The 56,725-nt window shown below is 72.0% G+C and carries 51 protein-coding genes and 1 pseudogene (2 of these 52 cut by a window edge); 26 read left to right on the forward strand and 26 right to left on the reverse strand.

Features of this window, described 5'->3' with window-relative positions:
* The 7 genes from J2Z33_RS03060 to J2Z33_RS03090 all read left to right on the forward strand — a co-directional run.
* Positions 1-741, forward strand: the 3' portion of a protein-coding gene (locus J2Z33_RS03060) for an AI-2E family transporter (RefSeq protein ID WP_209837781.1). 318 nt of this gene lie to the left of the window's left edge; only the last 741 of its 1,059 coding nucleotides appear in the window; its start codon lies beyond the left edge, outside the window; it ends in the stop codon at positions 739-741.
* A 10-nt stretch (positions 742-751) separates the two neighbouring features.
* Positions 752-1,567: a P-loop NTPase family protein gene (locus J2Z33_RS03065; protein WP_209837783.1), complete on the forward strand. Its 816-nt coding sequence runs from the start codon at positions 752-754 to the stop codon at positions 1,565-1,567.
* Positions 1,568-1,590: 23 nt separating this feature from the next.
* On the forward strand, positions 1,591-3,756 hold the full coding sequence (locus J2Z33_RS03070) for an RNA degradosome polyphosphate kinase (RefSeq protein ID WP_209837786.1): 2,166 nt from the start codon (positions 1,591-1,593) through the stop codon (positions 3,754-3,756).
* A 59-nt stretch (positions 3,757-3,815) separates the two neighbouring features.
* Positions 3,816-5,375, forward strand: coding sequence for a Ppx/GppA family phosphatase (locus J2Z33_RS03075; protein ID WP_245218535.1), 1,560 nt, complete (start codon positions 3,816-3,818; stop codon positions 5,373-5,375).
* Between the two features lie 237 nt (positions 5,376-5,612).
* Complete coding sequence (locus J2Z33_RS03080) at positions 5,613-6,707, forward strand: helix-turn-helix transcriptional regulator (RefSeq protein ID WP_209837788.1); 1,095 nt, start codon at positions 5,613-5,615, stop codon at positions 6,705-6,707.
* A 229-nt stretch (positions 6,708-6,936) separates the two neighbouring features.
* A complete protein-coding gene (locus J2Z33_RS03085; RefSeq protein WP_209837790.1) occupies positions 6,937-7,176 on the forward strand; it encodes a DUF1127 domain-containing protein in 240 nt (79 codons plus the stop codon).
* 27 nt (positions 7,177-7,203) lie between these two features.
* Positions 7,204-7,581 (forward strand): hypothetical protein, encoded by a 378-nt coding sequence (locus tag J2Z33_RS03090; RefSeq protein ID WP_209837792.1) that lies wholly within the window; start codon positions 7,204-7,206, stop codon positions 7,579-7,581.
* A gap of 181 nt (positions 7,582-7,762) precedes the next feature.
* Here J2Z33_RS03090 and J2Z33_RS18920 read toward each other — a convergent pair.
* Positions 7,763-7,987 (reverse strand): annotated as a pseudogene (locus J2Z33_RS18920) (quinone oxidoreductase); the annotation flags it as partial.
* Between the two features lie 43 nt (positions 7,988-8,030).
* Positions 8,031-8,345, reverse strand: a complete 315-nt coding sequence (locus J2Z33_RS03095) for an isochorismatase family protein (protein ID WP_209837794.1) — start codon at positions 8,343-8,345, stop codon at positions 8,031-8,033.
* 3 nt (positions 8,346-8,348) lie between these two features.
* On the opposite strand from J2Z33_RS03095, the gene J2Z33_RS03100 reads away from it, so the two are divergent.
* On the forward strand, positions 8,349-9,323 hold the full coding sequence (locus J2Z33_RS03100) for a LysR family transcriptional regulator (protein ID WP_209837796.1): 975 nt from the start codon (positions 8,349-8,351) through the stop codon (positions 9,321-9,323).
* A 362-nt stretch (positions 9,324-9,685) separates the two neighbouring features.
* Here J2Z33_RS03100 and J2Z33_RS03105 read toward each other — a convergent pair whose 3' ends face one another.
* The 5 genes from J2Z33_RS03105 to scpA all read right to left on the reverse strand — a co-directional run bounded on the left by J2Z33_RS03105 (position 9,686) and on the right by scpA (position 14,659).
* Positions 9,686-10,108, reverse strand: a complete 423-nt coding sequence (locus tag J2Z33_RS03105) for a hypothetical protein (RefSeq protein ID WP_209837798.1) — start codon at positions 10,106-10,108, stop codon at positions 9,686-9,688.
* Positions 10,109-10,147: 39 nt separating this feature from the next.
* Positions 10,148-11,161, reverse strand: a complete 1,014-nt coding sequence (locus J2Z33_RS03110) for an endonuclease/exonuclease/phosphatase family protein (RefSeq protein ID WP_209837800.1) — start codon at positions 11,159-11,161, stop codon at positions 10,148-10,150.
* Between the two features lie 13 nt (positions 11,162-11,174).
* A complete protein-coding gene (locus tag J2Z33_RS03115; RefSeq protein WP_209837802.1) occupies positions 11,175-11,855 on the reverse strand; it encodes a molecular chaperone DjiA in 681 nt (226 codons plus the stop codon).
* 54 nt (positions 11,856-11,909) lie between these two features.
* On the reverse strand, positions 11,910-12,383 hold the full coding sequence (locus J2Z33_RS03120) for a GNAT family N-acetyltransferase (protein ID WP_209837804.1): 474 nt from the start codon (positions 12,381-12,383) through the stop codon (positions 11,910-11,912).
* Positions 12,384-12,529: 146 nt separating this feature from the next.
* Positions 12,530-14,659: a methylmalonyl-CoA mutase gene (gene scpA / locus J2Z33_RS03125; RefSeq protein ID WP_209837806.1), complete on the reverse strand. Its 2,130-nt coding sequence runs from the start codon at positions 14,657-14,659 to the stop codon at positions 12,530-12,532.
* A 170-nt stretch (positions 14,660-14,829) separates the two neighbouring features.
* Between scpA and J2Z33_RS03130 the strand changes: the two genes are divergently transcribed.
* Positions 14,830-15,363, forward strand: coding sequence for a DUF4174 domain-containing protein (locus J2Z33_RS03130; RefSeq protein ID WP_209837808.1), 534 nt, complete (start codon positions 14,830-14,832; stop codon positions 15,361-15,363).
* Positions 15,364-15,365: 2 nt separating this feature from the next.
* On the opposite strand, the gene J2Z33_RS03135 is transcribed toward J2Z33_RS03130, so the two are convergent.
* The 6 genes from J2Z33_RS03135 to J2Z33_RS03160 all read right to left on the reverse strand — a co-directional run bounded on the left by J2Z33_RS03135 (position 15,366) and on the right by J2Z33_RS03160 (position 21,157).
* Positions 15,366-16,229, reverse strand: coding sequence for a retropepsin-like aspartic protease family protein (locus J2Z33_RS03135; protein ID WP_209837810.1), 864 nt, complete (start codon positions 16,227-16,229; stop codon positions 15,366-15,368).
* A gap of 25 nt (positions 16,230-16,254) precedes the next feature.
* Positions 16,255-18,255, reverse strand: a complete 2,001-nt coding sequence (locus J2Z33_RS03140; protein ID WP_209837812.1) for an acetyl-CoA carboxylase biotin carboxylase subunit — start codon at positions 18,253-18,255, stop codon at positions 16,255-16,257.
* Between the two features lie 93 nt (positions 18,256-18,348).
* Positions 18,349-18,564 carry a hypothetical protein gene (locus J2Z33_RS03145; protein WP_209837814.1) on the reverse strand — a complete coding sequence of 72 codons (216 nt, stop codon included), beginning with the start codon at positions 18,562-18,564 and terminating at the stop codon, positions 18,349-18,351.
* Between the two features lie 136 nt (positions 18,565-18,700).
* A complete protein-coding gene (locus J2Z33_RS03150; RefSeq protein ID WP_209837817.1) occupies positions 18,701-19,105 on the reverse strand; it encodes a hypothetical protein in 405 nt (134 codons plus the stop codon).
* Positions 19,105-19,644 (reverse strand): DUF6497 family protein, encoded by a 540-nt coding sequence (locus J2Z33_RS03155; protein WP_209837818.1) that lies wholly within the window; start codon positions 19,642-19,644, stop codon positions 19,105-19,107. The genes J2Z33_RS03150 and J2Z33_RS03155 overlap by 1 nt, the downstream gene beginning before the upstream one ends.
* Entirely contained in the window at positions 19,625-21,157 is a 1,533-nt protein-coding gene (locus J2Z33_RS03160) for an acyl-CoA carboxylase subunit beta (protein ID WP_209837820.1), read from the reverse strand. The genes J2Z33_RS03155 and J2Z33_RS03160 overlap by 20 nt, the downstream gene beginning before the upstream one ends.
* A gap of 149 nt (positions 21,158-21,306) precedes the next feature.
* On the opposite strand from J2Z33_RS03160, the gene J2Z33_RS03165 reads away from it, so the two are divergent.
* Entirely contained in the window at positions 21,307-21,660 is a 354-nt protein-coding gene (locus tag J2Z33_RS03165; protein WP_209837822.1) for a DMT family protein, read from the forward strand.
* Positions 21,661-21,669: 9 nt separating this feature from the next.
* Here J2Z33_RS03165 and J2Z33_RS03170 read toward each other — a convergent pair whose 3' ends face one another.
* The 6 genes from J2Z33_RS03170 to glf form a co-directional block, all read right to left on the reverse strand.
* Positions 21,670-22,362, reverse strand: a complete 693-nt coding sequence (locus tag J2Z33_RS03170) for a thermonuclease family protein (protein ID WP_209837824.1) — start codon at positions 22,360-22,362, stop codon at positions 21,670-21,672.
* Between the two features lie 107 nt (positions 22,363-22,469).
* Positions 22,470-23,264, reverse strand: a complete 795-nt coding sequence (locus tag J2Z33_RS03175) for an SDR family NAD(P)-dependent oxidoreductase (RefSeq protein WP_209837826.1) — start codon at positions 23,262-23,264, stop codon at positions 22,470-22,472.
* The gene (locus tag J2Z33_RS03180) at positions 23,257-24,543 is read right to left on the reverse strand and encodes a zinc-dependent alcohol dehydrogenase (protein WP_209837828.1); all 1,287 of its coding nucleotides are present in this window, start codon (positions 24,541-24,543) and stop codon (positions 23,257-23,259) included. Before J2Z33_RS03180 ends, J2Z33_RS03175 begins: the two co-directional genes overlap by 8 nt.
* 12 nt (positions 24,544-24,555) lie before the next feature.
* Positions 24,556-25,392, reverse strand: a complete 837-nt coding sequence (locus J2Z33_RS03185) for an SRPBCC family protein (protein ID WP_209837830.1) — start codon at positions 25,390-25,392, stop codon at positions 24,556-24,558.
* 129 nt (positions 25,393-25,521) lie between these two features.
* Positions 25,522-27,039 (reverse strand): hypothetical protein, encoded by a 1,518-nt coding sequence (locus J2Z33_RS03190; protein WP_209837832.1) that lies wholly within the window; start codon positions 27,037-27,039, stop codon positions 25,522-25,524.
* A 214-nt stretch (positions 27,040-27,253) separates the two neighbouring features.
* Positions 27,254-29,593 (reverse strand): UDP-galactopyranose mutase, encoded by a 2,340-nt coding sequence (gene glf / locus J2Z33_RS03195; protein ID WP_209837834.1) that lies wholly within the window; start codon positions 29,591-29,593, stop codon positions 27,254-27,256.
* Between the two features lie 274 nt (positions 29,594-29,867).
* Here glf and J2Z33_RS18640 point away from each other — a divergent pair, with 274 nt between their 5' ends.
* The 5 genes from J2Z33_RS18640 to thpR all read left to right on the forward strand — a co-directional run bounded on the left by J2Z33_RS18640 (position 29,868) and on the right by thpR (position 36,533).
* On the forward strand, positions 29,868-33,074 hold the full coding sequence (locus J2Z33_RS18640; protein ID WP_209837836.1) for a DEAD/DEAH box helicase: 3,207 nt from the start codon (positions 29,868-29,870) through the stop codon (positions 33,072-33,074).
* 159 nt (positions 33,075-33,233) lie between these two features.
* The gene (locus tag J2Z33_RS03205) at positions 33,234-34,010 is read left to right on the forward strand and encodes an SDR family oxidoreductase (protein WP_209837838.1); all 777 of its coding nucleotides are present in this window, start codon (positions 33,234-33,236) and stop codon (positions 34,008-34,010) included.
* A 5-nt stretch (positions 34,011-34,015) separates the two neighbouring features.
* On the forward strand, positions 34,016-34,675 hold the full coding sequence (locus J2Z33_RS18180) for a protein-L-isoaspartate(D-aspartate) O-methyltransferase (protein ID WP_245218540.1): 660 nt from the start codon (positions 34,016-34,018) through the stop codon (positions 34,673-34,675).
* Complete coding sequence (locus J2Z33_RS03210) at positions 34,672-35,976, forward strand: erythromycin esterase family protein (RefSeq protein ID WP_342454115.1); 1,305 nt, start codon at positions 34,672-34,674, stop codon at positions 35,974-35,976. The genes J2Z33_RS18180 and J2Z33_RS03210 overlap by 4 nt, the downstream gene beginning before the upstream one ends.
* Positions 35,977-35,993: 17 nt before the next feature.
* Positions 35,994-36,533 carry an RNA 2',3'-cyclic phosphodiesterase gene (gene thpR / locus J2Z33_RS03215; RefSeq protein WP_209837840.1) on the forward strand — a complete coding sequence of 180 codons (540 nt, stop codon included), beginning with the start codon at positions 35,994-35,996 and terminating at the stop codon, positions 36,531-36,533.
* A 73-nt stretch (positions 36,534-36,606) separates the two neighbouring features.
* On the opposite strand, the gene J2Z33_RS03220 is transcribed toward thpR, so the two are convergent.
* Positions 36,607-37,608 carry a UDP-glucuronic acid decarboxylase family protein gene (locus J2Z33_RS03220; RefSeq protein ID WP_209837842.1) on the reverse strand — a complete coding sequence of 334 codons (1,002 nt, stop codon included), beginning with the start codon at positions 37,606-37,608 and terminating at the stop codon, positions 36,607-36,609.
* Positions 37,609-37,914: 306 nt separating this feature from the next.
* Positions 37,915-38,886: an MDR/zinc-dependent alcohol dehydrogenase-like family protein gene (locus J2Z33_RS03225; protein ID WP_245218511.1), complete on the reverse strand. Its 972-nt coding sequence runs from the start codon at positions 38,884-38,886 to the stop codon at positions 37,915-37,917.
* A 411-nt stretch (positions 38,887-39,297) separates the two neighbouring features.
* Here J2Z33_RS03225 and J2Z33_RS03230 point away from each other — a divergent pair, with 411 nt between their 5' ends.
* From J2Z33_RS03230 to J2Z33_RS03260, 7 genes are read left to right on the forward strand one after another with little or no spacing between them, the layout of a single operon-like run.
* Positions 39,298-40,404 carry an NAD-dependent epimerase/dehydratase family protein gene (locus J2Z33_RS03230; protein ID WP_209837844.1) on the forward strand — a complete coding sequence of 369 codons (1,107 nt, stop codon included), beginning with the start codon at positions 39,298-39,300 and terminating at the stop codon, positions 40,402-40,404.
* Positions 40,401-41,477, forward strand: a complete 1,077-nt coding sequence (locus J2Z33_RS03235; protein WP_342454116.1) for an SDR family NAD(P)-dependent oxidoreductase — start codon at positions 40,401-40,403, stop codon at positions 41,475-41,477. Before J2Z33_RS03230 ends, J2Z33_RS03235 begins: the two co-directional genes overlap by 4 nt.
* Complete coding sequence (locus J2Z33_RS03240) at positions 41,474-42,562, forward strand: glycosyltransferase family 4 protein (protein WP_209837846.1); 1,089 nt, start codon at positions 41,474-41,476, stop codon at positions 42,560-42,562. The genes J2Z33_RS03235 and J2Z33_RS03240 overlap by 4 nt, the downstream gene beginning before the upstream one ends.
* Position 42,563: 1 nt before the next feature.
* The gene (locus J2Z33_RS03245) at positions 42,564-43,664 is read left to right on the forward strand and encodes a CgeB family protein (protein WP_209837848.1); all 1,101 of its coding nucleotides are present in this window, start codon (positions 42,564-42,566) and stop codon (positions 43,662-43,664) included.
* Positions 43,661-44,755, forward strand: coding sequence for a CgeB family protein (locus tag J2Z33_RS03250; protein ID WP_209837850.1), 1,095 nt, complete (start codon positions 43,661-43,663; stop codon positions 44,753-44,755). The genes J2Z33_RS03245 and J2Z33_RS03250 overlap by 4 nt, the downstream gene beginning before the upstream one ends.
* The gene (locus J2Z33_RS03255; RefSeq protein WP_209837852.1) at positions 44,752-45,846 is read left to right on the forward strand and encodes a CgeB family protein; all 1,095 of its coding nucleotides are present in this window, start codon (positions 44,752-44,754) and stop codon (positions 45,844-45,846) included. Before J2Z33_RS03250 ends, J2Z33_RS03255 begins: the two co-directional genes overlap by 4 nt.
* A gap of 32 nt (positions 45,847-45,878) precedes the next feature.
* Positions 45,879-46,637 (forward strand): potassium channel family protein, encoded by a 759-nt coding sequence (locus tag J2Z33_RS03260; RefSeq protein ID WP_209837854.1) that lies wholly within the window; start codon positions 45,879-45,881, stop codon positions 46,635-46,637.
* On the opposite strand, the gene J2Z33_RS03265 is transcribed toward J2Z33_RS03260, so the two are convergent.
* Positions 46,634-47,398, reverse strand: a complete 765-nt coding sequence (locus tag J2Z33_RS03265) for a ZIP family metal transporter (protein WP_209837856.1) — start codon at positions 47,396-47,398, stop codon at positions 46,634-46,636. The genes J2Z33_RS03260 and J2Z33_RS03265 overlap by 4 nt on opposite strands.
* A 126-nt stretch (positions 47,399-47,524) precedes the next feature.
* Between J2Z33_RS03265 and J2Z33_RS03270 the strand changes: the two genes are divergently transcribed.
* A complete protein-coding gene (locus J2Z33_RS03270; RefSeq protein ID WP_209837858.1) occupies positions 47,525-48,106 on the forward strand; it encodes a DUF1003 domain-containing protein in 582 nt (193 codons plus the stop codon).
* A gap of 434 nt (positions 48,107-48,540) precedes the next feature.
* Positions 48,541-50,421: a glycoside hydrolase family 2 protein gene (locus tag J2Z33_RS03275; RefSeq protein WP_209837860.1), complete on the forward strand. Its 1,881-nt coding sequence runs from the start codon at positions 48,541-48,543 to the stop codon at positions 50,419-50,421.
* Between the two features lie 148 nt (positions 50,422-50,569).
* On the opposite strand, the gene J2Z33_RS03280 is transcribed toward J2Z33_RS03275, so the two are convergent.
* The 4 genes from J2Z33_RS03280 to J2Z33_RS03295 all read right to left on the reverse strand — a co-directional run bounded on the left by J2Z33_RS03280 (position 50,570) and on the right by J2Z33_RS03295 (position 53,986).
* Entirely contained in the window at positions 50,570-50,968 is a 399-nt protein-coding gene (locus J2Z33_RS03280) for a VOC family protein (protein ID WP_209837863.1), read from the reverse strand.
* A 504-nt stretch (positions 50,969-51,472) separates the two neighbouring features.
* Entirely contained in the window at positions 51,473-51,631 is a 159-nt protein-coding gene (locus J2Z33_RS03285; RefSeq protein ID WP_209837864.1) for a hypothetical protein, read from the reverse strand.
* A 57-nt stretch (positions 51,632-51,688) separates the two neighbouring features.
* Positions 51,689-52,513: an aldo/keto reductase gene (locus J2Z33_RS03290; protein ID WP_209837866.1), complete on the reverse strand. Its 825-nt coding sequence runs from the start codon at positions 52,511-52,513 to the stop codon at positions 51,689-51,691.
* Positions 52,514-52,579: 66 nt separating this feature from the next.
* Positions 52,580-53,986, reverse strand: a complete 1,407-nt coding sequence (locus J2Z33_RS03295) for a glycoside hydrolase family 1 protein (protein WP_209837868.1) — start codon at positions 53,984-53,986, stop codon at positions 52,580-52,582.
* Positions 53,987-54,327: 341 nt separating this feature from the next.
* Here J2Z33_RS03295 and J2Z33_RS03300 point away from each other — a divergent pair, with 341 nt between their 5' ends.
* Together J2Z33_RS03300 and J2Z33_RS03305 are read left to right on the forward strand one after the other, a co-directional pair.
* The gene (locus J2Z33_RS03300; RefSeq protein ID WP_209837869.1) at positions 54,328-55,359 is read left to right on the forward strand and encodes an aldo/keto reductase; all 1,032 of its coding nucleotides are present in this window, start codon (positions 54,328-54,330) and stop codon (positions 55,357-55,359) included.
* Positions 55,360-55,433: 74 nt separating this feature from the next.
* Positions 55,434-56,725, forward strand: the 5' portion of a protein-coding gene (locus tag J2Z33_RS03305) for a family 1 glycosylhydrolase (protein ID WP_209837871.1). Its footprint extends 49 nt past the window's final position; only the first 1,292 of its 1,341 coding nucleotides appear in the window; the start codon lies at positions 55,434-55,436; the stop codon falls past the right edge of the window.

Below are 56,725 nucleotides of genomic sequence, written 5' to 3' on the forward strand. Positions count from 1 at the left end.
CTGTGGTTCCCCGAGCTCGCGGACGAGAGCAGCGTCCTGCGCCAGCAGGTCACGGAGATCGCGCAGGGGCTCCAGGCCCGGGGCGGGCAGCTCCTCAACACGCTCCTCAGCTCGGCGGTGGGGGTGCTGAACTGGCTCCTGCTGATCGTCGTCGTGCCGGTGGTGACGTTCTACCTGCTGCTCGACTGGGACGCGATGGTGCGGCGGATCGACGACCTCCTCCCCCGCGAGCACGCGCCGACGATCCGCGCGCTGATGCGGGACTGCGATGACCGGCTCGCGGCCTTCATCCGGGGTCAGGGCCTCGTCTGCCTGATCCTGGGCACCTACTACGCGGCGGCGCTGATGGCGGTGGGGCTCAACTTCGGTCTCGTGGTCGGCGCGATCGCCGGGGCGTTGACCTTCATCCCCTACATCGGCGCCCTGGTCGGGGGCATCCTCGCCATCGGCCTCGCGCTCTGGCAGTTCTGGGGCGACTGGGTCTGGATCGTGGCCGTCTGGGCGATCTTCCAGTCGGGCCAGTTCGTGGAGGGCAACTTCCTGACGCCGAAGCTGGTGGGGGAGCGGGTGGGCGTGCATCCGGTCTGGCTGCTGTTCGCGCTGTCGGCCTTCGGGGCGCTGTTCGGCTTCCTGGGCGTCGTCGTGGCGGTGCCCGTGGCGGCGGTGCTGGGGGTGCTGGTCCGCTTCGGCATCGGCAAGTACAAGGGTAGCCGCCTGTATCGCGGCACGCCGCTGCCATGAGCCGACGCGGATGAGCGGCGACCTGAACGACGGCCTGGGCGACGGCTTGGGCGACGGCTTGGGCGACGGCTTGGGCGATGGGCAGTTCAGCCTCTTCGCGGGCGAGGACTGGCCCGAGACGCCCCGCCGCGCCGCCCGCACCACCGCGCCGGCGCTGGACGCGGAGCAGCTGTCGTTCGACTGGACCCTGCCCGTCGCGCTGGGGCCCGAGGACTTCTTCGTCTCCGAGTCCAACGTGGACGCCCATGCGATGGTCGCGGGCGGGTTGCGCTGGCCCGAGGGGAAGCTGGTGCTGGTGGGGCCGGAAGGGTCGGGCAAGACCCACCTCGTCCGCATCTGGCAGGGGCTGGCCGGGGCCGAGCGGCGCGACGCGCGGGAGCTGTCGCCCGACCTGCCCGCCCCCGGCGCGGGGGTGGCGGTGGAGGACCTGGAGTCCCTGCCCCGCGAATCCGAGACGGCGCTGTTCCACCTGCACAACCACCTGCTCGCCACGGGAGGGCGGCTCCTGCTGACCTCGGACCGGCCGCCGGCGCGGTGGAGCATCCGGCTCCCCGACCTCGCCTCGCGGATGCAGGCGACCACGGTGGCGCGGCTGGAGGCGCCCGACGACGCGCTGCTGGAGGCGCTGCTGGCCAAGCAGTTCGCCGACCGGCAACTGTTCCCCGCGCCCGGCGTGCTGGCCTTCGTCGCCCGCCGCATCGAGAGGTCGCACGCCGCCGCCGCCGCCGCCGTGGCGGCTCTCGACCGCGCCAGCCTGTCCGAGGGACGGCGCGTCAGCCTCGCGCTGGCGCGACGCCTGCTCGACAGCGGCGAGCCCCCGCCGTGACGCCCGATCCCGGAGAACCGACCATGCCCGACGCGGACTTCCTCAAGGCGCCCTTCCCGACCCCCCTCGCCCCGCCGGCCGACATGATCGGCCCGGCGCGGTTCTTCAACCGCGAGCTGAGCTGGCTGGGCTTCAACTGGCGCGTGCTGGAGGAGGCGCAGAACCCGCGCGTGCCCCTGCTCGAACGGCTGAGATTCCTGTCGATCTCGGCCACCAACCTCGACGAGTTCTACACCGTCCGCGTCGCCGGCCTGCGCGAGCTGGCCAAGGCGGGCAACGTCACCCCCTCGCCCGACGGACTGACGCCGGCGCGGCAGCTCCAGCTCATCGACGCGGAGGCGCGGCGGCTCATCGCGCGGCAGCAGGCGACCTGGGAGGTGCTGAAGGCCAAGATGGCGCAGGAGGGGATCACGCTGCTGACCCGCGCCGAGGTGGCGGACGGCGACCGCGACTTCCTGGAGGAGGTGTTCCTGGGCCGGGTCTTCCCGATCCTGTCGCCGCTGGCCATCGACCCGGCGCACCCTTTCCCCTTCATCCCGAACGAGGGCTTCGCCCTCGCGCTCGCGCTGGAGCGGGTTACGGACCGGCGCGCGCTGCGGGCGCTGCTGCCGCTGCCGCCGCAGGTGGACCGCTTCATCGCGCTGCCCACCGCCGGAGGGCACCGCTTCCTGCCGCTGGAGGAGATGCTGCTCCTGCATCTCGACCGGCTGTTCCCGGGCTACCGGCTCACCGGGCACTGCGCGTTCCGGGTGCTGCGGGACAGCGACCTGGAGGTCGAGGACGAGGCCGAGGATCTCGTGCGGGAGTTCGAGACGGCGCTGAAGCGGCGGCGGCGGGGCGAGGTCGTGCGGCTCAAGATCACCGCCGAGGCGCCGCCCTCGCTCAAGGCTCTGGTGATGGACAACCTCCATGTCGAGCCCCAGGAGGTCGTGGAGGTCGAGCGGATGCTGGGCATCGGCAGCCTGTCCGAGCTGGTGCTCGACTCGCGGCCCGACCTCCTTTGGCCGCCCTTCGCGCCCCGGGTGCCCGAGCGGGTGACGGACCACGGCGGCGACCTCTTCGCCGCCATCCGGCAGAAGGACATGCTGCTCCACCACCCCTACGAGACCTTCGACATGGTGGTGCGCTTCCTCCAGCAGGCGGCGCGCGACCCGGACGTGGTGGCGATCAAGCAGACGCTGTATCGCACCTCGCGCAACTCCCCGATCGTGGACGCGCTCTGCGAGGCGGCCGAGGATGGGAAGTCGGTGACGGCGCTGGTGGAGCTGAAGGCGCGCTTCGACGAGGCCGCCAACATCCGGCAGTCGCGGCGGCTCGAACGGGCGGGGGCGCACGTCGTCTACGGCTTCACCACGCTCAAGACCCACGCCAAGATCAGCGTCGTGGTGCGGCGCGAGGGGGAGCGGCTGGTCACCTACACGCATTTCGGGACCGGCAACTACCACCCGATCACCGCGCGCATCTACACGGACCTGTCGCTGTTCAGCACGGACCCCCGGCTGGGGCGCGACGCGACCAAGGTGTTCAACTACGTCGGCGGCTACGCCACGCCCGAGGGGCTGGAGAACCTCGCCATCTCGCCGCTCACGCTCAAGCCGCGGCTGCTGGAGCTGATCGCGGCCGAGGCCGAGCACGCACGCGCGGGCAAGCCCGCCGCGATCTGGCTCAAGGTCAATTCGCTGACCGACGAGGACCTGATCGACGCGCTTTATGCCGCGTCCCAGGCGGGGGTGAAGGTCAGCATCGTCGCGCGCGGCATCTGCGGGTTGCGGCCCGGCATCGCCGGGCTGAGCGAGAACATCCGGGTCAAGTCGATCATCGGGCGCTTCCTCGAACACAGCCGGATCGTCTGCTTCGGCAACGGCCATGGCCTGCCCGCGCGGCGGGCGCGGGTGTTCATGTCCTCGGCGGACTGGATGGGGCGCAACATGGACCGGCGCGTCGAGACGCTGGTCGAGGCGATGAACCCCACCGTCAAGGCGCAGATCGTCGATCAGGTCATGGCGGCGAACCTGGCCGACACGGCGCAGAGCTGGGTCATGGCCCCGGACGGCAGCTTCGCCCGCGCCAAGGCGCCCGAGGACGGCGGCTTCTCGTGCCACAAGTTCTTCATGGAGAACCCGTCCCTCTCGGGGCGGGGCTCCAAGGGCGCGGCGGACGTGCGCCCGCTCACTCTCGGGGAGGCGTGAGGGGGATTGACCCCCGCCGCCCCGGCTCCACCTTCGCGCAGACCAGCACAGGCATGACCATGGCCCCCGACGCCGACCTCCTCATGGGCGCTCCGACGAACCCGGTCTGGGGGGACGCCCGGCCCCTCTTCGACGGCGCGGCGGGCGAGACGCTCCATGTCGGCGTGATCGACGTGGGCAGCAACTCCGTCCGCTTCGTGGTCTTCGACGGCGCGGCGCGGAGCCCGGCCTACTTCTACAACGAGAAGATCATGTGCGCGCTGGGCGCCGGGCTGTCGGAGACCGGGCGGCTCAACCCCAAGGGGCGAGTGCGTGCGATGGACGCGCTCTGCCGCTTTGCCGCGCTGGCGCGGGGCATGGGGCTGGAGACGATGATGGCGGTCGCCACGGCGGCCGTGCGCGAAGCCGAGGACGGCCCCGCCTTCGTCGAGGAGGTCGAGCGCAAGACCGGCCTGCGGCTGCAGGTCATCCCCGGCGACGAGGAGGCGCGGCTGTCGGCGCAGGGGGTGCTCCTGGGCTGGCCGGGCTCCTACGGGCTCGTCTGCGACATCGGCGGCGCGTCGATGGAGCTGGCCGACCTCGCCAATGGCAGGGTCGGACGGCGCGTGACCTCGCCTTTGGGCGGGCTCAAGCTCCAGGAGGTCAAGGGCGGCCCGAAGGCGCTGACCAAGCACATCACGGACGCGGTGGCCCGCCTGCACGAGCAGATGGACCGCGAGACGGGGATGCGGCTCTTCCTCGTGGGCGGATCGTGGCGCGCGATCGCGCGGGTGGACATGGACCGCCGGCAGTGGCCGCTGACGGTGCTGCACGAATACCGCATGACCCCGGCCGCCGTGGCGGCGACGCGGGCGCATATCGAGGGCGCGGACCTGAACGCCGACCGCAAGCGGCTCGGCATCTCCGAGGACCGGATGGCCCTGGTCCCCGTTGCGGTGCAGGTGCTGGACGAGCTCTGCCGCGTGTTCCGGCCCAAGGACATCGCGATCAGCTCCTACGGCATCCGCGAGGGGATGCTGTACGAACGGATGCCCAGCACCCTGCGCGAGCGCGACCCCCTGCTCGAAGCCTGCCGGTTCCAGGAGAGCCGCGATGCCCGCCTGCCGGGCTTCGGCCGCGTGCTGTTCAACTTCGTCCTGCCCTTGTTCCCCGGCGCGGACTGGCAGCGCCGGCGCATCATCGAGGCGGCCTGCCTGCTCCATGACGTGAACTGGCGCGCGCACCCGGACTACCGGGCCGAGACCTGCGTGGACGCGGCGACGCGCGCCAACCTCGGCGGCATTAAGCACGAGGAGCGGGTCTACCTGGGTCTGGCGCTGCTCTACCGCTACTCCTCGCGCCGCGAGGGGACGCGGTTCGACCGGCTGTTCCGGCTGCTGTCGGACGCCGACGCCCGCGAGGCCGAGGTGCTGGGGCGCGCGATGCGGCTGGGGGCGATGCTCTGGCTCGGGGCGCACGACGCACCCGGGGCGTTCCGCTGGCGGCCGGAGAAGGGGACGCTGACGCTGACCGTCGAGGCCCGCGCGCGGCCGCTGTTCGGCGAGGTGGCCAAGGCGCGGCTCGACGCCTTGGCGCAGGCCATGGGCGCGGTGGCGAAGGTCGCCTTCACCGACGACTGAGGGGGAGGCAGCCGAGATCCGATCCGGGCGGACGGGCTGCGGTCGCTGGCATCGAGGCTGTCGGGCGATCAATGGCACCCGCCGGCGTTGCACCCCAGGCCTTTCCCCCAAACGGGGGAGACGCGCGATGCTCGACTGAGCTATAGGTTTAGCAGCCGGGCCGTGCCGTGGCAGCTATCCTTCCGTTCATCCGTCGGCCGGCCTCGGTGGTGTGGGGCAACGAGAGGAGCGGTTGTCATGCGGGTGGATCCGACGTTCTCCGATCTGGTCGGGCGCATCTACGACTGCTCGCTGGACAAGGACCTGTGGCCCGCCGTCCTGGGAGAGATCTGCGGCGTCCTGAACGGCAAGCTGGCGGACATCTCGGTGTCCGACCCGCTGGGCCGCTCCTTTTCGGTCCAAGCGAGTCATGGCTGGGAGCCCGAGCTGCTGGCGCGCGTTATCCGCCACGCCCCGATCAACCCCGCGTTGCCCCACGGCCTTGTGCACCCGGTGGGCGAGCCCTGGTGCGGCTCGCGCGAGATGGGCGTGGACCGGTTCCGCCGCAGCCTCTACTGGCGCACCTGCATGGAAGGACAAGGGACCCTCGACCTCGTGGCGGTCATGATCACCCGCAAGGCAAGCGAGATCGGCTTCTGGGAGGTGACGGGCGGCGAGGAGCGGGGCGTGTTCTCGGACGAGGATCTCGACTTCGCCCGCGCCATCACGCCCCACATCCGCCGCGCCGTCGAGATCTCGGGCCTGATCCGCAACCAGGCCGGCACCGAGCGGTCGCTGCACGGGATGCTGGAGAGGCTGTCGGCGGCCGCCCTGATCGTCGCGCCCGACGGCACGATCCGGTTCCGCAACGCGGCGGCCGAGGCCGAGCTGCGCGACGGCTCCTTCGTGCGGGAGGCCGCGGGGCGGCTCGTCGGGGCGCGGGCGGAGGTGGCGCGACTGCTGGCCCATCTCGGCGACCATCCCATGCGGCAGGACGGCTGCGATCTCGTGGTCGCCAACGCGGCGGGCCGGCGGCTGCACGTCACCTGGGCCTGCCTCGACCGGGTGGCCGAGGCGGCGGACGCGCCCTTCCTGGTCCTGCTCCGCTCGCCCGAGCCAGACCTCCGCACGCCCCTGGGGCTGGCCTCGGAGCTTTACGGGCTGACCCGCGCCGAGACCGAGACGCTGGCGCAGATGCTGGAGGGGCGGAGCCTCGACGAGGCCGGGGCGGTCCTGGGCGTCGCCCGCTCCACGGTGAAGACGCACCTCGACGGCCTCTTCGCCAAGACGGGCACCCGCCGGCAGGCCGAGCTCGTGGCCCGCGTCATGGGGCTGGTCACGGCGCTGCGGTGATCCTCGCCCGCCGGTGAACGCGAGGCGTCTCCCCCGAATGGCGGACGCGCGACCGTTCGGGTTCAGGCAGGCTCAGGGGGCCGGCTCTCACGCCGGCCCGTGCCGAGTCGGGAATGGCCCCCTGTCCCTAGAGAGGGCCGATCCTTCCGTTCCGAGGGGGGCCGCGACGCCTCCAGCCGATGGCCCCCCTCGCGTTCCCATCGCCGAACCCGCGCCATGGAGTCCCGCCATGTCCGACCTCCGCCTGGCCCACGTCGTCCCGCTCCACCCTTGGAGGCTCCGGGACCGGCTGATCGAGCTGCTTTCCAGCCACGCCGAAGCCGAGGCGATCCGCCGATCAAGCGAGAGGCTGGCCGAGTACGACGACCGCCTTCTCGACGACATCGGCCTGACGCGCGAGCAGGCGACGGGGTGCGCGCCCCGGCCCGGCTGGGCCGCGCCGGACTGGTGGAAGACACGCCCCCTCTGACCCGTCCTTGTCCCTCGGGAGGCCGCGATGCGCTTCGTCCCTCTCCTGGCCCTCTGGCCCGCCCTGGCCGAGGCTCAGGACGTCACCCGCTTCGCCTGGGGCGCTCCCGTGAATGGCTCCGCGCCCTCGGGGCTGTCCCTGGAGCCCTGCCACCTGCCCTGCGTCGCCGTCGTGCGGTTCGACAACACGCTCGTCACCACCGGCGCCAGCCTTGACGTCCCCGTGCGCGCGACCCTGGCGATCTCCGGCCTGAGGATGCTCGTCACGGTGGAGAACGGGATGGGCCTGACGCCCGATCTCCTCCGGGTCCGGCCGCCGCCGGGCACCGCGGCCGAGCCGCACGAGGTGCTGGTGGACGACAACGCCACCGGCCGCGTGCGTGTCGTGCTGGCGCCGACGAGCTAGGTTGCCGCAGCATCATCGCCGCACGATCGGCATGGCGGGCGGTCGCGCGCGGGACCAGGGGGCATCCGTTGCGCGCGGAGGTCGAGATTGCCACGCCGGTCGGAGCGCTGCAACGCCGCGCCGGACGGGGTTGCCAGCCGCTCGCCCCCGACCGGGGCGAGGTTCGGCCCCCGACCTCCGCCCCCACAGCCGTCACGATGCCCGGGCAGTCCCAGCCCAGCGTCACGGGCAAGGGGCGCCCGGCCGCCGTCGCCGTCGCGCCCGAGCGGGTCCTCCACTCGATGGGGTTGGCCACGCCTGCGACGACGCGGGCCAGCACCTCGTCCGTGGCCGGCGCGGGCACCTCGACCTCGTCGATCCGCAGGAGCGACGGGCCGCCCTGGGCGTGGATGCGATCGGCCCTCATGGGCGAGCCTCCGGAGGTGGATCTTCGGGCCGGAGCAACCCCTTCAGGCGGCGGTCAGGAGCGGGAAGGCCACGGCGCCGGCCGGGCTGGCCCAGTTGCCCACCAGCTCGGCCACGACGGCGTTGGTGGTGGTGAGCCGCACGCCCGCGCGCTCCATGCGCCGCCACGCCATCTCCTCGGCGATCTGGTTCGACGATCCGCAGGCGTCGCAGGCCACCTGCACGTCGTGGCCCTCCTCCATCGCGCTGATGGCGGGGGCCACCATGCACACGTCGGTGGTCACGCCCGCCATCAGGAGGTTGCGCCGTCCGGGCGCCCGGCAGGCCGCCGCGAAGTCCGGGTCGTCCCAGGCGTTCACGACGTGGTCTTCGACGCGGTGGCCGCGAGCGGCTCCGTCACGGCCGCAGCGCAGCGGCTCGCTCTCAGCCAGCCCGCCGTGAGCCATGCGCTCAACCGCCTGCGCGATCCGCTCTTCGTGCGCAGCGGGAACCGGCTGGTGGCCACGCCCCGCGCGGAGGGGATGATCGTCCCCGTGCGCGAGGTGCTGGCCACCGCAGGGCGCCTCTTCGCGACGCAGTCCTTCGACCCGGCGACGACGACGCAGACCTTCCGCATCGCCGCCACCGACTATTCCATGATGACGGTCGTCCCCGACCTCGTGCGGCTCCTCCGGCAGCAGGCTCCGGGTGGCACGCTCGACATCCGGCCCTTCGATGCGCGGGCGCTGGGCCAGCTTGAGGACGGCGATCTCGATGCCTCGTTCTGGGCGGCCGAGCGTCCCGGCGCGCCGTTCGGGGCGCGGACGCTCTTCCGCGAGACCTACCTGGGACTGGTCTGCGCGTCGCACCCCCTGCTGGGCAAGGCGAACGAGGGGACGCTCACGGTCGGGGACTACCTCGCGCACCCGCACGTCATGGCGCGCTGGAGCGACCCCCGGCAAAGCCCGGTGGACGCGCGGCTCGCGGCTCTGGGGCACGCGCGGCGGGTCGCGGTCACGACGCCCAACTTCGCCGCCAACATCGCGGCCCTGCCGGGCACGGACCTCATCATGACCCTGCCCTCGCGCCTGTGCGGCACGCTGGACGGGCGCGCGGTCCTGGCGATCCCGCGCCCGGGCGTTCCGGGGGAGGCCATCCCCCCCAGCGACACCGACGCGACCGCGCCCAGGGGCCTCGGGGCCGGACGGCGAGGCGGCGGTCGTCCTCAACGGCCCGCACGGGCCGCCCTCCCCGCGCGAGGTCCACGGCTTCAGCCGCCAAGAGGTCGCGCGGATCGGGACCGAGCCTGCGGCGCAGGTGCCCGCCCGGCGCGGCCGTGCCGCCATCCCCATGGATGAACCTGTGCCGCAGCCGCGCGGGCGCGCGGGGGGCATCGCGATCTCGGCGTCGCGGAGGGCTCCCTCCCCCGCCATGATCCGGTCCTTCGTCCGCTGCACGTCGTTCCTCCTGCAAGGGGCCACGATTCGGCCCGTATGCGAGGAGGATGCCGGAACGGGGTTAACGGGGTCCGACAGCAACGAGCGGTCGGGGCCGGTTCGCGCAACACCCCCCGGAGGGGGCGTAGGATGGAGGGTTCGGGCGCGATCCGGCTGGGGCGGGCCGCCCCGCGCCTGGGCGGGCACGGCTCTTCTGGACAGGCCGCAGGGTGGAGGTTCAGCCCCACCGTCCCGACGGTCACGGCGTGGGGTGGAGCCCCACCCTACAGCTCGGTCTGCGGCTCGGCAGGGCCAGATTCGGGGCCAGACTCGGGGCCAGGCTCGGGCGGGGTCCAGTCCGGCGCGTCGGGGCTGCGGCGCAGGATGATGTCGCCATTGGGCAGGATCACCGGGGATTCGTAGTTCGAGATCGAATCGATCCGGCCGAACACCTCCACGAAGGCGGGACCCATCTCGCTCGCGAGGAGGGAGAAGGTCGGCAGATACTCGCCGGCGATGCCCCCGAGATCCGGCAAGGCGAGGTCGGGGAGCGCCAGCTCGGGCAGCGCGGGCGCCTCCTCGCCGAGGAGGCCGCGCAGGAAGCCGGTTCCCTGGTCGAGGAGGCTCTGCCCCTCTCCGGTGTCCTGGGCGTGGAGCGGGGCCGCGAGGAGCGCCGCGGCGAGCGCGAAGGGGATGAGCTGTGCCATGCCCCCCATATGGGGACGATCACGCGCCGTTGAAGGGCGTCAGAGGTCGATGTCGAGCGTGACCGGGAAATGGTCGGACGCGTGGAGGAGCGCGGTCCGCAGGCGTTCGTCCTTCCAGCAGGCGGCGTCGTCGAAGGGGTGCCAGATGCGCCAGCGGGGTCGCAGCGCCCGGAGGTCCGGCGAGACCATGACGTAGTCGAGCAGCGCCGACAGCCAGCGCCCGCCGGGGTTGGCCTCGTCGGGGTTGGCCTCGTCGGGGGGCAGCCGGAAGCGGGCGGTGGCGGGCTGGGCGGCGGTGGGACCCGCCAGCGCGCGGGCGGCGTGTGGGTCGTGGAGGCGGGTCGGCCCCTCGCCCAGCACGATCTCGACGCCCGAGCGGCCGAAGACGGCCTCGTGCTCGTCGATGCCGGGGCCGTCGTTGAAGTCGCCCAGCACCACCAGCGGGTCGCCCGCCGCGAGGTGCCGGTCCACGCGGGCGCGCAGCCAGAGGCACTGGGCGAGCTGCTTGCGGCGGTTCTCGATGGCGATGCGGCGGGCCTGGGCGGCATTGCGCGCGCCGTGCGGGGCCTTGGACTTGGCGTGGACGCCGATGAGGCGCAGCGCGCGGCCCCGAGGGGTGAGCAGCGCGGCCTCCAGCGGCGCGCGGCCCCAGGTCACGGGCTCCGGGCGGCCGTCGCCGTCGAGGTCGGCGCGGAAGGTGCCGTCGAAGCGGGGCGGGTCGCCGCCTTGCGGGTCGTGGACGGCGGCGAGGCGGTCGGGATCGTGGAGGAGCGCGATCTCCTGCCGGGTGCCGGAGGGGAAGCCGGTCAGCACGGCGCGGGCGCGCAGGCCCGCCGCCCGCGCGAAGGGGCCGAGCGTGCGGGCGGGGTCGTCGGGGGCCTCGATCACCAGCAGGGCGTCGGCGTCGAGCGCGCGCAGGACATGGGCCAGCCCCTCGGCCTGCTCGCGCCGCGTGACGCCCTCGCGCCCCGACGGGGCGTCGTCGGCCAGCAGGCGGCCCCGGTCGTCGAACAGGCGGCCGAGCCATTCGACGTTGTAGGTCGCGAGCCTCATGGTTCGGACAGCATCAGGCGGCCTTGGCCGAGATGCGCTCCCACGCCTGGTTGATGCAGATGAGGCGCTTCTCGGCCAGGCGGATCGCCTCCTCGGGGAGGCCGTGGGCGAGGAGGCGGTCGGGATGCGTCTCGCGCACCAGCGCCCGCCAGGCGGCGCGGGCCTCCTCCAGGGACGCGCCGTGGGGGACGCCCAGCACGTCGTAGGGGTCGCGCTCGGCGTCGGGGACGAACTCGGCGCGGATGCGGAGGAACTCGGGCTCGGGCAGGTGGAAGATCTCGGCCACGCGGGCGATGAACCGGTTCTCCTCGGGGTGGTAGTCGCCGTCGGCCACGGCGATGTGGAACAGCCCCTCCAGCAGGTCGCCAAGCTGCGCCGCCCCCTCGCCGAACATGGCGCGGATGCGGCGGGCGTAGTCCTCGAAGCCGGCGGTGTCCTGCCGGGCAAGGTCGTAGACGCGGGCGACGTTGCCCTCCTCGCCCTCGGGGATGATGAAGACCTCGCGGAAGGCCGCGACCTCGTTGCGGGTCACGAGGCCGTCGGCCTTGGCGATCTTGGCCCCGAGCGCCACGGTGGCGATGGCGAAGCCCACGGTCTTTTCCGGGGGCGTGCGGAGCTGCTCGAAGAGGGTGGACAGGCCGTCGCCCCGCGCGAGGCGGGCGAGCAGGTCGGTGACGCGGGTCCAGATGGACATGAGGGCGATCCTTCGGGGCAGAACGGTCACGGACGGAAACTCATGGCCGACGGCTCACAGGCGGCGGCCCATGAGCACGAGATCGAGCCAGCGGCCGAACTTGTAGCCCACCTCCGGCAGGCGTCCATGCTCCGTGAACCCGCAGGCGGCGTGGAAGGCGATGGCGGGGGCGTTCCCGGCGCTGATCGCCCCGATCATCATGTGCTTGCCCTGTCGGGCGGCGGCCTCGGCCAGCGCGTCGATGAGGTGGCGGCCGATCCCGCGCCCCTGCGCCTCGGGGGCGAGGAGGATCGTGTGCTCCACGGTGCGGGCGTAGCCGTTCCCCGGCCGGAAGGGGAAGCAGCGGGCGAGGCCGAGGACGCGATGGCCGTCGTCCCAGACGAGGAAGGGGTCGGGGGTTTCGGTGAGAGCCGCGATCTCCGCCTCGGAGCGCTCGGTGGTGTGGAAGATGTGGGTGGTTTCGCGGATCACCGGCGTCCAGATGGCGTGGAGGGCGGCGGCGTCGGCGGCCTGCGCGGGGCGGATCACGGGCGGGCCTTGCGGGGCGGGAGGAAGGTCACGAGGGGGTCCTTGCGGGGGTGGCGCGCGCGAGGGTGATACGCCCGCGCCGCGCCTGCCTCAATGCGCCTGCCCTCTCAACTTGGCCCTAAATACGCAAGCGACGCCGGCCCCCGTCACGCCGTCTCCAGGCGGGCGGCGCGGATGAGGTCCAGCACCTCCTTGGCCGCCTTGGGGATGGAGGTGCCCGGCCCGAAGATCGCGCTGACGCCCGCCGCCCTGAGCGCCGGGTAGTCCTGCGCCGGGATCACGCCGCCGCAGACCACGAGGATCTCGCCCGCGCCGGCGGCCCGCAGCGCCTCGACCAGCCGGGGCGCGAGGGTCAGGTGCCCCGCCGCTTGGCTGGAGATGCCGACCACGTGCACGTCGTTGTCGAGCGCGTCCTGCGCCGCCTCCTCGGGGGTCTGGAACAGCGGCCCCACGTCCACGTCGAAGCCGAGGTCGGCGAAGGCGGTGGCGATGACCTTGGCGCCGCGGTCGTGGCCGTCCTGGCCCATCTTGACCACCAGCATCCGGGGGCGTCGCCCCTCCTCGTCGGCGAAGCGGTCCACCTCGGCGCGGATGGCCTCGAAGCCCTCGTCGCCGTCCCAGGACTGGCCGTAGACGCCCGAGAGCGTGCGGACCGAGGCGACGTGGCGGCCGAACACGTCCTCCAGCGCGGCGCTGATCTCGCCCACCGTGGCGCGGGCGCGGGCGGCGGGGATGGCGAGTTCCAGGAGGTTGCCGTCGCCACGCGCGCCCTCGCGCAGCGCGTCCAGCGCCGCCTGCACGGCGGATTCGTCGCGGCTGGCACGCACCTCGGCCAGCCGGGCGACCTGCGCGGCGCGGACGGCGTGGTTGTCGATGGCGCGGATGTCGATGGGCTCCTCGCCCGCCGCGCGATACTTGTTGACGCCGACGATCACCTCCTCGCCCCGGTCGATGAGCGCCTGCCGCCGGGCCGCCGTCTCCTCGATGCGGAGCTTGGGCATCCCCGAGGCCACGGCCTTGGTCATGCCGCCGAGCGACTCCACCTCCTCCATCAGCGCCCAGGCGGCGTCGGCCATCTCCTTGGTCAGCGCCTCGACGTAGTAGGAGCCGCCGAGGGGATCGACGACCTTGGTGACGCCCGTCTCCTCCTGAAGGATCAGTTGCGTGTTCCGGGCGATCCGCGCGGCGAAGTCCGAGGGCAGCGCCATGGCCTCGTCGAACGAGTTGGTGTGGAGCGACTGGGTGCCGCCGAGGACCGCCGCCAGCGCCTCGTAGGCGGTGCGGACCACGTTGTTCATCGGGTCCTGTTCCTGCAAGCTGACGCCCGAGGTCTGGCAATGGGTCCGCAGCATGAGGGATTCGGCCTTCTGCGCCCCGAAGCCCGACATGATCCGGTGCCACAGGAGCCGCGCGGCGCGGAGCTTGCTGGCCTCCATGAACAGGTTCATGCCGATGGCGAAGAAGAACGACAGGCGCGGCGCGAAGCTGTCCACATCAAGGCCCCGCGCGATGGCGGCGCGGACGTATTCCCGCCCGTCGGCCAGCGTGAAGGCCAGCTCCTGCACGAGGTTCGCCCCCGCCTCCTGCATATGGTAGCCGGAGATCGAAATGCTGTTGAACTTGGGCATCCGGGACGCCGTGTGGGCGATGATGTCCGACACGATCCGCATCGAGGGCTCGGGCGGATACACGTAGGTGTTCCGCACCATGAACTCCTTGAGGATGTCGTTCTGGATCGTGCCCGAAAGCCGGTCCTGCCCGACGCCCTGCTCCTCGCCCGCGACGATGAAATTGGCGAGGATCGGGATGACCGCGCCGTTCATGGTCATGGAGACCGACACCTTGTCGAGCGGGATGCCGTCGAAGAGGATCCTCATGTCCTCGACCGAGTCGATGGCGACGCCGGCCTTGCCGACGTCCCCCTCCACGCGCGGGTGGTCGCTGTCGTAGCCGCGATGGGTGGCGAGGTCGAAGGCCACCGACACGCCCTGCTGCCCCGAGTCCAAAGCTTTGCGGTAGAAGGCGTTCGACTCCTCGGCGGTGGAGAAGCCGGCGTATTGCCGGATCGTCCAGGGGCGGCCCGCGTACATCGTGGCGCGCACGCCGCGCAGGAAGGGCGCCTCGCCGGGGAGGCCGGGGTCGAGGCCGTCCGTGTCGGCGGCGGTGTAGAGTGGCTTGATCGGCAGCCCCTCCAGCGTGCGCCAGGTCAGCGTCACGGGGTCGCGGCCCTTCAGCTCGGCCCGCGCCCGCTCCTCCCATGACGAGATGTCGGTCATTCCCATCCCTCCGCCCTCTCGGTTTCACTCGGTTGTGGCACGCCGGGCCGGAGCGCGCGAGTCCCCCGCGCCGCCGTTAGCGCCCGAACCGGCGCGGAAAATACGCGGTCCTGGGGTTCTTCGGAGGCCCTGCCCTACGAACGGGGGGACGGGCCGCCTATATCGGGGGCATGACCCATGCCCTCGCCCTCGCTGCCCTGCTCCTCGCGACCCCGGCCTGGGCGCAGGAGGCGGCCCCGGCCGCCCCCCCGATCGCCTCGGCCTCCGAGGCGGCGCCCGTCGATGTTCCCGCCGATGACCCCGCCGACCCGGTGGCCGCCTGGGAGGCGGACCGGACGGCGGTGCTGGACGCCGGGGCCGTGGACCTTTCGGCCTTCGAGTATGTCGCGCGGCCCCTGGTCATCTTCGCCGACAGCCCGCGCCAGCCGCAGGTGGAGGAGCAGCTCCGCCTGCTGGCGGCCGACCCCGAGGCGCTGGCGCGGCGCGACGTGGTGGTGATCCTCGACACCGACCCCGAGGCGCGGAGCCCGGCGCGGCAGTCGCTGCGGCCCCGTGGCTTCGGGCTGGTGCTGGTGGACAAGGACGGCCGGGTGACGCTGCGCCGCCCCGCGCCGCTGTCGGTGCGCGAGATCGGCCGCGCCATCGACCGGACGCCGCTGCGGCAGGAGGAGGTCAGGAACGGACGAGGGTCGGACCTTGAATAAAACTATGGCCTGATGAGTAGGTCTGAACCTTGAATTGAGACTTGTCCGAATTCACGCAGGACGCTCATGCCGAGGAGCGAACTTCCCGTGCTGTAATCCGGGGGTGCAATCAGCACCGATTGGTTCTGCAAATGCAAGCCAAAAAGCGTCAGGTTCCTGACCGTTCCACGAGCAAACAAGGCCTCCCCAGCCGCTGTCATAACTGGAACATCGAACGCGAGATTGGTTAGATCAAACCCAATCGCCGAAGCGTCACTAGAAGTTAGAAGAACAAAGCTTGCCCCAGTGTCAACGAGCATTTTAATCGTGATACCGTCCAATTGCGGTTCAACACGAAAATGCCCATCGGAATCAGCCTGAACAATCACCTCTTCAGATTCGCCATCTTTATCAACAGGCGCAACCGGCTGGATCATCATTTCGGGCCAATACTTCCAACCGAGTTCATTCGACCTTGCGCTAAGCCGGTCAGCTTCAGAATTTCCGAAGTTCCCCACAAGTGCATCGCGTAGTTGGGAGGTGCTCTGACTATATGAGCTCAGCCACTGACCCCACTCATATGCACACTTTGTCTCGCGAGCGATTCCTTCTTGCCGGAAGCCCTCGCACACAGCCATCAATGAGAAAGGAGCAATTCTGGCCTGAGCTGAAATAGAATCGTAAGCACGAATGATTTGCTCCCACCGCAGATCACGTAGTTCAGCCGCCAGCTGCGCCTCCAAGGGAGCACAGACGAAAGAGTTATGCTCACATCGACCGCTGACAGCTCGATCAAGTTCAGCTATTCTATCATCTATTTGATCGGCGACGAGAGGGTTTGCAGAACAAAGGACTAGGAACCCCGCAATCCGATGAACATTAAACATCAAGCGTTTCCTTCGAAGCCGAGGATCACGCGAACTCCAGGATCACCTGATCGACCGCCAGCGTCTCGCCCTCCCGCGCCTTCAGCGCGCGGACGCGGCCCGGACGCTCGGCCTTGAGGGTGTTCTCCATCTTCATCGCCTCGACGGTGGCGAGGGCCTGGCCCTCTTCCACCTCCTCGCCCTCGGCGACCAGCACCCGCGTCAGCAGCCCCGGCATCGGGCACAGGAGCGCCTTGGACGTGTCGGGCGGAGCCTTGACGGGCATCAGGGCGGCCAGTTCCGCCTCGCGCGGGGTGCGGACATGGACGCGCAGGTCGGCGCCGCGCGTCCGCAGCCGGAAGCCGCCCGTCGCCTTCTGCACCTTGAGAACCAGCGGCCGCCCGTCCACCGTCAGCGCGGCCAGCGGCTGGCCGGGCGTCCACGGCCCCTCGACGCGGAGCAGCGTGCCGTCCTCGAAGGTCACGTCCGCGCCGCCGGGCTCGGCCAGGATGCTGACGCGGTGGGGGTCGTCGCCCACCTGCACCACCCAGTCCGAGCCGACCTTGCGCTCGTGGTTGTCGAGCCGGCCGCCGATGCGCGCCCGCCGGATCTCGGCCACGCGGTGCATCGCCACGGCGGCGGCGGCGACGCGGCGGACCTCGGTCGCCGGAAGCTGGACGCCCTTGAACCCTTCGGGCCATTCCTCGGCGATGAAGGCGGTGGTGATCGCCCCCTCGCGGAAGCGCGGATGCTCCATGACCGCCGACAGGAAGGGCAGGTTGTGGCCGATCCCCTCCACCTCGAAGGAGTCGAGCGCCTGCGACATGGCGTCGATGGCCTGCCCGCGCGTGGGGGCCCAGGCGCAGAGCTTGGCGATCATCGGGTCGTAGAAGCGGCTGATCTCCCCGCCCTCGGTGACGCCGGTGTCGTTGCGGATCACCGCGTCGCCTTGGGGCCCCTCGGCCGGGGGCCGGTAGCGGGTGAGGCGGCCGGTGGAGGGCAGGAACTTGCGGTAGGGGTCCTCGGCGTAGAGGCGGCTCTCGACGGCCCAGCCGTTCAGCGGGATCTCGCCTTGCGTGAACGGCAAGGGCTCCCCGGCGGCGACGCGGATCATCTGCTCCACGAGGTCGATGCCGGTGATGAGCTCCGTCACCGGATGCTCCACCTGAAGCCGGGTGTTCATCTCCAGGAAGTAGAAGTTGCGGGCGCCGTCCACGATGAACTCGACGGTCCCGGCGCTCTCGTAGCCCACGGCGCGGGCGAGGGCGCAGGCCTGCTCGCCCATGGCGCGGCGGGTGTCGGGATCGAGGAAGGGGCTGGGCGCCTCCTCCACGACCTTCTGGTTGCGGCGCTGGATCGAGCATTCGCGTTCATGGAGATACACGGTGTTGCCGTGCCTGTCGGCGAGGACTTGGATCTCGATGTGGCGGGGCTGGTCCACGAACTTCTCGATGAAGATGCGGTCGTCGCCGAAGCTGGCCTGCGCCTCGTTCTTCGAGGCCTGGAAGCCCTCGCGCGCCTCGGCGTCGCTCCAGGCGATCCGCATCCCCTTGCCGCCGCCGCCCGCCGACGCCTTGATCATCACCGGATAGCCGATGCCCTGGGCGATCCGCACCGCCTCCTCGGCGTCGGCGATCAGGTCCATGTGGCCGGGGACGGTGCTGACGCCGGCCTGCGCCGCGATGCGCTTGGAGGTGATCTTGTCGCCCATCGCCTCCACGGCCGAGGCCGGGGGGCCGATGAAGGCCACGCCCTCGGCCGCCAGCGCGGCGGCGAAGCGGGGGTTCTCGCTGAGGAACCCATAGCCGGGATGCACGGCCTCGGCCCCCGACGCGCGCACGGCGGCCATCACGCGGTCGATGTCGATGTAGCTTTGCGCCGCCGGGGCGGGGCCGATCAGGTGCGCCTCGTCGGCCATGCGGACATGGAGCGCGCGGGCATCGGCCTCGGAATACACGGCGACCGTTCGGATCCCGAGCCGGCGGGCGGTCTTGATGACGCGGCAGGCGATCTCGCCCCGGTTGGCGATCAGGATCTTGCGGAACATGGGAGCCTTCGTGCGGACAGGGGGGACAAGACAAAGGCCGCCGGAGCGCGAACCCCGGCGGCCTTGCGAAGCGGGGGCGTCACGCCCCGAGGATCAGCGGCAGTTCGGGGCGCCGGGCGCGACCGAGCAGGACACGGCGCCGGCCGCGCCGCCGATGAGCGCGCCGTTGAGGGCGGATTCGCCGGTGACGGCCGCAATGCCCGCGCCGATCGTGGCGCCGGTCGCGGTGCGTTCGAGATCGGTGTCGCCGCAGGCGGACAGGGTCGCGGCGACGCCGAGGACGGCGAGCAGGCGAAGGGTGGTGGACATGTCGGTTCTCCAGATAATGTGGCCCCAGATGATCCCAGGGATGCCACTGTCAACGTAGGGGCGCAAGGCGGGGTTTCCCCGCCTCGGCGGGATGCCGTCACGACACGGGGAACCGGGCGACGACAGGCGGGCGCGCTCACTCGTCCTCCCCCTCGTCCCAGTCGTCGCCGTCGTCCGGCTCCGCCGCCGCGTCCTCGGCGAAGACCCGGGGGAAGGCCGCGCGGGCGCGGGCCACGTCGATCCGCAGGAGCGCGTCATAGCTCTTCGGGTCGAACGGCTCCTCGGCCGGGACGACCTCGCGGCCCAGAAGCCAGGACAGCCGCCCCGCGTCGAGGTTGCCGCGCACGAAGGGCTCCTCGCCGAAATGCTCCCAAAGGGCGCGCAGGAAGGCCTCGTCGGCGGCGCGGTCGATCGCCTTGCGGTCGCGGAACCTCTCGCGCGCGACCAGCGGCGTCGCGCCCTTCTTGCGGTTCTCGTGGCGGATGGTGAACTGAAGGTCCGAGCTGGGCAGGCGGCCAGGGAATCCCTTGTGCTTCTCCATCAGAAGGCCTGCGGGACGCAGGTCCCGTCCTCGATGCGGAAGCCCTCGAAGAACTGCACGGCCTCGGGATCGGCGGCTCCGAACGCCACCTCGCGATCCGAGAGCGCGACCACCACCTCGGCGGGCGCCCAGCCGTTGGCGGCCAGCGCGGGCAGCGCCATCGCCTCGCAGAGCCAGCCGAAGTCGCCCGCCACGGCGTCATAGCCGGCCCCCTCCCCGCCCAGGCCCGGCACCACCAGCCGGAACCGCGCCAGCCCGCCCGGCGCGGCATCGGACAGCCCGCCGCTGGAGAGGGCCCCGGGTTCCGCGCGGGCGGGCGCGGCGTCGAGAGGCTCGGCCTCGTCCAGCGGTCCCTCGGGGAGCCCCTCGGGGTCGGTGCCCGCGTCGGGCGCGAGAAGGACGGCCGCGGTCTCCAGCACCACGTCGTAGAGCGTGGCGGCGCGGCCCGAGGGGAGCGTCACCTCCTGCGCGGCGACGGGCCCGGCCAGGGCCAGGGCCGCCGCAGCCGCCAGGCTCCGGTCAGAGCGGAATGTTGTCATGCTTCTTCCACGGGTTCTCGAGCACCTTGTTGCGGAGCATCGCGAAGGCACGGGCGACGCGGCGGCGGGTCGATCGGGGCTGGATCACCTCGTCGATGAAGCCGCGCTCGGCGGCGACGAAGGGGTTGGCGAAGCGGTCCTCGTAGTCGCGGGTCCGCTGGGCCAGCGCCTCCGAATCGCCCCTCTCGGCGCGGTACAGGATCTCGACGGCCCCCTTGGCGCCCATCACCGCGATCTCGGCGGTGGGCCAGGCGTAGTTCACGTCGCCCCGCAGGTGCTTGGAGGCCATCACGTCATAGGCGCCGCCATAGGCCTTGCGGGTGATGAGCGTGACCTTGGGCACCGTCGCCTCGGCGTAGGCGAACAGCAGCTTGGCCCCGTGCTTGATGATGCCGCCGTATTCCTGCGCGGTCCCCGGCAGGAAGCCCGGCACGTCCACCAGCGTCAGGATCGGGATGGAGAAGGCGTCGCAGAACCGCACGAAGCGCGCGGCCTTGCGCGAGGCGTCGATGTCGAGGCAGCCCGCCAGCACGGTCGGCTGGTTCGCCACCACGCCCACGGTCGATCCTTCCAGCCGGATGAAGCCGGTCAGGATGTTCTTCGCGAACTCCCCCTGGATCTCGTAGAAATCGCCTTCGTCGGCGATCTTCGCGATCAGCTCCTTCATGTCGTAGGGGGTGTTCGCGCTCTCGGGGATCAGGGTGTCGAGGCTGGGCTCGACGCGCGCGGGGTCGTCGAAGAAGGGCCGCACCGGCACGGGCGTCCGGTTCGACAGCGGCAGGAAGTCGATGAGCCGCCGCGCCTCGATGATCGCCTCCACGTCGTTCTCGAAGGCGGCGTCCGCGACCGAGGACTTGCGGGTATGGGTCAGCGCGCCGCCCAGCTCCTCGGCGGTGACGACCTCGTTCGTGACGGTCCGCACCACCTCGGGTCCGGTCACGAACATATACGATGTGTCCTTCACCATCAGGATGAAGTCGGTCATCGCCGGGGAATAGACCGCGCCGCCCGCGCAGGGGCCCATCACGAGGCTGATCTGCGGGATCACGCCCGAGGCCAGGACGTTGCGCTGGAACACCTCGGCGTAGCCCGCGAGCGAGGCCACCCCCTCCTGGATGCGCGCGCCGCCGGAATCGTTGATGCCCACCACCGGGGCGCCGTTGCGGATCGCCATGTCCATGATCTTGCAGATCTTCTGGGCATGGGTCTCCGACAGCGACCCGCCGAACACCGTGAAGTCCTGGCTGAACACATAGACCAGCCGCCCGTTCACCGTGCCCCAGCCGGTCACCACGCCGTCGCCCGCCGGGCGGTCGCGGTCCATGCCGAAGTCGGTGGCGCGGTGCGTCACGAACATGTCGAACTCCTCGAAGGAGCCCTCGTCGAGCAGCAGCTCGATCCGTTCCCGCGCCGTCAGCTTGCCGCGCGCGTGCTGCGACCGGATGCGCGCCTCGCCGCCGCCGAGGCGGGCCGCCGCCCGCCGGGCCTCCAGCTCGTTCAGGATGTCGTTCACGGGTTCCTCCACGTTCCGCCCCGTCGATGTCCGGGCGCGGCGTGACCTGCACGAAAACCCAATCGCGCGCCATTGCCAATCCCCCCGGGACGCTGGTTGCGCTAACCCTTGGCCTGCGGCACCACGGGGCGCGTCCATCGAGGTCTCCCATGCCCGCCCTGCCCATCCCCGTCGCCGCCATCGGCCTGCTCGTGCTGTCCAACGTCTTCATGACCTTCGCCTGGTATGGGCACCTGCGGTTCAAGGGGACGGCCCTCTGGGTCGTGATCCTCGTCTCCTGGGGGATCGCCTTCTTCGAGTATTGCCTTCAGGTGCCCGCGAACCGCATCGGCCATGCCGCCTTCTCGGCGGCGCAGCTCAAGACGATCCAGGAGGTGCTGACGCTCTCGGTCTTCGCGGTGTTCTCGGTGACCTACCTCAAGGAGCCGCTGACCTGGAACCACGCCCTCGGGTTTGCCTTCATCGCGCTGGGCGCGTTCTTCATCTTCCGGCCTGGAGCCTGAACCAGCCGCCTAGCGCGGCGCGCGCCAGCCCGCCGCCTCCGCCTCGGCCACCGAGCAGAACCACCGCTCGCCCTGCGCCGCGTCGATGACGGTCGCCTCGTAGCGGGCGCTGCCGGGCACGTGGTAGATGCGCCCCGACCCCGAGACGTTGCCCTTGATCGCGCAGCCCTCCTCCGGCGCGCTCAGCACCACCACGTTCGACAGGTCGGGCGACAGGCCGGGGTCGGGCGCGCGGCGGTAGTCCTGCGGGCGCTGGAACTCGCCCTGCCAGACGCCCAGCCGGGCGCGGCGGGCCAGCTCCTCCTGGGCCACGTAGTCCGTCGAATAGTCGCGGTAGGCCAATGCGATCCCGCGCGCGACCAGCGTCCGGCCGATGTCCTCGCGCCCGACAGCGCAGCGTGACACGGCGCGGCCGTAGCGATCGGTGTCGAGCCGCTCGCAGCTCGCCTCCCGCCCGTCCCAGAGCATCCTCGCCTCGCCCACCGACCACGCGCCGCAGGCCCAGGGCTCGCCCTTGGCATCCTGGCAGACCTGCGCCTTCTCGGGCGCGTCCACGCCGTGCAGCCGGACGCGCGTCCCGCCCACGTCGAAGGTGTCGGCGTCGATCACCCGCAGCGCGCCGCGCGGGCCGTCCGAGGGCGGCTCGATGGTCAGGCCGAACAGCGCCGCGAGGCCGGCAAGGATCAGGGGACGGGACGCCATGCCCCAGATGTGATTCGGGACGGGCGCGCTGGCAAGGAAAAGTTAAGGATTGGTTAACGGCCCGGGCACCGATCCCGGGCCGTGGCGCCAGGGGCGCGCGGGCCCCGTCAGGACGACTTGGCCTTGTCCTCGTCCGTCTCGGACATCCAGCGGTTCATCCGCGCCAGCACGGTGTCGGGGATCACCCCCGCGAAGCTGGTGATGAGCTTGTTCATCAGTCCCGGCGTCATGCCCGCCTTGCCGGCCTTCATCGCCTCGAAGCCCGCCCGCGCCGTGTGCTCGGGCGTGTCCTTCAGGGAGGTCTCGCCCATGACGCTGTCGCGCATCTCGCCCCGGTCGAAGATCGGCGTGTCCACCGGGCCGGGCATCAGGCAGGTGACGGTGACGCCATGCTCCTTCATCTCGTCGTTGAGCGCGTAGGCGAGGCTGTCCAGATACGCCTTCGACGCGTTGTAGACCGCCTGGTAGCTCCCCGGCATGAACCCGGCGATGGAGCCGGTGACCAGCACCCGCCCCTCGCCCCGCGCCTGCATCCGGGGCAGGGCCCGGTGCAGCAGCAGCGTCGTCCCGAGGACGTTCAACCCGATCATCTCGCGCACGCGCGGCCAGTCCTGATCGACGAAGGCGTGGCCGAGCGTCAGCCCGGCGTTCGCCATGAGGTAATCGACCTCGCGCGCGCCGACCTGATGCCAGAGCGTCAGGACCCCTTCCTCGGTGGACAGGTCGGCCTGCACCACCTCCACCTGCCCGCCGTGCTGGCGCAGGTCGCGCGCGGCGTCCTCGATGGCGGCCTCGTTGGCGCAGATGATGAGGTCGCAGCCATCCTCGGCGGCGCAGCGGGCCAGTTCCCGCCCGATGCCGGTGGACGCGCCCGTGACGATGGCGAGCTTGCGGTCAGGCATGGAGCGCCTCCTCGGTGGACAGGGCGGCGGGACGCGGGCCGGCGGCGACGCCCGCCTCCATGTCCAGCTCGGTGCGGGCGCGGCCCTCCTCCTGCCGCCCCTTCTCCCATTTGGGCTTGAGCACGACCTTGGTCCATTCGTTCTGGTTGTTGCGGAACTGGTCGTAGCCCCTGGGGGCGTCCTCCAGCGCCATGACGTGGCTGATGAGGAAGGTGGTGTCGATCTCCCCCCGCTCGATCCGCTCCAGCAACTCGCGGTAGTAGCGCTGGACATGGGTCTGCCCGGTCCGCAGGGTCAGGCCCTTCTCCATCAGCGCCCCGGTGGGGAACTTGTCGGACATGCCCCCGTAGGCGCCGGGCACCGACACCCGCCCGCCCTTGCGGACGGCGGTGATCGCCTCGCGCAGCGCGCCGATGCGGTCGGCGCCGATGCCGACCTTCTGCTTGATCGTGTCGGGCAGGTTGAAGTTGCCGAAGCCGTGGCTCTCCATGCCCACCGCGTCGATCACCGCGTCGGGCCCCTGCCCGCCGGTCATCTCCATCAGCGCCTCAAGGACGTTGGTCTGGCTACGATCGATGACCTTGGCCCCCATCTTGCGCGCCAGCGCCAGCCGGCGGGGATAGTGGTCGATCACGATCACCTGCTCGGCCCCCATCACCTTCGCGGACTGGGCGGCAAAGAGGCCGACCGGCCCCGCGCCCCAGACGACGATGGTGTCGCCCGGCTCCACGGTCGCCTGGTCGGCGGCCATCCAGCCGGTCGGCAGGATGTCGGACAGGAACAGCGCCTGCTCGTCCGGGATGTGGTCGGGGATCACGATGGGCCCCACGTCCGAGAACGGCACCCGCACGAACTCGGCCTGCCCGCCCGGATAGCCGCCCGTCAGGTGCGAATAGCCGAACAGCCCCGCCATCGAATGGCCATAGAGCGTCTCGCTCATGTCCTGCTTCTCGACGGGGTTGGAGTTGTCGCAATGCGAGAACTCCTGGTTGCGGCAATGGAAGCAGGCCCCGCAGGAGATGGTGAAGGGCACCACGACCCGCTGCCCGACCTCCAGCGTGGACTTCGGGCCGACCTCCACCACCCGGCCCATGAACTCGTGGCCCAGGATGTCGCCCTTGAGGACGCCGGGGATCACGCCGTCGAACAGGTGCAGGTCCGATCCGCAGATGGCGGTGCTCGTGACCTCGATGATGGCGTCGCGGGGGTTGACGATCTGCGGGTCGGGGTGGCTGTCCACCTGGACCTTCATCTTGCCGTGGTAGGTAAGGGCGCGCATTCGGGGGCCTCCTCAGGCGGTCGCGGTCGGGATCGCGGTCGGGGTGGCGGACCGGGACAGGTCGGCCTGGACGGATGGGCCGCCCTGCTGGGCCTTGTTCGCCTTGTCCCGGCGGTTGACGTTGGTGGCGATCTCGCCCGCCTCCAGCAGCATCTTGAGCCGCTTGAGGTCGCGCCGCGCCTGCACCGACGGCTCGGCCGAGAAGAGCTTGGCCACCGCCTGCCCCAGCGCGCCCATCGGCGGCTTGTAGGCGATGACCGTCTCCACGATGGTCCCGCGCCCGCCCGGCGCGTCGCGGAACATCACCTTGCCCTCCGTCTCGATCTGGCTGTCGGGGGTGGACCGCCACGCGATCTGCTCGCCCGCGCGGTCGTTGACGATGCGCGAGCGGACCTTGACCGTCTGCCCCAGCGGCGCGCGGATCGTCCAGGTGGACAGGCCGGGCTCGGGCTCGCCGGCCTCGACGATGTTCTCCATGAACCGGGGCAGGTTCGCGAAGTCGCGCCAGAAGGCGTAGATCTCCTCGCGCGGGCGGTCGATCGTCACGCTGCGGCCCGTCACGGCGTAGTCGCCGAACCGCGCCTGCCGGGCGGTGCGGCCGGGGGCGTCGTCGGTCAGGCGCGGCGCGTCGGCGCGGCGCTTGGACTGGCTGGCCGAGGGGCCGAGATAGGCGTAGGCGGCCAGCCCCACCAGCGCGCCCAGCCCCAGGGTCGCGGCGGCGGCGACGACGCGGCGCTCGGTCAGCGGACCGGGGCGCGGGGCGGGGGCTCCGAAGTGATGGCCTTCAAGGGCGCCGTGCGGGGGCCAGGAAGGCCGCGGCTCGTCAAGCCAGGAATCGTCTCGGTCCATGCGAAGCTCCTCTGGGGGCGGGCCGGCCCGGCGCGGGCGGGCGGCGCGGGTCGGCCCGTGGATCGCGCCCTCAACGCGGGACGGGCCGGATCGGGTCCGAGGCAAGCGAACCGATTCGCCGCCCCTGCGTCAGCCCGCCGCGCGCCGCCGCGCGGCCCCCGGCTCCTGCGCCTCCAGCACCGCCTGCGCGAGGGACCCGTGCACCGCCCGCCCGCGCGGCCCCGGATGCGCCCCCAAAAGGCCGTTCGGGCAGTCGCGGTCGTCGTCCCAGCCGGGATGGTTGGCGATGGGATACAGGCAGATCCCCTCGACCGGCACGCCCCGCGCCCGCGCCCGCCCGACCTCCGCCGCCACATGGCGGAACCACGCCGCGCGCCGGTCCCCCTCGACCCCCGTCTCGGCGATCAGCAGCGGGCGGCCGTAGCGGGCGTGCAGCCCGAACAGCAGGTCCGACAGCGGCACGTGGGACGGATGATCCACGTCGATCTCCTCGCCGGTCCAGAGCCGCTGGTTGTTCCAGTAGTAGTTGACCCCCAGCACGTCGAGGAACCCCTCGCGCCCGCCCAGCATCGGCCACAGCCGTCCGGCGATCAGGTCGAAGGCCTGGAACTGGTAGCCCGTCTGCCGTTCGGCATCCGTCCGGCTGGCGGGGGTCGCGGGGTCGGGGTGCACCGCGATCAGCGGCTCGCAATGGACGAACCGCGCGCGCGGGTCCACGGCCCGCAGCTCGCGCATCGCCGCGATGGCGGCGGCGGCGAGCTGGCACTTCAGCTCGAACCCCCGCCCGCGCCCGAAGGGGTTGAGGTAGCCCACGTCGCCCCCCGCCCAGGCGTGGAACGACATCTCGTTGACCGGGCACCAGAACGGCGCCTCGTCCGCGACCGCCCGCCGGTGGAGCGCGGCCGCCCGCGCGAAGGCGGCGAAGCGCCCCACGAACTCCGGGCCCCAGATGTCCAGCCCCTCGGGCCAGCCGTAATGCAACAGGTCCCAGATCACCTGCGTCCCCGTCCGCCGCGCCGCCTCCAGCATCGGCGTCCAGCTTGCGAAGTCGTAGGTCTCCGGCGCGGTCTCGATCAGATGCCAGCGCAGCCCGTCCCGCTGCGTCCGCAGCCCCAGCGCCCCAAGCTGCCGATAATCCGCCTCGGCGTGGAGGTCGTGCCCCGTGGCCGCGATCACGTCGAGCCGCCGCCCGTCCCGCCGCACGTGGGTCGAGCACTCCCAGCCCCCCTGCATCACGCTCGCGAACAGCGACGGCGCGGGCGCGGGCGCGACCCCGGCCAGCGCCCGCGCGATCCGCCGCTCCCAGTCCCCCACGCCGGGAGCGCCGTCGATCACCGGCGGATGCAGCGCCATCCGCGCCAGCGCCATCGGCAGGTCCGGCGCCTCCCCCCAGGGCGCCACGGCATCCCAGCGCGGCAGCGCCCGGACCAGCAGCTCCACCGTGTCCTCCAGCGACAGGCCGAACGGCGCGTCGTCCACCTCCACGCCAAGGCCCCGCAGCCGGTCCAGCGTCGGCCCGGGGTCCCCCGCCCCCCGCGCGCAGGGGATCGCGCCCAGCCGATACCGCTCGCGCGGCAGGCTGCGGACGAACCTGAGGAGGTCGCGGTCCGCCGCCGCGTCGCCCAGACGCGCGGGGACGAGCAGCACGCGGGGCGTCGTCGCGTCGGAAGGAGGCTCGGGGACCACCGGGGCACCTGGACGGAAGGGAGAGGAATGGAGGCAGCAGGCCGCCGGGCGGGCCGGGACGCAAGCGGAGACCGGGACAGCGCGGCCCCGGTCCGCCACCTGCCCATTCCGCGGGCGGTCCCGGCACGGAACGGCCGGACCCGAAGGCCCGGCCGGGATCGTCACGGGGCGTGGATCACTCCGCCGCCGTGGAGGAGGCGGCGGTCCGCGCCGCCATCCGCTCGGCCAGCCGCCGGTAGGTCGCCAGCGCCTGCCCGACCACCTGGTCCATGTTGTAGTAGCGGTAGGTGCCCAGCCGCCCGAGGAAGATCACGTCGTCCCGCTGCAGGGCCAGCGCCTCGTAGCGCTTGAACAGCGCGGCGTTCTCGGGGCGCGGGATGGGGTAATACGGGTCGCCGACCGCCGACGGGTATTCGTAGGTGATCGAGGTCCGGTCGTGCACCTGCCCGGTCAGGTATTTATACTCCGTGACCCGCGTGAACGGCACCTCCTGCGCCGGGTAGTTGACCACCGCGACCTCCTGGAACCGCCGCTGGTCCAGCGTCTCGTGCCGGAACTGGAGGCTCCGATACGGGAGCGGCCCGAAGCGGTGCCCGAAGAAGGCGTCGATCGGCCCCGTGTAGATGGTCAGCGGCGCGAGGTCGCCGGCCTTCAGGTCGTGGAAGTCGGTCCCGAGCGCGAGGTCGATGTTCGGATGGTCGAGCATCCTCTCGAACATCCGGGTGAAGCCCTCCTTGGGCATCGCCTGGAACGTGTCGGTGAAGTAGCGGTCATCGAGCGAGGTCCGCGTCGGCACCCGGCTCGTCACCGACTTGTCCAGCTCGGACGGGTCGAGCCCCCACTGCTTGCGGGTGTAACCCTGGAAGAAGGTCTCGTAGAGGTGCCGCCCGACGGCGTTCACCACCACGTCGCGCGAGGTCCGGATGTCCTCCACCGGCTCGGCCTGCGCCGCCAGGAACGCCGCCGCGTCCTCGTCGGATTGCAGGTTCAGATTGTAGAGCCCGTTCAGCGTCGTCCGGTTGATCGGCATGGGGAGCAGCTTCTCGCCCACCTTGGCCAGCACCCGGTGCTCGTAGGGCCGCCACGCCGTGAAGCGGCTCAGGTAGTCCACCACCTGCTCGGAGTTGGTGTGGAAGATGTGCGGCCCGTACTGGTGGATCAGCACGCCCGCCTTGTCGTGGAGGTCGTAGGCGTTGCCCGCGACATGGGGCCGCTTGTCCACCACGAGGACGCGCTTGTTCGACCCCTCGGCCAGCCGCTCGGCCATGATGGAGCCCGCGAAGCCCGCCCCGGCGATCACCACGTCATAGGGCCTGGAGCCGCCGCGCCGGATGCCGGGGGCGGCGAAGCGGTCGGGCGCGCGCCGCGACCGGCGCATCTGCACGGCCTCGGCGAGGTGCCGGTCCATGCGCTTGAAGGTCGTGTCCCAGGACAGGTCCGCCAGCATCGCGTCCACGGCGGGCCGCCACGCCTCGGGCGTCCCGGCCAGCGCCAGCGCCGCCTCGCAGGCCGCGAGGAACGCCTCGGGCGTGTCGGCGATCCTCACGCCCTCCAGGTCGCCGTAATGCCGCACCACGTCGCGGATCGGCGTGGACACCACGGGCCGCCCGCCCGCCAGGTATTCCGGCGTCTTGGTGGGCGAGATGAAGCGCGTCGCCTCGTTGATGGCGAAGGGCATCAGCGCCGCGTCCCAGCCGGACAGGTAGGCGGGCAGCTCGGCGTAGGACTTGCCGCCGAGGTAGTGGATGTTCGCCCGGCGCGGCAGGTCGGCCTCGGCGATCTTCACCACCGGCCCGACCATCACCAGATGCCAATCCGGCCGCGACGCCGCCAGATGGTCGATGAGCGAAAGGTCGATCCGCTCGTCGATCACGCCGTAGAAGCCCAGGCGCGGATGCGGGATGCCGGCCAAGTCGGCGGGCTCGGCCATCCCCTGGCGGGCTTGGGCGAAGTGCCGCGCGTCCACCGAGGAGGGGAACGGGTGGATGTTGTCGTGCTGGAGCTTCTTGGCCTCCCAGATGCTCCAGCCGCCGGTGAACACCACGTCGGCGGCCCCGAGCAGCGCCGCCTCCCGCTCGCGCAGCTCCGGCGGCGCGAACTTGAAGTGCGACAGCTCGTCCATGCAGTCATAGACCACCGCGTCGGCCTCGACGTGCCGGGCGACCGGCCACATCATCGGCGTGTAGAACCAGAGCACCGGCTTGCCGCCGCCCTGGAGCGCCAGGAGGTCGTCGAGCATCGCGGCCAGCGCCTTCTCGGTTTCCTGCGCGGACCAGCCGCGCGGCACGCGCGGACGGATGGCCCGCACGTTGTCGTCCTCGAAGACGTGGATCTCGTAATAGGGCTTGTCGTGGTCGGTGGGGATGACCTCCTCCCAGTAGATCACCCGGCGGCCCTTGGCGAAGCGGCCCATCAGGTGCTGCGGCCGTTGCAGCACGAAGTCCCAGCGCAGATGAGAGAAGCAGATCAGGGGGCCGGATACGTCGTTCAGGGGGAAGGGGGTGGCGTCCGGCATCGTTTCTCCTGATCGTGTTGTTGTTGCCCCAGTCGCCGCGCCTCGGGGCCGGGATGGTCCTGCTCGCGAGGGCGGCTGAAGCGCGCCCAGGTCTGGCGCGCGGGGGTCTAACGCCATTGACCCACCTTCCGGTTCCCGCGGGACGGGAACTCTCGCCGCGGGCGCGAAGGGACTGGGCGGGTTCGCGCTGGACCGGAGGGCCGGAACCCGGCCCCGGCGGCGCGGTTGAACCCGGCCCGGACAGGGGCGCACGGCACCGGACGAAGGGGACAGCGTGGCGGACGAACTTCCTTGGGGCCTGGAGGCCGCGCGGCTGCTCGCGCTCCATGAGGAGGGCCGCCCCCTCCTTCACGTCGCCGCCACCGAATCGCGCGCCGAGGCCATCGCCCGCTTCCTCGCCGCCGCCGCGCCCGCCACCCGCGCCACGGCCTTTCCGCCCTGGGACGTGCTCCCCTACGACTGGGCCTCGCCCTCGGCCGCCGCCATGGGCCGCCGCATGGCCGTCCTGCGCCGCCTCGCGGACCCGTCCGACGCCCCCGCCATCGTCGTCGTCCCCCCTGCCGCCCTCCTCCAGCGCCTCCCGCCCCTCGGCGCGGCCCGGGGCTTCCCCCTCCGCGTGGGCCAGCCGCTCGACCCCGACGCCCTGCGCGCCTTCTGCGAATCCGCTGGCTACCGGCTCGACGACCGTGTGGACGAGCCCGGCGAGGTCGCCCTGCGCGGCGGCGTCATCGACGTGTTCCTCGCCGCCTCCGACTGGCCCTTCCGCATCGAGTTCGCCGAGGCCGTCACCGCCATCCGCCGCTACGACCCCGCCACCCAGCTTTCCGTGGAGGAGGTCGCCACCCTCGTCATCGACCCCGCCAGCGAACTCCCCGGCCCCCGCCCCGAGGACGAGGACCCCGGCGCCGAGCACCGCCTGTTCGACGCCTGGCCCGCGCTTGCCACCCTCCCCGACCACCTTCCCGGCGCACGGATCACCCTCGCCCCCGGTGCCCGCCGCGCCGCGACGCAAGGACTCGCCCAGATCGCCGAGGCCCACCGCGAACGCGCCCGCGACGACACCCCGGCCCGCCGCACCCCCCCGCCCGAACGGCTCTACCTGACCGCCGACGACTGGTCCGCCCTCCCGACCGAGGACCTCGACGCCACCGACTGGGAGCCCGTCCCCGCCTTCGCCCTCGACCGTCGCCCCCGCGCCGCCATCGCCGCCTTCCTGGCCGAACAGGCTGAACAGAACCGCCGGGTCCTCCTCACCGGCCACGCCGGCCGCGACCGCGCCCGCCTGACCCGCCGCCTGCGCGAGGCCGGCCAGCCGCCCGAGCCCGCCGCCGACTGGCCCGCCGCCCTCGCCGCGCCCGACCCCCTCCCCGCCCTCGAACCGGCGCTGGACGAGGGTTTCATCGACCGCCGCGCCAACCTCGCCGTCCTCGCCGCCCGCGACATCCTCGGCAGCCGCGCCGGCCTCCCCGCCGCCGAAGCCCTCGCCGCCCCCTGGACGCTGGAGGCCGCCGAGCTGCACGAGGGCGATCTCGTCGTCCACATGGAGCACGGCGTCGCCTGCCTCGACGGCCTGGAGACCATCGCCACCGAGGGACTGGAGGGCGAGGCCATCCGCCTCGAATACGCCGAGGGCCAGCGCCTCCTCGTCCCCGCCACCGAGGCCGGAAAGATCTGGCGCTACGGCGCCGACGAGGGCGAGGTCGCGCTCGACAAGCTGGACACCGGCAGTTGGGACAGGCGCCGCGCCAAGGTGTCCGAGGGGCTGGCCGAGACCGCCCGCGCCCTCATCGCCGCAGCCGAGGCCCGGCAGGCGACCGAAGCGCCCAGGCTCGACCCCGACCGCGCGCCCTACGAGCGCCTCGCCGACCGCTTCCCCTTCGAGGAAACGCCCGATCAGGCCCGCGCCATCGCCGCGACGCTCGCGGACATGGCCTCGGGCCGCCCCATGAACCGCCTCGTCATCGGCGACGTGGGCTTCGGCAAGACCGAGGTGGCGATCCGCGCCGCCGCCGCCTGCGCCTTCGCGGGGCGGCAGGTGGCGATCCTCGCCCCGACGACCGTGCTGGCCCGCCAGCATTTCACGAACGTCACCCGACGCTTCGAGGGCCTGGGCGTGGAGGTCGCCCAGCTCTCCCGCCTCGTCACCCCCGCCGAGGCCCGGCGCGTCAAGGCGGGCCTCGCGGACGGCTCCATCCGCGTCGTCGTCGGCACGCAGGCCCTCCTCGCCAAGGGCGTCGCCTTCGCCGACCTCGGCCTCGTCGTCATCGACGAGGAGCAGCGGCTCGGACAGGCCGACAAGCAGAAGGCCCGCGCGCTGGTCGGCAGCGCCCACCTCCTCACCATGACCGCCACCCCGATCCCCCGCACCCTGCAATCCGCGCTCGTCGGCCTCCAGGACCTGTCGGTGATCGCCACGCCCCCCGCCCGCCGCCGCCCGATCCGCACCCTGCTCGGGGAGCGCACGGACGACACCCTCCGCCACGCCCTCACCCGCGAACGCCGTCGCGGCGGCCAGAGCTTCGTCGTCGTCCCCCGCGTGGAGGACATCGACGCCGTGGCCGCCACGATCGCCCGCCTCCTCCCCCGCCTGCGCCTGCGCGTGGCCCACGGGCAGCTTCCCGCGCGCGAGATCGACGAGGTGATGGTCGGCTTCGCGGAGGGCGACGGCGACGTTCTGCTGGCGACCAGCATCATCGAATCCGGCCTCGACGTGCCGCGCGCCAACACCATGGTCGTCTTGCGCCCCGACCTGTTCGGCTTGGCCCAGCTCCACCAGCTCCGGGGCCGCGTCGGGCGCGGCGGCGCGCAGGCCTTCTGCCACCTCCTGACCGAGCCCGGCGAGGACCTCCCCCCCGCCACCCTGAAACGCCTCGGCACGTTGCAGGCCCTCGACCGCCTCGGCGCGGGCATGGCGATCAGCGCCCAGGACCTCGACCTGCGCGGCGGGGGCGAGCTGTTCGGGGACCGCCAGACCGGCCATGTCCGCCTGATCGGCCTCGGCCTGTATCAGGAGCTTCTGGCCGACGCGATCCGCGCCGCGCGCGGCGAATCCCCCCGCCACCGCGAGGTGGAGTTCCAGGCCGGCGCCACCGGCACCCTCCCCCCCGACACCATCCCCGAGCCCGAGGTGCGCCTCAACCTCTACCACCGCCTCGCCCGCACCCAGGACGCGCAGGACGTGGAGCGCCTCGCCGACGAGATCGCCGACCGCTTCGGCCCCCCGCCCCCCGAGGTCACGGACCTCCTCCGCGCCGCGCAGATCCGCGCCCTCGCCCGCACCCTCGGCGTCACCCGCATCTCCGCCGGCCCCGCCGCCGTCGCCCTCGACGTGGAGGGGTCCGAGGACCGCCTGTCCGAGGCCGTGGCGGCCTCCGGGGGCGCGCTCGAACGCATCGACGGCCGCCTCGTGCTCCGCCGGGAAAGCGAGGACGCGCGCGAGCGCATGACGCTGATCCTCGACCTGCTGGAGGAGCTGGCCTGATTCGCGGCGCCCTCCCGGACGATCCGTTAACATCCGGTTCCCCCAGCGCCCGATGCCGTCACACGGCGTGAACCCTTCCCCTGTTACACCTCTCCCCAGGCCAGCGCCGGAACCACGCCCGGTTCCTGCGGTTTGGCTGACAACTCGGGGAGGACCGCCATGCTCGACCTGACCGGAAAGGTCGCCATCGTCACCGGCTCGGATTCCGGCATCGGCCGGGCCACGGCCCTGGCCTTCGCGCAGGCCGGGGCCGACGTGGCCGTGACCTTCCACGCCGACGCGCAAGGGGGCGAGGACACCGCCGCCCGCGTCCGCGCGGAGGGCCGCCGCGCCCTGCTCAAGCAGCTCGACGTGACGGACGAGGATGCGGTCCAGACCCTCTTCGACGCCGTGGAATCCGACCTGGGCCTCCCCGACATCCTGGTGAACAACGCCGGTACCGGGGGCGACGCCGAGGTGGCGGACATGGACACCGCCACCTGGGACCGCGTGATCCGCACCGACCTTTACGGCCCCTTCTTCTGCTGCCGCGCCTTCATCCGCGCCCGCAAGCGCGCCGGGGCGCAGGGCGGCAAGATCGTCAACGTCACCTCCGTCCACGAGGCGATCCCCACCCCCGGCGGCGCGGCCTACGGCGCGGCCAAGGGCGGCCTCCTGACCTTCACCCGCTCCCTCGCGCTCGAACTCGCGCCGCTCCGGATCAACGTCAACGCCGTGGCCCCCGGCCTCATCCGCACCCCCATGACCGCCGAAAGGACCGAGGATCCCGAGGCCATGAAGGAGGAGCTGCCCCGCATCCCCTGGAACCGCCCCGGCGAGCCCGAGGAGGTCGCGCGCCTCGCGCTCTACCTCGCCGCGCCGGATTCGGACTACGTGACCGGCCAGAGCTTCACCATCGACGGTGGCCTGGAAATGAACTGGGGCCAGGGGGCGTGACCGGGATGGACTTCGCCCAGGCCCGCGACCGCATGGTGGACTCGCAGATCGCCCGGCGCGGCATCAGCGAGCCGCGCCTCCTGCGCGCCATGCGCGAGGTCCCGCGCGAGGCCTTCGTGCGCCCCGGCGACGAGGGCCGCGCCCACGCCGACGAACCTCTCCCCCTCGCCGAGGGCCAGACCATCTCGCAGCCCTACATCGTCGCCCGCATGATCGCGGCGGCGGGGGTGGAGGCCGGCGACCGCGTGCTGGAGGTCGGCGCGGGCTCCGGCTACGCCGCCGCCATCCTCGGCCGCCTCGCCGCCCATGTCACCAGCATCGAGCGCCGCCCCGCCCTCGCCCGCGCGGCGCGCGAGCGGCTGGCCCGCCTCGGCTACGCGAACGTCGCCATCCACGACGGCGACGGCACCCTCGGCTGGCCCGCCGACGCCCCCTTCGACGTCATCCTCGTCGCCGCCGGAGCCCCCTCGGTCCCCGAGGCGCTGAAGGCCCAGCTCGCCCCCGGCGGCCGTCTGGTCATCCCGGTCGAGCGCCAGGACGGTGCCCACGGCACGCAGGACCTCCGCCGCCTGACCCGCCTCGCCGACGGCTTCGAGGAAACCACGCTCGAACCCGTGCGCTTCGTGCCCCTGATCGGCGCGCAGGGCTGGAAGGAGACGCCGTGACCGACCTTTCCGCCCGCATCCGCGACGCGGCCGTGCCGCTCCCCGATCCCTCGGACCCTGCCTTCGGCGCGACCTTCGACCGCTACGCCTCGGCCCGCGTCGTCCTGCTGGGCGAGGCCAGCCACGGCACCTCCGAGTTCTACCGCGCCCGCGCCGCCATCACCCGCCGCCTGATCGAACGTCACGGCTTCGACGTGGTGGCGGTCGAGGCCGACTGGCCCGACGCCGCCGCGATCGACCGCCAGATCCGCGCCCTCCCGCCCCGCGACGGCGCCGAGCCGCCCTTCCAGCGCTTCCCCACCTGGATGTGGCGCAACGCCGACGTGGCGGCCTTCCTCCGCTGGCTGCGCGACTGGAACCGCGACCGCGCGCCCGAACGGCAGACCGGCTTCTTCGGCCTCGACATCTACAACATGAGCGGCTCCATCGGCGCCGTCCTCGCCTATCTCGACGAGGTGGACCCCGAGGCGGCGGGCGTCGCCCGCGAGCGCTACGGCTGCCTGCACCCCTGGGCCGAGGAGCCCGCCCGCTACGGCCGCGCCGTCCTCACCGAGGGCTACCGCCGCTGCGAGAAGGCCGTCGTCCAGCAATGGCGCGACCTGCTGGAAAAGCGCCTCGCCTACGGTCCCGAGGACTTCCTCGACGCCGAGCGCAACGCCAGCCTCATCGCCTCGGCCGAGCGCTACTACCGCATCATGTATCACGGCGACGAGGAGTCCTGGAACCTCCGCGACACCCATATGTTCGAGACGCTGCAAAGCATCCTCGACGCCCGCGGCCCCCGGTCCCGCGCCGTCGTCTGGGCGCACAACTCCCACATCGGCGACGCCCGCGCGACCGACATGGGCCAGCGCCGGGGCGAGCTGAACATCGGCCAGCTCTGCCGCGAATGGTGGGGCGAGGACGCCGCCCTGATCGGCTTCGGCACGCACACGGGCACCGTGGCGGCGGCGACCGACTGGGACGGCGACATGGAGGTGAAGCGCGTCCGCCCCTCGCGCGAGGGGAGCCACGAGCGCCTGTCCCACGACACCGGCCTCCCCCGCTTCCTCCTCGACCTCCGCGCCGACCCCGCCCTTTCCGCCGCCTTGGAGGAGCCCCGCCTCCAGCGCTTCATCGGCGTCATCTACCGCCCCGAGAGCGAGCTGTCCTCCCACTACGCCCGCGCCTCGCTCCCGCGCCAGTTCGACGCCTGGGCCTGGTTCGACGAGACCACCGCCGTCTTCCCCCTCGGCCCGGAACCTCACGATCACGGGCCCCGCGACGGCGCGATCCCCGACACCTTTCCCTTCGGCCTCTGACCGCGCATCATCCGCCCATGCGCGCCTTCCTTGCCATCCCGATCCCCGATCCCGTCCGCGACGCCCTCGAACGGGTGCAGGAGCAGCTCCCCTTCGGCCGACCCGCCGACCCCGAGCAGCTCCATCTCACCCTCGCCTTCCTGGGCGAGCAACCCGACGACCTCATCCAGTCCGCCCACGAGGCGCTGGAGGACCTCCGCTTCCCCGCCTTCGTCCTGCAGCTCCAGGGCCTCGGCACCTTCGGCGACCGCTCGCCCACTGCGCTCTGGGCCGGGGTGCGCGACCCCGCGCCGGCCAAGGCCCTGCGCGACCGCATCCTCCCCGCGCTCCACGGCGCGGGGATCACGCTCGAACGCACCCGCTTCCGCCCCCACGTCACGCTCGCGCGCCTGGCCCGCACCGCGCCCGCCGACCACGAGCGCCTCGCGCGCTTCCTGTCGCGGTGGGAGGCCTTCCCGTCGCCCGCCTTCACGGTGGATTCCTTCGCGCTCTACCGCTCGACGCTCCGCCCTTCCGGCGCCATCCACGAAGAGCTGGCGCGCTACCCGCTCACGTAGGGCGCGCTCCGGCCCGCCATGTCGCGCCGGTGGCGGGGCGAACCCCGCCCCACGGTCTCCGCGCCGCTGCCTCCTACCCCGCCCGCGCCACGCGCCGAGGCTGCGCCGCGACCTCCTCGCGGAACTGCGCGATGGTCCGCTCCAGCCCCTCGCGCAGCGCCACGCGCGGCTCCCAGCCCAGCTCCGCCCTGGCGCGCGAGATGTCGGGCCGGCGCTGGCGGGGATCGTCCTGCGGCAGCGGCTCATAGGCCAGAGGCGAATCCGATCCCGTCATCGCCAGCACCAGCTCGGCCAGTTCGCGCACCATGAACTCGCCGGGGTTGCCGAGGTTGACCGGCCCCCGCGCCTCCGACCGCATCAGCCGCGCCAGCCCCTCGACCAGATCGTCCACGTAGCAGAAGGACCGCGTCTGCGTCCCCTTGCCGTAGAGCGTGATCGGCTCCCCCATCAGCGCCTGCCGCACGAAGTTCGACACCACGCGCCCGTCCTCCGGGCTCATGCGCGGCCCATAGGTGTTGAAGATGCGCGCCACGCGCACCTCGACCCCCTGCCGCTCGTATTCGTAGAACAGCGTCTCCGCCGCCCGCTTCCCCTCGTCGTAGCAGGCGCGCGGCCCCCAGGTGTTCACGCAGCCCCGGTAGCCCTCGGCCTGGAGGCTCACCTCCGGGTCGCCATAGACCTCCGACGTGGAGGCCTGGAGGATGCGCGCGCCCTTCTCCTTCGCCAGTTCCAGCAGGTGCAGGCTCCCCTGCACGCAGGTCCGGAAGGTGTGCAGCGGGTCGCGCTGGTATTGCGGCGGCGAGGCGGCGCAGGCGAGGTTCCACACCTCGTCGAGCGGCCCCTCGACCGTCACCGGCTGGCCGATGTCGTGCCGCAGCAGGCTGAAGCGCGGCGCGCTCATCAGGTGCGCCACGTTCCCCAGCCGCCCGGTCTGGAGGTTGTCGAGGCAGATCACCTCGCACCCTTCCCCGATCAGCCGCTCGGCGAGGTGGGAGCCCAGGAACCCCGCGCCCCCGGCCAAAAGGATGCGGCGGGGGCGGGCGGCGGCGGGCTTGGAACGGCTCTTGCGGGGCATGGGGGCACCTCGATTGTGCGCCAAGGAAGGCGCAATTCGACGGACGCGACCGGAGGCCGGAATTGCGGAGGCCCGGAACCGGGGCCGCCATTTCGCGAACCGGCCCGGTCACGAAAGCTTCATCAACAAACCTAGCGCAGCGGAGCGTCCGTCAAGCCCTTGAGGTTGCGCTCCCGGCCCTTGGAAATCCCCGATCCATTCCGGCCCGATGAACCGCTCCATTCCGCCCCGGCCCGGAATGGAGCCCGCCGGGCCAGCCCTATTCCAGCCAAGAATCTTCGCACGAAAATTCTTGGCCCCCTCCCCCTAATCGCAGCTCACCCAGGCCTTCACGAAGCCCTCCGGCTTGTCCCGCGTGGCGTCCAGCGCCTCGCCCAGCCGCTCCAGCGGGTAATGGTGCGTCACCAGCGGCCCGGGATCGAGCCGCCCCGCCGCCGCCGCCGCCACCGCCTCGCGCAGGCCCCGCAGGTTCACCGCCGGGTCGCGCTCGTGGGCGTTCACGATGTCCAGCCCCCGCCAGTTCCAGCCGCCCACGTTGATCGTCCGGGGCCCGTCCTGATGATACCCCGCGATCACCAGCCGCCCGCCCTCGGCCACGATGTCGCCGGCGAGGTTCAGCGGCCATTCCTTGCCCACCGCCTCGATCACCACGTCGCACATCCGCCCGCCCGTCAGGCGGCGGACCTCCTCGACGATGGCCCAGTGGTCGTGCATCGGGATCGCCTCGGCCGCCCCCATCGCCCGCGCCAGCGCCAGCGACTCCTCGCGCCGCGACACCGCGACCACCCGCGCGCCCGCCTCGGCCGCCAGCCGCGTCACCGCCGCGCCGATGAAGCCGATGCCGATGACGGCCACCACCTGCCCGGCCTCGATCCGCGAGCGGCGGAAGATGTTCACCGCGCAGCCCAGCGCCTCGCCGGGGAACGGTTGCCCGTCCAGTTCCGGCGGCAGCGGCACGGCCTGCCCCGCCGCCACCACGTCGTGCGAGGCATAGCCGTGCTGGTTCAGCACCGCGACCCGGCTCCCGACCGCCAGTCCCTCGACCCCCTCGCCCAGGGCGTCCACCACGCCCCAGCCCTCGTGCCCCAGGCCGCCGGGCTCGGTCGGGAAGCTCACCCAGTCCGGCCCCGCCCAGGGCTCCAGGTTCGACGCGCAGACCCCGCAGCCCTCCAGCCGCACCCGCACCTGCCCCGGCCCCGGCACCGGGAGAGGCAGCGTCACCACCTCCACCCGCCCCGGCCCGGTCACGCGGGCGGCGCGCATCGTCCCGCCGCTCATGTCCGGAGGAGCCTCGCCCATGTCCGAACGAGTCTGGATCAAGTCCGGACGATCGGACCCCATGTCCGGACTTGTGCGCGCCAACGTCTCCGCGCTCATGTCCGGACCTTCCGATGCACAGGAAACAGGCGATCGGGTCTGTCGGTCATGGGCCTTGTCCTTCCGTAGCGTCGCGGCGGCCCATCGGTTTCCAACCGGGGCCACCCCTGTCCCGTTCCAGCCTAGGTCGCCACGGCCCCGCCGCAAGGGGCGTCCCCGCCCCCGCCCGATGCGTCCCCGATGCGCCCCCGATACTCCAAGGCCACGATCCGCGGCGGAAATCCGCCAGCCCGCCTCGCTGGTCACGACTTCGGGAACCTACTTAGAAGATGAGCGTTCCGGACCCACTGGCGCCAGAGCGCAGGGGGACCGATGACGAAAGTTCTGATCACGGGGGGATGCGGCTTCATCGGCCGCCACGTCGCCGAGGAGATGCTGGCCCAGGGCCACGAGGTGCGCCTTTACGACGCCCTGATCGACCAGGTCCACGGCGTCGCCACCGCCGCCCTCCCCGAGGGAGCCGAGGTCGTGCGCGGCGACATGCGCGACGCCGACCGCCTCCGCCCGGCGCTCAAGGGCTGCGACGGCGTGATCCACCTCGCCGCCGAGGTGGGCGTGGGCCAAAGCATGTATGAGATCGCCCGCTACGTCGGCGCCAACGACCTCGGCACCGCCGTCCTGCTGGAGGCCATGCTCGATCATCCCGTGTCCCGCATCGTCGTCGCCTCCTCCATGAGCGTCTACGGCGAGGGCACTTACGCCAAGCCCGACGGCACCCTCCTGGAGACGATCCGCCGCAAGCCCGCCGACATCCGCGCCGGCCAGTGGAACCCCACCGGCCCCGAGGGCGAGCCCCTCACCCCCGTCGCCACGGGCGAGGGCAAGCGCGTGGACCTCGCCTCCATCTACGCCCTCACGAAATACGCGCAGGAGCGCGCTGTCCTGATCTTCGGCGAGGCCTACGACGTCCCCGCCGTGGCGCTGCGCCTGTTCAACGTCTTCGGCGCGGGTCAGGCGCTGTCGAACCCCTACACCGGGGTCCTGGCCAACTTCGCCTCCCGCCTGGCCTCGGGCTCGGCCCCCACGATCTTCGAGGACGGCGAGCAGCGGCGCGACTTTGTCCATGTCCGCGACGTCGCCCGCGCCTTCCGCCTCGCCTACGAGAGCCCCCGCGCGGCGGGCGAGCTGTTCAACATCGGCTCCGGGCAGGCCTACACCATCTCCGGCGTCGCCCGCCTCCTCGCCGGCGCGATGAACCTCCCCCACCTCGCCCCGGAGATCCTCGGCAAGTCCCGCTCCGGCGACATCCGCAACTGCTTCGCCGACATTTCCAAGGCCCGCGACCTCCTCGGCTTCGAGCCCCGGCACCGGCTCGAGGACTCGCTCGACGAATTCGTGGACTGGGTGCGCGGCGAGGTCGTCGTGGACCGCGGCGCCGAGATGCGAAAGGAGCTCGAAGCCAAGGGGCTCGTCTCGTGACGGGTCCGGTCCTCATCACCGGCGGCTCGGGCTTTATCGGCTCCAACCTCGCCGACAGCCTGCTGTCCGAGGGGCGCGAGGTGCTGGTCCTCGACAACCTGAGCCGCCCCGGCGTCGGGCAGAACCTCGACTGGCTCCAGGCGAACCACGGCCCCCGTGTCCACGCGCTACGCGCCGACCTCCGCGACGAGGCCGCCCTGCGCGAGGCCACCCGCGACGCCTCGGCCGTCATCCACCTCGCCGCGCAGACGGCGGTGACGACCAGCCTCGCGGACCCGCTCGACGACTTCGAGGTGAACGCGCGCGGCACGATCAACCTGCTGGAAGCCGTGCGCGCCACCGGCCGCCGCGTCCCCGTCCTCTTCGCCTCCACGAACAAGGTCTACGGCTGCCTCGAAGCCCTCCCCATGGCCGAGGCCGCCGACCGCCACCTTCCCGCCGACGAACGCCTCCGCGCCAACGGCATCGCCGAGGACCAGCCCCTCGACTTCCGCACCCCCTACGGCTGCTCCAAGGGCGTCGCCGACCAGTATGTGCTCGACTACGCCCGCTCCTACGGCCTCCCGGCGGCGGTCCTGCGGATGAGCTGCATCTACGGCCCCCGCCAGTTCGGGACCGAGGATCAGGGCTGGGTCGCCCATTTCCTCATCCGCGCCCTTCAGGGAGAGCCGATCTCCGTCTACGGCGACGGCAAGCAGGTGCGCGACGTCCTCCACGTCGCCGACGCCGTGGCCGCCTACCGCACGGTCCTCGCGAACATCGACGCCCTCTCCGGCCGCGCCTTCAACCTCGGCGGCGGTCCCCGCAACGCCGTGAGCCTCCTTTCCGTCCTGCGCGAGATCGAGCGGATCGTGGACCGCCGCCTTCCCGTGACCCACGGCGACTGGCGGCAGGGCGACCAGCACTGGTTCGTGGCCGACACCGCCCGCCTCACCCAGGCGACCGGCTGGCAGGCCCGCATCGGCTGGCGCGAAGGGCTGGCCGACCTCGCCTCCTGGCTCCGCGCCCACCGCGTCCGCATATCCGAGCCGATGTCCGAGCCCGCACCCGTCCCGAAGCGCGTCCGCGCATGACAGAGGGCCTGCGCCTCCTCATGACCCTCGACGCGGTGGGCGGCGTCTGGCGCTACGCGATGGACCTCGCCGGCGCGCTCCGCCCCGAGGGGGTGGAGACGGTGTTCCTCGGCTTCGGCCCCCGCCCCACCGACGCCCAGCAGGCCGAGGCCGCCCGCCTCGGGACGCTCGACTGGACCGACGCGCCGCTCGACTGGCTGGTGGGGGACGCCGGCGCGCTCTCCGAGGTGCCGACCCTCGTCGCCCAAGCCGCGCGCCGTCACGGGGCCGACCTCCTCCACCTCAACCTCCCCACCCACGCGGCGGGCCTGGACACCGACCGCCCCGTCCTCGTCGTCTCCCACTCCTGCGTCACCACTTGGTTCCGTGCCGTGCGCGGCACGGGCCTCCCCCCCGGCTGGGAATGGCAGGGCGACCTCAACGCCCAGGGCCTCGCCCGCGCCGATGCCATCGTCGCCCCCTCGCACGCCCACGCCGCCGCGCTCCATGCCTGCTACGGCCCTGTCCCTCGCCTGCGCGTCGTTCCCAACGCCACCGCCGCCCCTCTGGGCGAGACCAAGGGCGAGCCCTTCGTCATAGCTTCCGGCCGCTGGTGGGACGAGGGCAAGAACGGCGCGCTCCTCGACGAGGCCGCCGAGAACACCAACCTCCCCATCCACCTCCTCGGCCCCACGCACGGCCCCAACGGCGCGACCTTCGCCGCCCGCCACGCCCTCCCGCGCGGCGAGCTGCCCCATGCCGAGGCCGTGGCCCTCATGCGCCGCGCCGGGATCTTCTGCTCCCCCTCGCTCTACGAGCCCTTCGGCCTCGCCGTGGCCGAGGCCGCGCGGATGGCCCTGCCCCTGGTCCTGTCCGACATCCCGACCTTCCGTGAGCTCTGGTCCGACGCCGCCGTCTTCGTCCCGCCCCGCGACCCCGAACGGCTCGCCGCCACTCTCGACGCCCTCGCCTGCGACCCGACCGAGCGCCGCCGCCTGGGCGAGGCCGCGCAAGCCCGCTCCCGCCGCTTCACGCCCGAGGCGCAGGCCGCCGCCATGCTCCGGCTCTACGCCGACCTCGTTCCCCAGCCCGTCACCCAGAGGTGAGATGCGTTTCCTCTTCCACACCCATTCCCTGATCTCCGACTGGAACCACGGCAACGCCCATTTCCTTCGCGGCGTGATGCGCGACCTGAACCGGCGCGGCCACGACACCCTCGCCCTCGAACCCGCGAACGCCTGGAGCCGCGAGAACCTGCTGGCCGAGCGTCCCGACGCCGTCGCCGCCTTCCACCGCGACTTCCCCAGCATCTCGACCACCATCCACGACGCCACGTTCGACCACGAAGCCGCCCTCGACGCCGCCGACGTGGTGATCGTCCACGAATGGAGCGATCCCGCCCTCGTCGCCCGCATCGGGCAGGCGCGCAAGCGCGGCGGCCGCTTCCTGCTCCTGTTCCACGACACCCACCACCGCGCCGTCTCCGCCTCCGGCGAGATCGGGGCGATGGACCTGTCCGGCTACGACGGCGTCCTGGCCTTCGGCGAGGCCCTGCGCGAGCGCTACCTCAAGGCCGGCTGGGGCCGTCAGGTCTTCACCTGGCACGAGGCCGCCGACGACGCCCTGTTCCACCCCCTGCCCGACGAGCCCGAGGAGGGCGACCTCGTCTGGATCGGCAACTGGGGCGACGACGAACGCACCGCCGAGCTGCACGAGTTCCTGATCCAACCCGCCCGCGACCTCCACCTCCGCGCGACCGTCCACGGCGTCCGCTACCCCGACGACGCCCGCGCCGCCCTCGACGCCGCCGGGATCGCCTACAAGGGCTGGCTCCCCAACGCCGAGGTCCCCCGCGCCTTCGCCCATAACCGCGTCACCGTCCACGTCCCCCGCCGCCCCTACGTGGAGCAGCTTCCCGGCATCCCCACCATCCGCCCCTTCGAGGCCCTGGCCTGCGGCATCCCGCTCGTTTCCGCCCCCTGGGACGACGCCGAGGGCCTGTTCCGCCCCGGCGACTTCCTCTGGGCCAAGAACGGCGACGAGATGCGTCAGCACCTCCGCTCCCTCGTCAACGACCCCGCGCTGCGGCACGAACAGGCCGCGCGCGGCCTCCAGACCATCCAGGCCCGCCACACCTGCCGCCACCGCGTCGATGAACTGCTGACCATCCTCGACCAGCTCAAGGCCCCCGCAAGGAAGACCGCATGACCCGGACCATCGCCTTCTACGGCTCCTCGCTCCTGTCCGCCTACTGGAACGGCGCGGCGACCTACTACCGGGGGATCATCCGGGCGCTGGCCAAGCGCGGCTACCAGACGACCTTCTACGAGCCCGACGTCTGGGACCGCCAGAAGAACCGCGACATCGACCCGCCCGACTGGGCGCGCGTCGTCGTCTACGACGGCACCCTCGAGGCGCTCCGCCGCGTCGCCGCCGAGGCCGCCACCTACGACATCGTCGTCAAGACCTCCGGCGTCGGCTTCGAGGACGACCTCCTCCTCGCGCAGGTCATGTCCGCCGCCCGCCCCGGCGCGCTCCGGGTCTTCTGGGACGTGGACGCCCCCCACACGCTGGGCGAGATCGCCGCCGCCCCCGACCACGCGATCCGCCGCTGGCTCCCCGACCTCGACATGGTCCTCACCTACGGCGGCGGCGACCCCGTGGTGGCCGCCTACCGGGCCCTGGGCGCGCGCCTCTGCGCCCCCGTCTACAACGCCCTCGACCCCGCCACCCATCACCCCGTCGCGCCCGAGCCGCGCTTCGCCAGCGACCTCGCCTTCCTCGGCAACCGCCTCCCCGACCGCGACGCCCGCGTGGCCGAGTTCTTCGCCCGCCCCGCCACCCTCCTCCCCGAGAACCGCTTCATCCTGGGCGGCAACGGCTGGCACGACGCCTCCTTCCCCTCGAACGTCCACAAGCTCGGCCACGTCCCCACCGCCGACCACAACGCCCTCAACTGCACCCCCCGCATGGTCCTCAACGTCGCCCGCGACAGCATGGCCGCCAACGGCTTCTCCCCCGCCACCCGCGTCTTCGAGGCCGCCGGCGCCGGCGCCTGCCTAGTCACCGACGCCTGGGAGGGGATCGAGCTGTTCCTGACCCCGAACGAGGAGGTTCTGGTCGCCCGCGACGGCCAGGACGTCGCCGAGGCCGTCCGCACCATCGCCCCCGACCGCGCTCGCGCCATCGGGCAGGCGGCGCTGGCCCGCGTCCTCGCCCACCACACCTACGACCAGCGCGCCAAGCAGGCCGACGCCCTGTTCCAGGCCCACGCCGCCCGGCTGGAGGCTGCCCAGTGACCCGCCCCCTCGACATCGTCATCCTCGGCCTGACGCTCTCCTCCTCCTGGGGCAACGGCCACGCCACCACCTACCGCGCCCTCCTCCGGGGCCTGCACGCCGAGGGCCACCGCACCCTGTTCCTCGAACGCGACAAGCCCTGGTATGCGTCTCAACGCGACCTCCCCTCGCCCGACTTCTGCGACTTCGCCCTCTACGACGACGTGGACGCGATGCTCGCCCGCCACGCCCCGCGCCTCCGCGCCGCCGACGCGGTCATCGTCGGCTCCTACGTCCCCGAAGGCGTCCGCCTCATCGACCGACTCGCGGCGATGGACCTCCGCCAGCTCGCCTTCTACGACATCGACACCCCCGTGACGCTGGCCGCCCTCGATCAGGGCCACGAGGACTACCTCGCCGCCCGCCAGATCCCGCTCTTCGACACCTACTTCTCCTTCTCGGGGGGCGAGGTGCTCCATCACCTCGAAGGCGCGCGCGGCGCCCGGCGCGCGGCGGCCCTCTACTGCTCCGTCGATCCCACGGCCTACCCCGCCGACCCGGACGCCTCCAAGCGGTGGGACCTGGGCTACCTCGGCACCTACAGCGACGACCGCCAGCCCACGCTCGACGCCCTCCTCCTCGAACCGGCCCGCCTGCGGCCCGACCTCCGCTTCGTCGTCGCCGGCCCGCAATACCCCGACACCATCGACTGGCCCGCCAATGTCGAACGGATCGAGCATCTCCCCCCCTCCGACCACGCCGCCTTCTACAACGCCCAGCGCTTCACCCTGAACGTGACGCGCGAGGCGATGCGCCGCATGGGCTGGTCCCCCTCCGTCCGCCTGTTCGAGGCCGCCGCCTGCGCCACCCCCATCCTCTCCGACGACTGGCGCGGCCTGTCCGACCTCCTCCCCGAGGGCGAGGCCCTGCTCATCGCCCGCTCGCCCGACGACGTGCTCCGCGCCCTCGACCTCCCCGACGCCCGCCGCCGCGCCATCGGGGCCGCCGGCCGGGCGCGCGTCCTGTCCGCCCACACCGGCCGCGCCCGCGCGCGGGAACTGGCGGCGGCCCTCCGCGCGGGCATTCCGGCGGTGGCGGCGACAGGAACCTGACAAGCGGCCCGCCCGCGGGCTACACTGCTCCGATGATCCCCTTCCTGCGCGAGCTCTACGAAGGCCACAGCGACCGCGCGCACCGGTTCCGCACGGCGCTGCTCGCCTTCGACCTCCTCACGCTCGTCTTCATCATCGCGACCAGCTTCATCCCCCGCCCCCCCTGGGTAGAGGCGGTCGATGTGCTCCTCGGCATCCTCATCGCGGGCGACCTCGCCGCCCGCCTCGCCATCTGCCCCCGCAAGACGCGCGAGTTCCTGCGCCTGTCCACCTGGACCGACATCATCGCGATCCTGTCCTTCCTGGCGCCCCTGACCAGCGAGGGCGCGGGCTTCCTGCGGGTGCTCCGCACGCTCCGCATCCTCAAGACCTACACGACGCTGAACGCCGCCCGCGACCGGAACGGCCCGCTCACCCGCAACGAGGAGGTGATCCTCGCCATCGCCAACCTCGGCGTGTTCATCTTCATCATGACCGCCATCGTCTACGAGACGCAGCACCGGCGGAACGAGGAGATCGGCAACTACGCCGACGCCCTGTATTTCACGGTGACGGCGCTGACGACGACCGGCTTCGGCGACATCACCCTTCCGGGCACCACGGGCCGGATGCTGACCGTCATCATCATGATCTTCGGCGTCACGCTGTTCCTGCGCCTCGCGCAGGTCCTGTTCCGCCCGCACAAGGTCCGCTTCCCCTGCCCCGTCTGCGGCCTCCAGCGCCACGACCCCGACGCCGTCCACTGCAAGGCCTGCGGCACCCTCCTCAACATCCCCGACGAGGGGGACTAGCCCCCGAACCCCCGCGACAGCCCGAACGCCCCCAGCAGCCCCAGCACCACGAACAGCCCGGCCAGCCCCGGCTCGCCCTCCACCGCCTCCGGGATCATCGTGTCCGCCACCATCGTCAGCAGCGCCCCCGCCGCCAGCGCGCTCACGAAGGCCAGCACCCCCGGCGAGGCCCCGCCCATCAGCCCGGCCCCCGCCGCCGCCGCGAGCCCCGAGGCCGCCGCGATCCCGCCCCAGAGCCCGAAGACGTAAGCCGCGCTCCGCCCCGCCTTCCGCATCCCGACCGCGCTCGACAGCCCCTCGGGCAGGTTCGACAGCACGATGGCCGCCAGCACGGCAAGGCTCACCCCGCCCCCGTCCAGCAGCCCCACCCCCAGCACCACCGACTCCGGCACCCCGTCCAGCAGCGACCCCACCGCGATCGCCAGCCCCCCGCCCGCGCTCGCCGCCACCTGCTGCCCGCCCGACCGCTTGCGGTGCCGCCCAGCGTGGGACAGCACCCCCTGCGACACCAGCCAGTTCGCCACCGTGTAGGCCACCGACCCGACCAGCGCCCCCAGCACGATCGGCCCCAGGCTCGACGTCTCGAACCCTTCCAGGATCAGGTCATAGGTCACCGCCGACACCAGCACCCCGCAGCCGAAGGCCATGACGCTCGCCGTCACCCGGCGCGGCAGGTCCACGAGGTAGGCCAGCGCCGCCCCCACCACCAGCGCCGCGCCGCCCAGCAGCCCCCAGAGCCCCGCCTGCACCCAGATTGCCATCGCGCCGCCCTCCGTTCCGCACCGGGCCAACCCAGCGCGCGCATCCCGTGTTCCCGGAACCGGGAACCCCGGAACAGCCGCCCCGCCCTGGCGGTTGAAGGAGGCACCCCACGTCGAAGGCCCCCCATGACCGCCTCCCCCGACCCCCGCCGCCGCAGCCCCACCAGCCCCCCGGCCTATCCCCCCGGCCTCGGCTCCGTCCTGGAGCGCAACATCCAGGCCCTCACCGACCGCCGCCGCCGCGAGGAATCCGAGGCCTCCCTCCAGGACCGCGTGGCCGAGGCGATCACCCGCTTCACCGGGTCCATGCTCTTCGTCTACCTCCACCTCGCGCTGTTCGGCTTCTGGATCGTGGCGAACCTCGGCTGGATCCCCGACGTCCCGCAATGGGACCCCACCTTCGTCGTCCTCGCCATGTGGGCCTCCGTCGAGGCGATCTTCCTTTCGACCTTCGTCCTCATCAGCCAGAACCGGATGCAGGCCGCCGCCGACAAGCGCGCCGACCTCGACCTCCAGATCGGCCTCCTGGCCGAGCACGAGGTCACCCGCATCGCCGCCCTGGTCGCCGCCATCGCCGCCCGGCTCGACGTGCGGACCGAGGTGGACGGCGAGATGGCCGAGATCCGCCGGGACGTCTCGCCCGAGGCCGTCCTCGACGGAATCGAGGCCGCCGAGGAGGCCTCCGGCGCCCCCGCGAACGCACCGTGACGTGATCCGGTCCCCCTGCGCGGACGGCCCCTAACCTCTTATATTCCCGGCGTGGCCAGCCTGTCGGGCCACGGGTCGGGCCGGACCTCTCCGGCCCCGAAGCGAGCCGCCCATGACCGCGCCGAAGCTGCCCTGAAAACCGCCCACGACATCTTGAGCGCGCGGCCGCGCGACCTCTGCGAAAGTCCCTCGACAGACTTCCCGACCCATGCGAAACGCCGCCCGCCGCGATTGCTCCCGAACCGGGACTAATCCGCCGGACAGAGGAATCCTCCGGTCCATCCGCCTCTGATGCGGGCGGGCCACAGTGGCGAACGAAGGCGACTCCGGCAACAATCCGCCCAAAAATTCGTCATAATTTCGACTAACATTCCAGTCAGTCCGCCCGAAAGAAGCGGCACGGGGACAGCGGTCCCCCTCCAGTGAGGCGATCCATGAAGACCCAGGCCACCGACTTCGGTCTCAGCCCCCTGCCTGTCCTTTCGCGGGACACGGCCCCCAACCCCGCGCGGATGCGGCGCGAGACGTTGCCGCTCGACGGGGTCTGGACGCTCTCGGTGAACGATGAACCCGCCCAGCCCGTGGTGGTTCCCTTCGCGCCGCAGGCCAAGGTCAACCGGATCGCCGTCCCCGAAGGCGAGGTGCGCCTCCGCTACGCCACCACCTTCGAGCTGCCCTTCGACTGGGCCGGCGCCGTGCTCCACCTCGAAGGCGTGGACCACGAGGCCGAGGTCGCCGTGAACGGCATGACCCTCGGCCGCCATCGCGGCGCCTGGGACCCCTGCACCCTCTTCGTCTCCCGCCCCGTGCTGCGGATGGGCCTGACCGACGGCGCGACCACGCTCCACAAGCTCGAAGTCACCGTCACCGACTCCTCCCGCGCCCGCTCCATCCTGTCCGGCAAGCAGGAGCGCGAGTCCCGCGAAGGCGCGATCTTCTACCAGAACATGTCCGGCCTTTGGAAATCCGCCTGGATCGAGCACGCGGGCGAGGTGCGCCTCAGTGACCACTTCCTGACCGCCCGCGCCTCGGGCGACCTGTCGCTGTCGGTCGATGTCGCGGGCGAGGCCTACGCCCATTCCGTCGTCCTGACGCTGTCGCACGAGGACGGCGGCGGGCTCGAACTCCGCGCCCCCGTGCAGGACGGCCGCGCCACCCTCGCGGGCCGCATGGCCGACGTGCTGCGCTGGTCCCCCGCCTGCCCGCACCTCTACTTCGGCACGCTGACGCTCCTCGACCGCCGGGGCCAGGTCGTCGACTCCATCGAGACCTACGCCGGCTTCCGCGACTTCGCGATGGACGGCGGCTACTACAAGCTGAACGGAGAGCCCTTCTACCTCCAGGGCCTGCTGAACCAGGCCATCTACCCCGACACCCTCTACACCCCCACCGACAAGCACACGCTGACGGACTACGAGCACACGCTCGCCCAGGGCTTCAACGGCGAACGTCGCCACCAGACCACGCCACGCCACCGCGACCTCTGGCTTGCGGACAAGATGGGCTACTGGCTGTCCATCGAGATGCCCTCGGCCCGCAACCTCCTCGACCCCCTCCACCGGGCCGAGGCGCTGGACGAATGGCGCCGCATCGTGCGCGCCTACGCCTGGAACCACCCCTCCGTGTTCTTCCTGGTCCCCGGCAACGAGGACTGGGGCCTGCTCGAACACACCCACCACGAGGTCCCCGCCACCGACGCCGACCGCGAGGCGTTCCAGTATGAACTCGGCGAGATGACCGAGGACATCGCCCCGCCGGGGATGCCCTACGCCGCCAACGACGGCTGGCGCTGCATCACCACGCGCCGGAACGGCGCGACCCAGAACCGGCTCGACCCGTCGCGGCTGATGTTCAACGTCCACGACTACGCCGACAACGCGCTGATCCGGTCGATCTACGGCCGCATCCCGCAATGGCCCGAGCCCGGCACCTGGGGCAAGAACCCCCGCCACGTCTTCCACCCGGCGGGCTACAGCTACGACGGCCGCACGCCCTTCGTGCTGTCCGAGGTCGGGGGCCGCGCGCTGCTCAACCGCCCGTCCAAGGGCGTCTTCGCCTACGGCAAGATCCACCGCGACCCCGAGACCTGGGCGGCGGAACTCTCGGACCTCATCGACGCGATGGGGACGATGCCGGTCCTGCGCGGCGGCTACGTGCTGACGCAGACCCGCGACGCCGGCAACGACCCCGAGGACGACACCTCGATGGGCGAGATCAACGGCGTCTTCGACGCCCACGGCCTGCCCAAGTATGAAGGTCTTGCCGTGCGCGAGGCCAACGAGAAGGCGCGGGAGGCCTGGGCGGGCCGTCTCTGACCGCCAGCGGCCCTCGTAAGGCGGGCTTCAGCCCGCCACCCGGCCCGGACCCCGGCGGGCGGACCACCGCCCGCCGCCTCTCTGCTCCGTAGGGTGCGCTTCAGCGCACCATCCCGCCCCGCCCGTCAAACGCCCGGCCCGCGCCCCCTCACCGATACCGCCCCGCCTTCTGGAGCACCTCGATCTGGTAGCCGTCCGGGTCGGCCACGAAGAAGAACGTGGCCACCGGCTCGCCCCCGTCCGGCGCGAAGGCCACGATCTTCCGGGGCTCCAGCCCCGCCGCCGTCATCCGCGCGTGCTCGGCCGCCAGGTCCTCCACCACCACGGCAAGGTGCCCGTAGCCGTCACCCAGGTCGTAGGGCTCCGTGCGATCCTTGTTGACCGTCAGCTCCACCTCGAAGTCGGCCTCCGCGTTCCGCAGGTAGACCAGCGTGAAGCCCGCGAAGTCGAGCCGCGTGTCCACCTCCAGCCCGAAGGCCGTCCGGTAGAACGCCACCGAGCGCGCCTCGTCCCGCACGCGGATCATGGAATGGATCGCCTTGGCCATGGGCCTCCTCCGTCTCTGCCGCCCCCGTGATCGCCCGCCGCTCCCCGCGCCGCAACCCCGGCGCCGTCCGCCGCCCCGACCCGCCCCCGCCGTCCACCCCACCACGCGCTCTTGACGCCGAGGGCCAGCGTGGCGCCCCCACCCCCCGATCACCGTCGGATGCGCTTGCGCGCACCGCGCCACGCCGGTCCTCGCGCTCCGGTGGGCGGACGGCGCACCCTACGACACCCCCGCGTCCGATCCCTAAAGTCCCACGCAACACGCAACGCCCGTTGCTGTCGGAGCTTGTTAACACCGTCCTGCGATCCTCCTCGCACAGGCCCAAAGGACCGGGCGCCCGCCGGGACTCCCCGTCGCGCGTCCGGAACCATCCTCGCCGCTGGGCCATACGCTGTTTGACAGGACGCCGTGCGGCCGGCGCCCGACCGGGAGGACCCACCCCCGCGCAGGACTGCGCCGGGACGGGGCCGCAAAGACCCGCCCGCCACGCGTCGAATACGCGCCCTACGCGCCGCCGATCGGCGTCGTCACCACTCCGGTGCCGCCGCAATCGGGGCAATCCTTGCCGTCCACCTTCCCCGTGCCCTCGCACTTGCGGCAGGCATTCTCGCCCGAGCCCACCGTGCCCGGCGGAACCTCCTCGGGGGTCTCGTCGCTGGCCATGCGCGTCCTCCTGTCCGGCTTCCCCGGACAACCGCGCCCCCCGCGCGATTGTTCCACTCAGGAGAAGGTGGCCGGGTTCGGCCCCGTCCGGTGCCCCGTCTCCAGCGTGGCGATGGACGCCAACTCCTCCGGGTCGAGCTGGACCCTCGCCGCCTCCAGATTCTCCCGCAGACGCCCCGGATTCGTGGATCGCGGGATGACCGAGCAGCCCAGCGCCAGATGCCACGCTAGGACTACCTGCGCCGGGCTCGCCCCCGTCCGCTCCGCCGCCCGCCGCACCGGGGCCGAATCGAAGCTCCGCGCCTGCCCCAGCGGCGTCCAGCTCTGCGTCACGATCCCCATCTCCGCGTGCTTCCGCCGCAGCTCCGCCTGCGGCAGCTCCGGGTGCAGCTCGATCTGGTTCACGGCCGGCACCACGCCCGTCGCGTCCACGATCCGGTCCAGATGCTCGGGCAGGAAGTTCGACACCCCGATGGACGACACCCGCCCCTCCTCGCGCAGCCGGATCAGCGCCTTCCAGGTCTCCACGTAGCGGTCGCGCGCCGGGGCGGGCCAATGGATCAGCAGCAGGTCGATCCGCTCCAGCCCCAGCCGGCCAAAGCCCTCGTCCGCCGCCCGCAGCGCCTCGTCGAACCCGTGCCGGTCGTTCCAGATCTTCGTGGTGACGAACAGCTCCCCGCGCGGCACCCCGCAGGTCCGCACGCCCTCGCCCAGGCCCTCCTCGTTGCCATAGAGCGCCGCGCCGTCGAACTGCCGGTAGCCCAGCCGCGCCGCCTCGCCGATCAGGTCGGCGGTCCGGTCGGCCGGGACCTGCCACAGGCCGAAGCCGATCGCCGGCATGGTCCGTCCGTCGTTGAGGGTCAGGAAGGGAACGTCAGGCATCTCGGGCTCCGTGGTGGTCGCGCGCCCAGATGGTAGCAGCAACGCGCGAAGGGCAAGCGCCCCGCGTCACGCCACGCTCGGCACGCCGTCCCTCCAGTCCCAGTGCGCCATGTGCGGCAGGTATTTCCCCACCCGCCGCCCCACCAGCACCGGCTCCTCGAAGCGGTAGGCCGGCAGCTCCGCCGACCCGATCTCGCCGCGCGCCAGCGCCGCATAAAGGTGCGACAGCTCCGACCGCTGCCGGTTGAAGCGCCCGCAGAGATAATAGATCCCCTGCGGGTCGATGCTCCGGTTCGGCTGCCGGACGAGCGAGCACCAGTCGGTCGAATCGATGTAGGGATACCAGCAGAACCCCTCGAACCGCCCGCCCCTCTCGGCCAGCTCCGGCACCAGCGCCTCGCATTCGCCGACCATGTACTTCAACCACGAGATGCGGTCCTCGATGCGCCCGCGCACGTTGGTCTCGGTCAGCATCAGCGGGAACGGATACCGCTCGTGATACTCCAGCGCCACCTCCCGGAACCCGACGGGCACGAAGTCGTCGCTCTGCCCCTGCACGGTCCAGCCCAGCTCGCTGTGCGCGTAGTAGTCGAGCCCCAGCACGTCGATCCGCGCCGGGTTGTCGCGGAACCAGGCGGCGTCCTCCGGGCTCAGCCCATGCGCGGTCAGCGTCCCCCAGAGCGGGTGCCGCTCATCGACCCGCCCCAGGATCAGGTCGAGGATGACGAAGCGCAGGTCGTTGCCGAAGTCGGTGTGATACTGCGATTGCGGGTCCAGCGCGTGGTGCCTCTCGCAGGTGTCCACGTGGACGACGCGCAGCCCCGGCACCATCCGCTCCAGCATCGGCGTGACGAGGGAGATCGCCTTGGCCTTGCCCAGGATGATCGGCACCACCCCCGCGCGGTCGCGCCAATGCGGATACCACTCGCCCATGAACCCCGCGAGGATCGCGGTCGCGAGCGGCTCGTTGATGATCGTGTAGTCGGTGATCCACGGGTAGCGCCGCGCGAAGGCCTTCACGAAGTCGCGGTAGACCTGCGGGAACTCCGGGTTGGCGAATCCGTGCTCCAGCCATTGCGGAAAGCTCGTGTGGTGCAGCGGGTCCGCGATGGGCTTCAGCCCCAGCCGCCGGACGCAGGACAGGTAGCGGTCGGTCCAGGACCAGTCGTAGACGCCCCGGACCCGCTCGATCTTGTGCCAGGGGATGCAGCAGCGGAACGTCGTGATCCCGTCCGCGACCAGCAGCTTCAGGTCCTCCCGGTAGCGGACCGTGTGCTCGGTGGTGTCGAGCACATCGACCGCGTGGCCGAACATCTGCGTGCCCTCGAATCCGGTCAGGTAGCTCAACCGGGGCACCGCCGGGGACAGGGCGGGCGGCGGCTCGGGCCGGATTTCGGGCCAGGACTCGATGAGATCGACCGGGACCTCCAATCCCGGTTCGGCGGAAAGAGGGCTGGCCAAATGTCGTTTCATGTCGGTTCTGACTTCAATTGTTTCCGGGGGCGGGGTCGTGAACCTCGTCACAAGGCGCCGGCTATGCGGCAGGCACCCCAGGGACGCCCCCATGCGGGGACGACGGATCGGCCCCGCGTCACGCGGCACGGGTCCTCGGCCTTGGGTTCTAGCCCATCCCGGCACCTCATCAACGCCCCGCGCCCTCGGTCGGGTTCCCGACTCCGGCGGCTTTCCGCACCCTTTTCCCAAAGTCTTAGCGAGGTGTCGCCCGCGCCGACCGTCGCGCTCGACCCCGGCCCACTGGCCGGACGCGCGCCCGCCCTATGTTCCGGCCGAAGACGATCCGAACAGGGGACGGGATGCAATTCAGACCGATGGGCCACAGCGGGACGGCCGTCTCCGCGCTCTGCTTGGGCACGATGACCTTCGGGGCCGAATCGACCGAGGCGCAGTCGTTCCAGATGATGGACGACTACGCCGCGGCGGGCGGCAACTTTCTCGACACCGCCGACGTCTACACGGCGGGGACCTCCGAGGAGATCGTCGGCCGCTGGCTCAAGGCCCGCCCGACCGAGGCCCGCCGGATGGTCCTGGCCACCAAGGGCCGCTTCCCCACGGGTCCCGACGCCAACGACCTCGGCCTGTCCCGCCGCCACCTGCGCCAAGCGCTCGACGCCTCGCTCCACCGCCTCGGCGTCGATCACGTCGATCTCTACCAGGTCCACGCCTGGGACGCCCTGACACCCCTGGAGGAAACGCTCCGCTTCCTCGACGACGCCATCTCGCAGGGCAAGATCGCCTATTACGGCGTCTCCAACTACCTCGGCTGGCAGATCACCAAGGCCGTCCATCTGGCGAAGGCCCACCACTGGGCCCCGCCCGTGACGCTCCAGCCGCAATACAACCTGCTCGCCCGCGACATCGAGCACGAGGTCGTCCCCGCCTGCCTCGACGCCGGCATCGGCCTCCTGCCCTGGTCGCCCCTGGGAGGCGGCTGGCTCACCGGGAAATACAAGCGCGACCAGACGCCCACCGGCGCGACCCGCCTAGGCGAAGACCCTGAGCGCGGCGTCGAGGCCTACGGCCCCCGCGCCCGCGACGCCCGCACCTGGGCCATCATCGACGCCGTGCAGGCGGTGGCCGAAGGACGCGGCACCGGCATGGCCGAGGTCGCGCTCGCCTGGGTCCGGGACCGCCCCGCCGTGACCTCGGTGATCCTCGGCGCGCGGACGCCCGAGCAGCTCGCCCAGAACCTCCGCGCCGCCGACCTCACCCTCTCCCCCGAGGAGACGGCCCGGCTCGACGCCGCCAGCGCACCCCTCGTCGGCGATTACCCCTACGGGGCCAAGGGCATCGCCCAGCGCCACCGCCGCATCGAGGGGGGCCGCTAGCCCAGCGCGCCGGAACCCGCCCCCCGGGCGGACGTTGCGGCCGGACCATCGGGCGGGCAGCAGGGGAGGGCGTCATGGCCGCAGGCTTCATGTTCGCGACTGGGATCGAGAACAGCTATCCGACCATCAAGAACGGCACGCACCGCGTGGACGAGATGGAGAAATGCGGCCACTACACCCACTGGAAGCGCGACTTCGAATGCGTGACCGAGCTCGGCATCCAGTTCCTCCGCTACGGCCCGCCGATCCACCGGACCTGGCTCGCTCCCGGCCGCTACGACTGGGAGTTCGCGGACCAGACCTTCGCCGAGCTGAAGCGGCTCAAGATCATGCCCATCGTGGACCTGTGCCACTTCGGCGTGCCCGACTGGATCGGCAACTTCCAGAACGGCGATTTCCCGGCGCTGTTCGGCACCTACGCCCGCGACTTCGCCGCCCGCTTCCCATGGGTCCAGCTCTACACGCCGGTGAACGAGATGTTCATCTGCGCCACCTTCTCGGGGCGGAACGGCTGGTGGAACGAGCAGGGGACGACCGACCGGACCTTCGTCACCGCGCTCAAGCACCTCGTGAAGGCCAATGTCCTCGCCATGCGGGCGATCCTGGAGGTCCGGCCCGACGCGCTGTTCATCCAATCCGAGTCGTCGGAATACTTCCACGCCTCCTCGCCCGCCGCCATCGGGCTGGCCGAGACCTACAACCAGCAGCGCTTCCTGACGCTGGATCTCAACTACGGCCACCGCGTCAACAGCGACATGTACGAGTTCCTGATGGACAACGGCATGACGCGGGACGAATATCACTTCTTCCTCGGCCAGGGCCTCCGCCGGCACTGCATCATGGGGACCGACTACTACTTCACCAACGAGCATCGGGTCTACGCCGACGGCCGCGTGACCGCCTCCGGCGAGATCTTCGGCTACGACGAGATCACGCGCCAGTATCACGACCGCTACCAGCTCCCCGTGATGCACACCGAGACGAACCTCTGGGAGGGGCCGACAGGCCAGGAGGCGGTGGACTGGCTCTGGAAGGAATGGGCCAACGTCCTGCGGATCCGCAACGTCGGCATCCCGATCCTGGGCTTCACCTGGTATTCCCTCACCGACCAGGTGGACTGGGACAGCGCGCTGCGCGAGGACAACGGCACCGTGAACCCGCTCGGCCTTTATGACCTCGACCGCAACATCCGCAAGGTCGGCGAATGCTACCGGACGCTCATCCAGGACTGGTCCAGCGTGCTCCCCGCCCAGAGCCACTGCCTCGTGCTCCCCCTCGACATGCCCGACGGCGAGGAAGAGCCCGACACCGCCGAGCGCCTGCGCCGCCACGCGGTCCGCAACCTCGACCGCGGCGGCATCGCCCG

The sequence above is a fragment of the Rubellimicrobium aerolatum genome (assembly GCF_017872975.1).
GTDB classification, from domain to species: Bacteria; Pseudomonadota; Alphaproteobacteria; order Rhodobacterales; family Rhodobacteraceae; genus Rubellimicrobium; species Rubellimicrobium aerolatum.

Coding starts and splice junctions, on each gene's coding strand:
- J2Z33_RS03240 (WP_209837846.1), top strand. CDS start 41,474: ATGACAGAGGGCCTGCGCCTCCTCATGACCCTCGACGCGGTGGGCGGC.
- J2Z33_RS03065 (WP_209837783.1), top strand. CDS start 752: ATGAGCGGCGACCTGAACGACGGCCTGGGCGACGGCTTGGGCGACGGC.
- J2Z33_RS03275 (WP_209837860.1), top strand. CDS start 48,541: ATGAAGACCCAGGCCACCGACTTCGGTCTCAGCCCCCTGCCTGTCCTT.
- J2Z33_RS03135 (WP_209837810.1), bottom strand. CDS start 16,229: ATGTTTAATGTTCATCGGATTGCGGGGTTCCTAGTCCTTTGTTCTGCA.
- J2Z33_RS03180 (WP_209837828.1), bottom strand. CDS start 24,543: ATGCGCGCCCTTACCTACCACGGCAAGATGAAGGTCCAGGTGGACAGC.
- glf (WP_209837834.1), bottom strand. CDS start 29,593: ATGCCGGACGCCACCCCCTTCCCCCTGAACGACGTATCCGGCCCCCTG.
- J2Z33_RS03110 (WP_209837800.1), bottom strand. CDS start 11,161: ATGAGGCTCGCGACCTACAACGTCGAATGGCTCGGCCGCCTGTTCGAC.
- J2Z33_RS03225 (WP_245218511.1), bottom strand. CDS start 38,886: ATGAGCGGCGGGACGATGCGCGCCGCCCGCGTGACCGGGCCGGGGCGG.
- J2Z33_RS18180 (WP_245218540.1), top strand. CDS start 34,016: ATGGACTTCGCCCAGGCCCGCGACCGCATGGTGGACTCGCAGATCGCC.
- J2Z33_RS03105 (WP_209837798.1), bottom strand. CDS start 10,108: ATGGCACAGCTCATCCCCTTCGCGCTCGCCGCGGCGCTCCTCGCGGCC.
- J2Z33_RS03145 (WP_209837814.1), bottom strand. CDS start 18,564: ATGTCCACCACCCTTCGCCTGCTCGCCGTCCTCGGCGTCGCCGCGACC.
- J2Z33_RS03085 (WP_209837790.1), top strand. CDS start 6,937: ATGTCCGACCTCCGCCTGGCCCACGTCGTCCCGCTCCACCCTTGGAGG.
- J2Z33_RS03070 (WP_209837786.1), top strand. CDS start 1,591: ATGCCCGACGCGGACTTCCTCAAGGCGCCCTTCCCGACCCCCCTCGCC.
- J2Z33_RS03205 (WP_209837838.1), top strand. CDS start 33,234: ATGCTCGACCTGACCGGAAAGGTCGCCATCGTCACCGGCTCGGATTCC.
- J2Z33_RS03075 (WP_245218535.1), top strand. CDS start 3,816: ATGGCCCCCGACGCCGACCTCCTCATGGGCGCTCCGACGAACCCGGTC.
- J2Z33_RS03270 (WP_209837858.1), top strand. CDS start 47,525: ATGACCGCCTCCCCCGACCCCCGCCGCCGCAGCCCCACCAGCCCCCCG.
- J2Z33_RS03140 (WP_209837812.1), bottom strand. CDS start 18,255: ATGTTCCGCAAGATCCTGATCGCCAACCGGGGCGAGATCGCCTGCCGC.
- J2Z33_RS03250 (WP_209837850.1), top strand. CDS start 43,661: ATGACCCGGACCATCGCCTTCTACGGCTCCTCGCTCCTGTCCGCCTAC.
- J2Z33_RS03185 (WP_209837830.1), bottom strand. CDS start 25,392: ATGGACCGAGACGATTCCTGGCTTGACGAGCCGCGGCCTTCCTGGCCC.
- J2Z33_RS03300 (WP_209837869.1), top strand. CDS start 54,328: ATGCAATTCAGACCGATGGGCCACAGCGGGACGGCCGTCTCCGCGCTC.
- J2Z33_RS03130 (WP_209837808.1), top strand. CDS start 14,830: ATGACCCATGCCCTCGCCCTCGCTGCCCTGCTCCTCGCGACCCCGGCC.
- J2Z33_RS03165 (WP_209837822.1), top strand. CDS start 21,307: ATGCCCGCCCTGCCCATCCCCGTCGCCGCCATCGGCCTGCTCGTGCTG.
- J2Z33_RS03230 (WP_209837844.1), top strand. CDS start 39,298: ATGACGAAAGTTCTGATCACGGGGGGATGCGGCTTCATCGGCCGCCAC.
- J2Z33_RS03175 (WP_209837826.1), bottom strand. CDS start 23,264: ATGCCTGACCGCAAGCTCGCCATCGTCACGGGCGCGTCCACCGGCATC.
- J2Z33_RS03115 (WP_209837802.1), bottom strand. CDS start 11,855: ATGTCCATCTGGACCCGCGTCACCGACCTGCTCGCCCGCCTCGCGCGG.
- J2Z33_RS03090 (WP_209837792.1), top strand. CDS start 7,204: ATGCGCTTCGTCCCTCTCCTGGCCCTCTGGCCCGCCCTGGCCGAGGCT.
- thpR (WP_209837840.1), top strand. CDS start 35,994: ATGCGCGCCTTCCTTGCCATCCCGATCCCCGATCCCGTCCGCGACGCC.
- scpA (WP_209837806.1), bottom strand. CDS start 14,659: ATGACCGACATCTCGTCATGGGAGGAGCGGGCGCGGGCCGAGCTGAAG.
- J2Z33_RS03150 (WP_209837817.1), bottom strand. CDS start 19,105: ATGGAGAAGCACAAGGGATTCCCTGGCCGCCTGCCCAGCTCGGACCTT.
- J2Z33_RS03280 (WP_209837863.1), bottom strand. CDS start 50,968: ATGGCCAAGGCGATCCATTCCATGATCCGCGTGCGGGACGAGGCGCGC.
- J2Z33_RS03245 (WP_209837848.1), top strand. CDS start 42,564: ATGCGTTTCCTCTTCCACACCCATTCCCTGATCTCCGACTGGAACCAC.
- J2Z33_RS03220 (WP_209837842.1), bottom strand. CDS start 37,608: ATGCCCCGCAAGAGCCGTTCCAAGCCCGCCGCCGCCCGCCCCCGCCGC.
- J2Z33_RS03265 (WP_209837856.1), bottom strand. CDS start 47,398: ATGGCAATCTGGGTGCAGGCGGGGCTCTGGGGGCTGCTGGGCGGCGCG.
- J2Z33_RS03155 (WP_209837818.1), bottom strand. CDS start 19,644: ATGACAACATTCCGCTCTGACCGGAGCCTGGCGGCTGCGGCGGCCCTG.
- J2Z33_RS03260 (WP_209837854.1), top strand. CDS start 45,879: ATGATCCCCTTCCTGCGCGAGCTCTACGAAGGCCACAGCGACCGCGCG.
- J2Z33_RS03290 (WP_209837866.1), bottom strand. CDS start 52,513: ATGCCTGACGTTCCCTTCCTGACCCTCAACGACGGACGGACCATGCCG.
- J2Z33_RS03170 (WP_209837824.1), bottom strand. CDS start 22,362: ATGGCGTCCCGTCCCCTGATCCTTGCCGGCCTCGCGGCGCTGTTCGGC.
- J2Z33_RS03285 (WP_209837864.1), bottom strand. CDS start 51,631: ATGGCCAGCGACGAGACCCCCGAGGAGGTTCCGCCGGGCACGGTGGGC.
- J2Z33_RS03295 (WP_209837868.1), bottom strand. CDS start 53,986: ATGAAACGACATTTGGCCAGCCCTCTTTCCGCCGAACCGGGATTGGAG.
- J2Z33_RS03080 (WP_209837788.1), top strand. CDS start 5,613: ATGCGGGTGGATCCGACGTTCTCCGATCTGGTCGGGCGCATCTACGAC.